Annotated in this window: 57 protein-coding genes, 2 tRNA genes and 2 other annotated features (1 of these 61 running past the window's edge); of the genes, 6 read left to right on the forward strand and 53 right to left on the reverse strand. The window is 39.2% G+C overall.

Translation table 11 applies throughout. The features are described 5' to 3' along the window. Positions 1-219: 219 nt before the first annotated feature. From yajC to FPQ10_RS03915, 28 genes are all read right to left on the reverse strand, one after another. A complete protein-coding gene (yajC, locus tag FPQ10_RS03780) occupies positions 220-486 on the reverse strand; it encodes a preprotein translocase subunit YajC (protein WP_144160527.1) in 267 nt (88 codons plus the stop codon). A 15-nt stretch (positions 487-501) separates the two neighbouring features. Beyond that, positions 502-1,638: a tRNA guanosine(34) transglycosylase Tgt gene (gene tgt, locus FPQ10_RS03785; protein WP_144160530.1), complete on the reverse strand. Its 1,137-nt coding sequence runs from the start codon at positions 1,636-1,638 to the stop codon at positions 502-504. Between the two features lie 33 nt (positions 1,639-1,671). Beyond that, positions 1,672-2,700, reverse strand: coding sequence for a tRNA preQ1(34) S-adenosylmethionine ribosyltransferase-isomerase QueA (gene queA / locus FPQ10_RS03790; protein WP_144160533.1), 1,029 nt, complete (start codon positions 2,698-2,700; stop codon positions 1,672-1,674). 28 nt (positions 2,701-2,728) lie between these two features. Then, entirely contained in the window at positions 2,729-2,929 is a 201-nt protein-coding gene (locus tag FPQ10_RS03795) for a DUF2905 domain-containing protein (protein WP_144160536.1), read from the reverse strand. Next, positions 2,930-3,928 carry a Holliday junction branch migration DNA helicase RuvB gene (gene ruvB / locus FPQ10_RS03800; RefSeq protein WP_144160539.1) on the reverse strand — a complete coding sequence of 333 codons (999 nt, stop codon included), beginning with the start codon at positions 3,926-3,928 and terminating at the stop codon, positions 2,930-2,932. Between the two features lie 12 nt (positions 3,929-3,940). After that, positions 3,941-4,552 carry a Holliday junction branch migration protein RuvA gene (ruvA, locus tag FPQ10_RS03805; protein ID WP_144160542.1) on the reverse strand — a complete coding sequence of 204 codons (612 nt, stop codon included), beginning with the start codon at positions 4,550-4,552 and terminating at the stop codon, positions 3,941-3,943. A gap of 128 nt (positions 4,553-4,680) precedes the next feature. Then, complete coding sequence (locus tag FPQ10_RS03810; RefSeq protein WP_144160545.1) at positions 4,681-5,400, reverse strand: YebC/PmpR family DNA-binding transcriptional regulator; 720 nt, start codon at positions 5,398-5,400, stop codon at positions 4,681-4,683. Between the two features lie 21 nt (positions 5,401-5,421). Continuing rightward, positions 5,422-6,180, reverse strand: coding sequence for an SDR family NAD(P)-dependent oxidoreductase (locus tag FPQ10_RS03815; RefSeq protein WP_144160548.1), 759 nt, complete (start codon positions 6,178-6,180; stop codon positions 5,422-5,424). Positions 6,181-6,254: 74 nt separating this feature from the next. Then, positions 6,255-6,734: a YhcN/YlaJ family sporulation lipoprotein gene (locus FPQ10_RS03820; protein ID WP_186278525.1), complete on the reverse strand. Its 480-nt coding sequence runs from the start codon at positions 6,732-6,734 to the stop codon at positions 6,255-6,257. Positions 6,735-6,848: 114 nt separating this feature from the next. Beyond that, entirely contained in the window at positions 6,849-7,361 is a 513-nt protein-coding gene (locus FPQ10_RS03825) for a LysM peptidoglycan-binding domain-containing protein (RefSeq protein ID WP_186278526.1), read from the reverse strand. 148 nt (positions 7,362-7,509) lie between these two features. Next, positions 7,510-8,799 (reverse strand): GTPase ObgE, encoded by a 1,290-nt coding sequence (gene obgE / locus FPQ10_RS03830; protein ID WP_144160557.1) that lies wholly within the window; start codon positions 8,797-8,799, stop codon positions 7,510-7,512. Between the two features lie 8 nt (positions 8,800-8,807). Further along, positions 8,808-9,293: a Spo0B domain-containing protein gene (locus FPQ10_RS03835; protein ID WP_144160560.1), complete on the reverse strand. Its 486-nt coding sequence runs from the start codon at positions 9,291-9,293 to the stop codon at positions 8,808-8,810. A 576-nt stretch (positions 9,294-9,869) separates the two neighbouring features. After that, positions 9,870-10,160, reverse strand: coding sequence for a 50S ribosomal protein L27 (rpmA, locus tag FPQ10_RS03840; RefSeq protein ID WP_144087585.1), 291 nt, complete (start codon positions 10,158-10,160; stop codon positions 9,870-9,872). Positions 10,161-10,174: 14 nt separating this feature from the next. Beyond that, entirely contained in the window at positions 10,175-10,507 is a 333-nt protein-coding gene (locus FPQ10_RS03845; protein ID WP_144160563.1) for a ribosomal-processing cysteine protease Prp, read from the reverse strand. Between the two features lie 11 nt (positions 10,508-10,518). After that, positions 10,519-10,827 carry a 50S ribosomal protein L21 gene (rplU, locus tag FPQ10_RS03850; RefSeq protein WP_144160567.1) on the reverse strand — a complete coding sequence of 103 codons (309 nt, stop codon included), beginning with the start codon at positions 10,825-10,827 and terminating at the stop codon, positions 10,519-10,521. 12 nt (positions 10,828-10,839) lie between these two features. Beyond that, positions 10,840-10,916: a sequence feature (ribosomal protein L21 leader region), on the reverse strand. Between the two features lie 39 nt (positions 10,917-10,955). Beyond that, complete coding sequence (locus FPQ10_RS03855; RefSeq protein ID WP_144160570.1) at positions 10,956-12,365, reverse strand: ribonuclease E/G; 1,410 nt, start codon at positions 12,363-12,365, stop codon at positions 10,956-10,958. Positions 12,366-12,380: 15 nt separating this feature from the next. Continuing rightward, entirely contained in the window at positions 12,381-13,211 is an 831-nt protein-coding gene (locus FPQ10_RS03860; protein WP_144160573.1) for a site-2 protease family protein, read from the reverse strand. 1 nt (position 13,212) lies between these two features. After that, positions 13,213-13,965, reverse strand: coding sequence for a M23 family metallopeptidase (locus tag FPQ10_RS03865; RefSeq protein WP_186278527.1), 753 nt, complete (start codon positions 13,963-13,965; stop codon positions 13,213-13,215). Positions 13,966-14,206: 241 nt separating this feature from the next. After that, the gene (gene minD / locus FPQ10_RS03870) at positions 14,207-15,007 is read right to left on the reverse strand and encodes a septum site-determining protein MinD (RefSeq protein WP_144160579.1); all 801 of its coding nucleotides are present in this window, start codon (positions 15,005-15,007) and stop codon (positions 14,207-14,209) included. Further along, the gene (gene minC, locus FPQ10_RS03875) at positions 15,000-15,680 is read right to left on the reverse strand and encodes a septum site-determining protein MinC (RefSeq protein WP_144160582.1); all 681 of its coding nucleotides are present in this window, start codon (positions 15,678-15,680) and stop codon (positions 15,000-15,002) included. The genes minD and minC overlap by 8 nt, the downstream gene beginning before the upstream one ends. Positions 15,681-15,730: 50 nt before the next feature. Further along, positions 15,731-16,252 (reverse strand): rod shape-determining protein MreD, encoded by a 522-nt coding sequence (gene mreD, locus FPQ10_RS03880; RefSeq protein WP_144160585.1) that lies wholly within the window; start codon positions 16,250-16,252, stop codon positions 15,731-15,733. A 1-nt stretch (position 16,253) separates the two neighbouring features. Continuing rightward, positions 16,254-17,117, reverse strand: coding sequence for a rod shape-determining protein MreC (gene mreC, locus FPQ10_RS03885; RefSeq protein WP_144160588.1), 864 nt, complete (start codon positions 17,115-17,117; stop codon positions 16,254-16,256). A gap of 15 nt (positions 17,118-17,132) precedes the next feature. After that, positions 17,133-18,173 carry a rod shape-determining protein gene (locus FPQ10_RS03890; protein ID WP_144161049.1) on the reverse strand — a complete coding sequence of 347 codons (1,041 nt, stop codon included), beginning with the start codon at positions 18,171-18,173 and terminating at the stop codon, positions 17,133-17,135. Between the two features lie 295 nt (positions 18,174-18,468). Continuing rightward, positions 18,469-19,158, reverse strand: a complete 690-nt coding sequence (gene radC / locus FPQ10_RS03895; RefSeq protein ID WP_144160591.1) for a RadC family protein — start codon at positions 19,156-19,158, stop codon at positions 18,469-18,471. A 149-nt stretch (positions 19,159-19,307) separates the two neighbouring features. Next, positions 19,308-20,108, reverse strand: coding sequence for a hypothetical protein (locus tag FPQ10_RS03900; protein ID WP_144160594.1), 801 nt, complete (start codon positions 20,106-20,108; stop codon positions 19,308-19,310). A 658-nt stretch (positions 20,109-20,766) separates the two neighbouring features. Beyond that, positions 20,767-22,479 carry a sensor domain-containing diguanylate cyclase gene (locus FPQ10_RS03905; RefSeq protein ID WP_144160597.1) on the reverse strand — a complete coding sequence of 571 codons (1,713 nt, stop codon included), beginning with the start codon at positions 22,477-22,479 and terminating at the stop codon, positions 20,767-20,769. Positions 22,480-22,496: 17 nt separating this feature from the next. Beyond that, complete coding sequence (locus FPQ10_RS03910) at positions 22,497-23,789, reverse strand: bifunctional folylpolyglutamate synthase/dihydrofolate synthase (RefSeq protein ID WP_186278528.1); 1,293 nt, start codon at positions 23,787-23,789, stop codon at positions 22,497-22,499. A gap of 82 nt (positions 23,790-23,871) precedes the next feature. Beyond that, entirely contained in the window at positions 23,872-26,523 is a 2,652-nt protein-coding gene (locus FPQ10_RS03915; RefSeq protein ID WP_144160603.1) for a valine--tRNA ligase, read from the reverse strand. Positions 26,524-26,574: 51 nt separating this feature from the next. Continuing rightward, positions 26,575-26,798: a binding site (T-box leader), on the reverse strand. A gap of 104 nt (positions 26,799-26,902) precedes the next feature. Here FPQ10_RS03915 and FPQ10_RS03920 point away from each other — a divergent pair. After that, a complete protein-coding gene (locus tag FPQ10_RS03920) occupies positions 26,903-27,091 on the forward strand; it encodes a hypothetical protein (RefSeq protein ID WP_144160606.1) in 189 nt (62 codons plus the stop codon). Here the strand turns inward: FPQ10_RS03920 and FPQ10_RS03925 are convergent. The 6 genes from FPQ10_RS03925 to hemA form a co-directional block, all read right to left on the reverse strand. Beyond that, on the reverse strand, positions 27,088-28,203 hold the full coding sequence (locus tag FPQ10_RS03925; protein ID WP_186278529.1) for a LysM peptidoglycan-binding domain-containing protein: 1,116 nt from the start codon (positions 28,201-28,203) through the stop codon (positions 27,088-27,090). The two genes, FPQ10_RS03920 and FPQ10_RS03925, sit on opposite strands and share 4 nt — an antisense overlap. A 779-nt stretch (positions 28,204-28,982) precedes the next feature. Then, positions 28,983-30,272, reverse strand: a complete 1,290-nt coding sequence (gene hemL, locus FPQ10_RS03930) for a glutamate-1-semialdehyde 2,1-aminomutase (RefSeq protein WP_144160612.1) — start codon at positions 30,270-30,272, stop codon at positions 28,983-28,985. A gap of 14 nt (positions 30,273-30,286) precedes the next feature. Next, entirely contained in the window at positions 30,287-31,264 is a 978-nt protein-coding gene (gene hemB / locus FPQ10_RS03935) for a porphobilinogen synthase (protein ID WP_144160615.1), read from the reverse strand. After that, a complete protein-coding gene (locus FPQ10_RS03940) occupies positions 31,261-32,037 on the reverse strand; it encodes a uroporphyrinogen-III synthase (protein ID WP_144160618.1) in 777 nt (258 codons plus the stop codon). Before FPQ10_RS03940 ends, hemB begins: the two co-directional genes overlap by 4 nt. After that, positions 32,037-32,969: a hydroxymethylbilane synthase gene (gene hemC, locus FPQ10_RS03945; RefSeq protein WP_144160621.1), complete on the reverse strand. Its 933-nt coding sequence runs from the start codon at positions 32,967-32,969 to the stop codon at positions 32,037-32,039. Before hemC ends, FPQ10_RS03940 begins: the two co-directional genes overlap by 1 nt. A gap of 189 nt (positions 32,970-33,158) precedes the next feature. Further along, entirely contained in the window at positions 33,159-34,523 is a 1,365-nt protein-coding gene (hemA, locus tag FPQ10_RS03950; protein WP_144160624.1) for a glutamyl-tRNA reductase, read from the reverse strand. A gap of 188 nt (positions 34,524-34,711) precedes the next feature. On the opposite strand from hemA, the gene FPQ10_RS03955 reads away from it, so the two are divergent. Beyond that, positions 34,712-35,191 carry a LiaI-LiaF-like domain-containing protein gene (locus FPQ10_RS03955; protein WP_144160627.1) on the forward strand — a complete coding sequence of 160 codons (480 nt, stop codon included), beginning with the start codon at positions 34,712-34,714 and terminating at the stop codon, positions 35,189-35,191. A 1,133-nt stretch (positions 35,192-36,324) separates the two neighbouring features. Here FPQ10_RS03955 and yihA read toward each other — a convergent pair. The 7 genes from yihA to FPQ10_RS03990 form a co-directional block, all read right to left on the reverse strand. Next, entirely contained in the window at positions 36,325-36,909 is a 585-nt protein-coding gene (gene yihA / locus FPQ10_RS03960; RefSeq protein WP_144160630.1) for a ribosome biogenesis GTP-binding protein YihA/YsxC, read from the reverse strand. 6 nt (positions 36,910-36,915) lie between these two features. Further along, positions 36,916-39,234, reverse strand: a complete 2,319-nt coding sequence (lon, locus tag FPQ10_RS03965; RefSeq protein WP_144160633.1) for an endopeptidase La — start codon at positions 39,232-39,234, stop codon at positions 36,916-36,918. Between the two features lie 201 nt (positions 39,235-39,435). Further along, on the reverse strand, positions 39,436-40,710 hold the full coding sequence (gene clpX / locus FPQ10_RS03970) for an ATP-dependent protease ATP-binding subunit ClpX (protein ID WP_144160636.1): 1,275 nt from the start codon (positions 40,708-40,710) through the stop codon (positions 39,436-39,438). 413 nt (positions 40,711-41,123) lie between these two features. Then, positions 41,124-42,458 carry a trigger factor gene (tig, locus tag FPQ10_RS03975; RefSeq protein WP_144160639.1) on the reverse strand — a complete coding sequence of 445 codons (1,335 nt, stop codon included), beginning with the start codon at positions 42,456-42,458 and terminating at the stop codon, positions 41,124-41,126. 136 nt (positions 42,459-42,594) lie between these two features. Next, a complete protein-coding gene (locus FPQ10_RS03980) occupies positions 42,595-43,581 on the reverse strand; it encodes a hypothetical protein (RefSeq protein WP_144160644.1) in 987 nt (328 codons plus the stop codon). Between the two features lie 117 nt (positions 43,582-43,698). Next, entirely contained in the window at positions 43,699-44,556 is an 858-nt protein-coding gene (locus FPQ10_RS03985; protein ID WP_144160647.1) for a fructosamine kinase family protein, read from the reverse strand. Between the two features lie 126 nt (positions 44,557-44,682). Then, entirely contained in the window at positions 44,683-45,948 is a 1,266-nt protein-coding gene (locus tag FPQ10_RS03990) for a C40 family peptidase (RefSeq protein ID WP_144160650.1), read from the reverse strand. Positions 45,949-46,221: 273 nt separating this feature from the next. On the opposite strand from FPQ10_RS03990, the gene FPQ10_RS03995 reads away from it, so the two are divergent. Next, the gene (locus FPQ10_RS03995) at positions 46,222-46,656 is read left to right on the forward strand and encodes an SLAP domain-containing protein (protein WP_222103050.1); all 435 of its coding nucleotides are present in this window, start codon (positions 46,222-46,224) and stop codon (positions 46,654-46,656) included. A gap of 62 nt (positions 46,657-46,718) precedes the next feature. Here the strand turns inward: FPQ10_RS03995 and FPQ10_RS04000 are convergent, their stop codons facing one another. Then, positions 46,719-46,835 (reverse strand): YjcZ family sporulation protein, encoded by a 117-nt coding sequence (locus tag FPQ10_RS04000; protein WP_144160656.1) that lies wholly within the window; start codon positions 46,833-46,835, stop codon positions 46,719-46,721. Positions 46,836-47,128: 293 nt separating this feature from the next. On the opposite strand from FPQ10_RS04000, the gene FPQ10_RS04005 reads away from it, so the two are divergent. Beyond that, positions 47,129-47,202, forward strand: a tRNA-Gly gene (locus FPQ10_RS04005). A 20-nt stretch (positions 47,203-47,222) separates the two neighbouring features. Continuing rightward, a tRNA-Arg gene (locus FPQ10_RS04010) sits at positions 47,223-47,296 on the forward strand. Positions 47,297-47,394: 98 nt separating this feature from the next. Here FPQ10_RS04010 and FPQ10_RS04015 read toward each other — a convergent pair. The 11 genes from FPQ10_RS04015 to trxA form a co-directional block, all read right to left on the reverse strand. Next, positions 47,395-47,979, reverse strand: coding sequence for an XTP/dITP diphosphatase (locus FPQ10_RS04015; protein ID WP_144160659.1), 585 nt, complete (start codon positions 47,977-47,979; stop codon positions 47,395-47,397). A gap of 13 nt (positions 47,980-47,992) precedes the next feature. After that, complete coding sequence (gene rph, locus FPQ10_RS04020; RefSeq protein WP_144160662.1) at positions 47,993-48,727, reverse strand: ribonuclease PH; 735 nt, start codon at positions 48,725-48,727, stop codon at positions 47,993-47,995. A gap of 84 nt (positions 48,728-48,811) precedes the next feature. Then, positions 48,812-49,630: a glutamate racemase gene (gene racE / locus FPQ10_RS04025; protein WP_144160665.1), complete on the reverse strand. Its 819-nt coding sequence runs from the start codon at positions 49,628-49,630 to the stop codon at positions 48,812-48,814. Between the two features lie 26 nt (positions 49,631-49,656). Further along, positions 49,657-50,076: a MarR family winged helix-turn-helix transcriptional regulator gene (locus FPQ10_RS04030; protein WP_144161052.1), complete on the reverse strand. Its 420-nt coding sequence runs from the start codon at positions 50,074-50,076 to the stop codon at positions 49,657-49,659. A 783-nt stretch (positions 50,077-50,859) separates the two neighbouring features. Beyond that, positions 50,860-51,084 carry a helix-turn-helix domain-containing protein gene (locus FPQ10_RS04035; protein ID WP_144088024.1) on the reverse strand — a complete coding sequence of 75 codons (225 nt, stop codon included), beginning with the start codon at positions 51,082-51,084 and terminating at the stop codon, positions 50,860-50,862. Positions 51,085-51,210: 126 nt separating this feature from the next. After that, positions 51,211-51,666 (reverse strand): acyl-CoA thioesterase, encoded by a 456-nt coding sequence (locus FPQ10_RS04040; protein WP_144160668.1) that lies wholly within the window; start codon positions 51,664-51,666, stop codon positions 51,211-51,213. Positions 51,667-51,781: 115 nt separating this feature from the next. Continuing rightward, positions 51,782-52,549, reverse strand: coding sequence for a succinate dehydrogenase iron-sulfur subunit (gene sdhB, locus FPQ10_RS04045; RefSeq protein WP_144160671.1), 768 nt, complete (start codon positions 52,547-52,549; stop codon positions 51,782-51,784). A gap of 40 nt (positions 52,550-52,589) precedes the next feature. Next, the gene (sdhA, locus tag FPQ10_RS04050; RefSeq protein ID WP_144160674.1) at positions 52,590-54,341 is read right to left on the reverse strand and encodes a succinate dehydrogenase flavoprotein subunit; all 1,752 of its coding nucleotides are present in this window, start codon (positions 54,339-54,341) and stop codon (positions 52,590-52,592) included. A gap of 41 nt (positions 54,342-54,382) precedes the next feature. Then, positions 54,383-55,003 carry a succinate dehydrogenase cytochrome b558 subunit gene (locus FPQ10_RS04055; RefSeq protein WP_144160677.1) on the reverse strand — a complete coding sequence of 207 codons (621 nt, stop codon included), beginning with the start codon at positions 55,001-55,003 and terminating at the stop codon, positions 54,383-54,385. A 145-nt stretch (positions 55,004-55,148) separates the two neighbouring features. Continuing rightward, positions 55,149-56,960 carry an excinuclease ABC subunit UvrC gene (gene uvrC, locus FPQ10_RS04060; RefSeq protein WP_144160681.1) on the reverse strand — a complete coding sequence of 604 codons (1,812 nt, stop codon included), beginning with the start codon at positions 56,958-56,960 and terminating at the stop codon, positions 55,149-55,151. Positions 56,961-57,065: 105 nt separating this feature from the next. Further along, on the reverse strand, positions 57,066-57,380 hold the full coding sequence (gene trxA / locus FPQ10_RS04065; protein WP_144160684.1) for a thioredoxin: 315 nt from the start codon (positions 57,378-57,380) through the stop codon (positions 57,066-57,068). A 176-nt stretch (positions 57,381-57,556) separates the two neighbouring features. Here trxA and FPQ10_RS04070 point away from each other — a divergent pair, with 176 nt between their 5' ends. Continuing rightward, positions 57,557-57,671, forward strand: partial view of a hypothetical protein gene (locus FPQ10_RS04070; protein ID WP_144160687.1) — the 5' portion only. The gene runs 92 nt beyond the window's last position; only the first 115 of its 207 coding nucleotides appear in the window; the start codon lies at positions 57,557-57,559; its stop codon lies off the right edge, out of view.

Below are 57,671 nucleotides of genomic sequence, written 5' to 3' on the forward strand. Positions count from 1 at the left end.
AGTTCTAAAACCAAGCACTAAAAACGATCCCCAAAACACTTTGTGATCGATCACAGATGTCACCTTATGCCATTTGGGTACAAGCACCCCCGTAAGCGGATCGCCTAACACCAACGTTCATCACCGAAAATCACGCTAAGTTGTGTATTACCCGAACAACTTCTTTAACCAAAAAAACTGACCAATCAGCAAAAATTGCCTGTTGGTCAGTTTTCTACGTTATTGATTATTGTTCTTCACTTCACGAACCGACGTGCGATCGTATGTAAGCTTGTTTCCATCATTCACTTCAAGTACGATCGTTCCTTCGTCTAATGCATGAATGCGTCCATGCATACCACCGATAGTGACGATTTCATCACCTTTTTGAAGATTGTTTTGCATTTCTCGCACTTGCTTCTGTCTCTTTTGTTGTGGACGAATCAAGATAAACCAAAACAACACAATAAACAATACAATCGGTAATAATCCTGTCAATGCTTCCATCTATATTCCTCCTCCCTAGAAATTCTTTGCGTTTGGTTTGTTAAAACCATATTGTTCGAAAAATTCTTCTCGAAAATCTCCTAAACGATCTTCTGCAATTGCTTCTCGCACTTGCTTCATCAATTTTACCAAAAAGTAGAGGTTATGATAAGTAGTTAACCTTATTCCGAATGTTTCATTTGCCTTAATTAAATGTCGAATGTACGCTTTTGTGTAATTTCGGCATGTGTAGCAATCACAGTTTTCATCAATCGGAGTAAAATCGCGGGCAAATTTTGCATTCCGGACGACCAATCTCCCATTGGATGTCATGCATGTCCCGTTTCTTGCTATTCGTGTCGGGAGAACGCAATCGAACATATCTACGCCGCGGATCGCTCCGTCAATTAATGAATCCGGTGAGCCGACCCCCATCAAGTATCTTGGTTTCTCATCCGGCAATAAAGGCGTCGTGAATTCCAACGCTCGATTCATAACATCTTTTGGTTCACCAACAGACAATCCACCGATCGCATACCCTGGAAAATCAAGTGACACTAAATCACGGGCACTTTGTTTACGAAGCTCTTCATATTCGCCACCTTGGACGATACCAAAAAGCCCTTGTTCTGTTGGTCGCTGATGGGCTGCTAAACATCTTTCCGCCCAACGGGATGTTCTTTCCACCGATTTTTTCATATATTCAAAGCTTGCCGGATATGGTGGGCATTCATCAAAAGCCATCATAATATCTGATCCGAGATCGTTTTGAATATGCATCGCTTTTTCTGGAGACAGAAACAGTTTTGCGCCACTGATATGGTTCCTGAAGTGGACACCTTCTTCTTTAATTTCACGCATGTCCGAAAGACTGAACACTTGGAATCCACCAGAGTCTGTTAGAATTGGCTTGTCCCAATTCATGAACTGATGAAGGCCACCCGCTTCTTTGACAATATCTTCTCCTGGTCGAAGCCATAAATGATACGTATTTGATAATATGATGTTCGCCCCGATTTCATTCAACTCTTCTGGACTCATCGTTTTAACCGTTGCCAATGTACCAACGGGCATAAAAACAGGCGTATCAAAAGAACCGTGGGGTGTATGCACGGTTCCTAAACGCGCGCCTGTTTGCTTACAAACTTTTTTTAACTCATAGGTGATAGCCATGAACTCTCTCCTTGATATTTAATTTCAAATTCGTTAATAAATGAACATTGCATCGCCGAAGCTAAAGAATCGATAAGATTTTTCTACCGCTTCTTTATACGCTCTCAATGTTCGTTCTTTACCAGCGAAAGCGCTGACTAACATGATTAGTGTCGACTTTGGTAAGTGAAAATTCGTAATCATTGCGTCAATCGCTTGGAATGTGTACGGAGGATATATAAATATATCCGTCCATCCGCTTCTGGCTTCAAAGGTGCCATTTGTATCGCGGGCAATTGTTTCTAATGTTCTGATGGAAGTAGTTCCGACAGCAATGATTCGATTCCCTTTCGCTTTGATCTCATTAAGGGATGATGCAGTTTGTTCGTCCAATCGGTAGAATTCTGCGTGCATTTCATGATTTTCAATATCATCCGTCTGGACAGGTCGGAAGGTACCTAAACCGACATGCAACGTAACATAAGCGATGTGAACTCCTTTTTGCTTAATTTGTTCCAATAAACCCTCAGTAAAATGAAGCCCTGCAGTTGGTGCCGCTGCTGATCCGACTTCTTTTGCATAAACCGTTTGATAACGGTCTTGGTCTTCTAATTGTTCTTTAATATACGGCGGTAATGGCATTTCACCTAGCTGGTCAAGAATTTCCATAAAGATGCCTTCATAATGAAAGCGAACGACTCGGCCGCCATGTTCTTTTTCATCAAGGCATTCGGCTTTCAATAAGCCATCACCAAAGTGAATCCATGTACCCACTTTTACTTTCTTGGCAGGCTTTACGAGTACTTCCCAATCATCTCCATTAACTTGGTGAAGTAACAATAATTCAACCTTACCATATGTGTCTGCCTTATAACCCATCAAACGTGCTGGGAGCACTTTTGTATTGTTTAACACAAGGCAATCACCAGGATTCAAATAATCAATGATATCCGTAAATTGCTGATGGTAAAATTGATCTTTCGCTCGATCGATTGTGAGCAATCGTGATGCTGACCGATCCTTAAGCGGTGTTTGTGCAATTAATTGTTCTGGTAAGTCAAAGTCAAACTCATTAATATCCATGCTGTTCCTACTTTCTATTGATTACCGATTACTTAAATTTCCCTAAAATATAAAATACAAGCGATAAAATAATACTAATGATAATAGAGGTCATGACCGGAAAATATACCGTTGTATTCCCTTTCTTGAAAACGAAGTCACCAGGAAGCTTTCCAATCAATGTCCAAATGATCCCAACGATCACCAACACAATTCCAATAAGGATTAGAATTTTTCCTAGTCCATCCATTCACCCGTTAACCTCCCTATTGAAATGACGATACGCTTCATACGTGGCAATCCTTCCACGTGGTGTGCGTTGAATATATCCCTTTTGCAATAAAAAAGGTTCATACACGTCTTCAATGGTTTGAGATTCTTCGCCAATGGTTGCTGCCAATGTTTCCAATCCAACTGGTCCGCCTTGAAACTTATCGATAACCCCTAATAAATATTTATGGTCGATATGATCTAATCCAGCCGCATCCACCTGTAACATGTTCAATGCTTCTTTTGTGATATCCACTGTAATGGTGTCCATTTCACTTACTTGGGCAATGTCTCGCACGCGTTTGAGCAACCGATTGGCAATACGAGGTGTACCGCGTGAACGGGAGGCGATTTCCTTTGCTGCATCCTCTTCAATTTCCATTTCAAATATGTCAGCTGTACGTTTAATGATATGACTTAGATCTTTCTCTTCATAAAACTCCAGTCGACTTAATACACCAAATCGATCACGAAGAGGAGCAGAAAGCAACCCAGCACGAGTTGTCGCACCTACAAGTGTAAATGGCGGCAAATCTAATCGTACGGATCGAGCGCTATCCCCTTGACCGATTACAATATCCAAAAAGAAATCTTCCATCGCTGGATAGAGTATTTCCTCAACCGCTCTAGGCAAGCGATGAATCTCATCAATAAACAAGACGTCTCCTGTTTCAAGGGAAGATAAAATCGCTGCGAGATCTCCAGCTCTTTCGATTGCTGGCCCGGATGTCGTTCGAAACTGTACACCCATTTCATTGGCAATAATCGATGCCAGTGTCGTTTTCCCTAGACCTGGAGGACCATATAACAAGACGTGATCCAATGGTTCTTCGCGCATTTTTGCCGCTTCAATAAATATGCTCAAGTTTCGCTTTGTTTTCTCTTGTCCTATATATTGCCTCAATATTTGAGGTCTTAAACTTTGTTCCACCTGAAGATCTTCTCCTTGAAGATCTCCAGAGATCATTCGATCATCCATCATTCCACCCACTTACCGTATTAATAGTTGCAACCCTTTTTTCACTACGTCATCCGTTGATTCAAGATTTTCAGCTTTTAGCTTGCCTTCAATCGATTTAATTTCCCGATTGGAATAACCGAGAGCTCTTAATGCTTCAATCGCTTCATCAACATAAGGACTGGTTGCGTGGATCATATGAATTGTTTCTGTTGTCTTGGAATCTTCGCCTTGGAAAGTCAGCCACTCTGTCACTTTCCCTTTTAAGTCCAAGATCATTTGACGTGCTGTCTTCTTTCCGACACCCGGAAACTTGGTCAAGAATTTTTCATCCTCTTGCTCAATTGCTTGGGCAAAATCTCTGACAGGTACCTGGCCGATAATTGCACTAGCGCTTTTAGGTCCGATTCCGGATACTTGTATTAATTTTTTAAATAATGATTTCTCTTCTTCTCTTTTAAATCCATATAACATGTGTAGGTCTTCACGAACATACTGATATGTATAAACTTTCACTTCTTGTCCTAAGGATTCTTGAAACTGATAAGGATTGGCACAATATATTTCATAGCCGATTCCTGCCGTTTCAACGACCAATATATCGTCTTCAATCTCCTCTAATTTTCCACGAACATAAGCAAACATGAACTTCTCTCCTATTCTTGAACAAATGTTCTCTCATTAGTTTAACATGGAAACCAATCCTTGTGGTCTTATTTGAACGATAGAAAAACCAGTCATGATTACCCAGAACCATAACTGGTGTTACTGTTTTATTTCATATTGTGATGAACATCTTGAACATCATCAAGATCTTCGAGCATATCAATCAGTTTGTTCATCTTCTCTTGATGATCCTCTGCCACTTCCGCATCAGTATCAGGAATCATCGTCAATTCAGCTGCTTCCAACGGATAATTCTCTTCCAGCATCTTCTTACAAGACTCGAAATCTTCCACTGTTGTGTAAAGCTCAAACACTTCTTCATTAGATTCAATCTCTTCACAACCAGCTTCGATGGCTTCAAGCATGAACTCATCTTCATCCATAGAAACATTTTCCTTCGCAATGACGATGTACCCTTTTCGTTGAAACATAAAAGAGACGCAGCCATTTTCCCCTAAGTTGCCGTCATTTTTTGAAAAGGCATGTCTGACTTCTGAAGCTGTTCGGTTTCTATTATCTGTCAACACATCAACCATGACTGCAACGCCACCTGGGCCATAACCCTCATATGTCGTCTCTTCATAATTTTCGCCTTCCACGTTTCCGGCTGCTTTCTGTACTGCGCGATCGATATTATCTTTTGGCATGTTATTGGAACGTGCCTTATCAATTGCCAAACGGAGAGCGGCATTTGTTTCAATATCTGTTCCGCCTTGTTTTGCAGCGACATAGATTTCCTTCGCCAATTTCATGAATATTTTTCCCCGTTTTGCATCTTTGGCATTCTTTTTGTGTCTAATATTATGCCATTTTGAATGTCCTGCCATAAACTCCTCTTCCCTTCTTGATTAATCGACTAAATCATATACTCGGTATACACGACCACTCTCGATGGTCTCTCGTTTATGAATTAATTGGAACAACAATTCAGCAACTTCACCTGGACTCCGTAGCTGTCCTTCTTGTTTGAATTGCTTGAACTTTTCAACGTCTTTAAAGCTTTCACTAGTTGATTTACGAATCTCAGATTGCATGTCAGTATCCATAATCCCCGGACTAAAGGCAACATGTACTTCATCTCGTCCGATTTCCTTAGCTTCCATAGCCGCCGTTTGTGTAAATAAGTTGATCGCCGCCTTTGTCGATCCGTAAGCACTCCATCCATAAGTACTTCGTTCTGCAGCTCCCGAAGTGATATTCACAACGGTAAGCGGTACATCGATTGAACTCTTCTTCAACTCATTGAGAAGAATCATCGGTGCTGTTGTATTCAAAGCGACATGCTTCGAAATGTCGTCACTATCTATACTACCGACGGGACCAATCGGCGAAACCATACCAGCATTATTGATCAGCAAGACCTCTTCTGGTGACTCTGTTTCAAGAATTTGGCTAATTTTTTTCCCAACAGAAATTGTGGATTCAGGATCACTCAAATCCGTTGGCAAATGCGTATGCGTTAGTTGGTGTGCTGAAGCTTCTTCATGTAATGTAGGTAACTCAGCCTTTCTCGCAAGGGTAATGAGCTGATATCCCTCTTTTAGCGCTAACATAGCACTTTCTTTTCCCAATCCCCTAGAAGCACCTGTAACAATGGCGTATTTCATTCGGTTTCTCCTCCCTTTTTGAATCTTTTTGTATTCATTTTAAAAGAATGATGTTGAATTGGTTGTTAAATCGGTTATTCTATCCGTGAATCAAAATCAGGATTTACATCCACAATTATATCAGAGCGATCGGTGATGTCTTCAACAATTTCCTTAACGCGTTGGACGGTTTCTTTCGGATCCGAGCGACTTTCTAAATTAATCGCAACAAAGATTTTGTCTTCTCTGATAGCCAGTCCAACTTGCCGTACTTCTTCCAATTGCATCAACTCATAATAAATATGCCGTTCGGTTTTGTTTCCAGGCCCTTCTTCATCGTTAGTGTTCTCACTTGAATTATTCATGGATCGCTCTAAATTTTTTTGCTCAAAATATTCGGTTGGGTTCGAATATAAATTATAACGGATTAACTCCTCATCTGTCACCTTTTGGTCCTTTTGCATCTCTGCCGTTTGCCCACCATCTGTTCTTTGTTTATCCTTTTCTGGGTTGACCCAAGTGCATCCGGTCATAATAATCGCTATAAGTGTAAGGAATATCGTTTTTTTAATCATAAAATCACCTCCTTTCATTAGTTTGAGAAAGGAGGTGCTAACCATACATTTAACGTGGTGAAAATTGATGGAAAACCACACATTTATTTGATTGAATTTATTTGTAATAATTGGTTAGTAAGAATAGACATAACCCATACACGGATTGTAGTAAATAAATGGCTGCTGCTGTTGTTCAAGTGAACCCCATCCCTGAACAAAAGTCATGTCTGTGTACAGTGGTTGTGTCATAGGTGCATATCCGTCTGGATAGGAATATAGGTAATTTTGGTTTTTCACTAACGGGGAAGGGATCTGCCACACACGTTCATCCTCTTGAATTTCAGGAAGATAGTCTGCCGTTCTTTCAGGTGGTTCCATACGAGTCAATCGGTCATTGGATAACTCTTTTTGCGTAATGGAAGTCTTCGTATGATCTACGTCATCACTCTGGTTTACCGAACTAGATCTCACTTGTTTTTCTACTTGTTTTTCGCGCTCAATGGGTACGCGCAATTTCATCCCTTGCATGAGTTCAAATGGGTCGGCGATTTGTTTATTCATACGAGCAACTTCTTGAAAGGAAAGACCATATTTCTCGGCAATGGACTTGATTGTTTCACCTCTTCGAACAATATGAATTCTCAAATTCAATGACTCCTTTCATTTCAATCTACACTTAGTTTATGCAAGAAGACGAAAAAATTGAGTCAGCAGCCTATAATTCATATGTCTGGATCAGCCATTAAAAAACACTGCACATCCTTCAAAGAGGAACATGCAGTGTTTTCAATTCTTATTCAACAAATTCAAATTCGAAATCTAATAAGCGAACGATATCTCCGTCCTCTGCTCCTCTTTTACGGAGCGCTTCATCGATTCCTAAATGACGCATTTGTCTGGCAAATCGGCGAACAGATTCATCCCGATTAAAATCAGTCATTTTAAATAATCGTTCAATTTGAGAACCTGTTAATACATAAGCACCGTCAGGATCCCGTGTAATTCGGAAGCTTTCATCATCTTTTTCATGTCGATAGATAACGCGTTCATCTTGAAGGTCTTCTTCTTGCGTTTCAAATGCATTTTTCGGTATTTTTTCCAATGTATCGGCAATTGAATAAAGCAGATTGCTTAAACCTGACTTCGTCAAAGCTGAGATCGGAAAAATTTTCTGTGATGCATCAAAATGCTCTTTAAATTGTTCAAGCTGTTCTTCAGCACCAGGCATGTCCATTTTGTTTGCAACAATTAATTGAGTACGTTCCATCAAGCGTTCATCATATTGCTCAAGCTCTTGATTAATCGTTTGATAATCTTCATAAGGATCTCTTCCTTCAGTTGCGGACATATCGACCACATGAACAATTAAGCGTGTGCGCTCAATATGACGTAAAAATTGATGTCCTAGTCCTACACCTTCATGAGCACCTTCAATCAATCCTGGTAAATCCGCTATCACAAAGCTTCGATCATCTTCCGTCCGGACCATACCTAAATTAGGGTTAAGCGTCGTAAAATGATAATCGGCAATCTTAGGTTTTGCAGCACTGACGACAGATAGTAGTGTCGATTTCCCGACACTTGGGAAGCCTACTAACCCAACATCCGCTAAGACTTTAAGTTCGAGTTGGACATACAACTCTTCACCTGGCTCGCCATTTTCAGCAATTTCGGGGGCACGGTTCCTCGCATTACTAAAGTGAATATTTCCACGTCCGCCACGTCCAGCTTTTGCAATGACTGCTCGCTGTTTATGTTCGATTAAATCCGCAATGACTTTGCCGGTATCTGCATTTTTTACGGTCGTTCCTGGTGGCACAGGAACAACGAGTGGAGCAGCGTTTTTACCGTGCATACTTTTGTTCATTCCATTTTCCCCGCGGGTTGCTTTAAAATGTTTTTGATAGCGAAAGTCCATTAACGTATTCAAACCTTCATCTACTTCAAAAATGACATCACCGCCGCGGCCGCCGTCACCACCAGCAGGACCACCCATTGGTTCATATTTTTCTCGTCGGAAAGCAACGATTCCATTACCACCATCGCCTGCTTTGACGAAAACTTGCACTTGATCTACAAACATTCTCTCACCTACTTATAACGATATTGAAAAACAATTTTTTGCAAATCATTTTCCGTTTCGTTTTCTGGATCATTCTGTTTATCTTTTTCCACATCAGTAATAATATAATCAATTTGGATTTCTGGTTGGTAAGACAAGTGAATCCATAATGAAGTATCTTCTTGGACGACTTCTTCAACTTGGTCTATAACCGATTGAACATCTTGTTCCATAGCTTTGTCATAAGTCCGCAGAGGCTGCGTCTCACCAGTCGTTTTAAAATGTAATCTGACCTCTGGGTGATCTATTTTCCACAATAGAATTCGACTGACATATTCAGGAGCATCTAAAGATTGTAAAGCTCTTTCAGTATTTAGCTCATCAATAAAATGATTTAGCTTGTCCATCGATTCCTCTTTCATATTCATACTTTGATATCCATGAATCACCTGGAGCTCATTTAGTAGCTTGTGCCGATACAACTTCATCGTATTTAAAAAAGTTTCCGTATCCATAGAGACCACCTAACGTGCCATTTTTCTCTATTTTACCATATTACCATAAACCAAGACATTCACCTTGTCGTTCGTCGAAGTATTTTCAGATAATCCACCGTTTGTCACAATTATTCACCTATGAATGAATCAATTCATACATCAAATCGCAAGAGCGCCAAAGCTTTTAAATAATGGCTTTGTTAGAACTTAGTGTTGATTTTCTTATGATACAGCATAAAGCATGGAGTTGTTGAATTGTGAGAAGCGAAGGTGGCGACTCCTGGTCGACTAAAAGCGGTCACGTCCTGTGACCAACGTCGACATTAGACCATCCGGGTCGTCACGGGATAAGCTCGAGCCGTGCCTGCGGTAAAGAAGACACTGCGATTTATCGCAAATGTCGCCCTTATGCCCTTTGGGTAAAAGCGTCCACCGATAGCGGATCACAATATCAACAACGGACTTTAACAAAGCCTAAATAATAAAAAGCGCAAAAATGAATTTGATTCAAGTGGCTGTAACAACAACAATTCTTTTAGACCAAAAAAACTGGTCCAAAAGGTTATCTTTTGAACCAGTTCTTTATGTGTATGATTAAGCTTCTTGAACTTCTGGATGAACGCTGACTTTCTTACGGTCACGTCCATAACGTTCGAATTTAACAACACCATCAATTTTAGCAAAAAGTGTGTCGTCACCACCGCGACCAACGTTATCGCCTGGGTAAATCTTTGTACCGCGTTGACGATAAAGAATGGAACCGCCAGTTACAAATTGGCCGTCTGCACGTTTCGCTCCAAGACGTTTGGATTCGGAATCACGACCGTTTTTAGTACTACCAGCACCTTTTTTCTGTGCGAAGAACTGAAGATCTAAACGTAGCATGTGAAAGCACCTCCTTACTGATTAGATAACTTTATATATTCGCCATAATCGTTTTCAATCGTTTGAATAGACACAACCATACCTTCAAGCAATGTTTGGGCTTTCGCAAATGATTCATCATCCATTTGTGATGATAACGTCATTTTTAAATAGCCACCTTCTGCACCTTGCTCGATTTCAGGTTCGACATTACATAATGAAATAATCGAATTGATTGCTCCGAATGAAACAGCAGAGACTGCTGCACAGACCAAATCGTAGCCATATGGACCACTATTTGCGTGTCCGGATAATTCAAAAGACATGATTTCATTTTGATCGTTTCGTTCAACGATTACTTTTACCATCGATTTCTTCCTTACAGACTGATTTTGTTGATGGTAACTTTTGTGTAAGGTTGACGATGACCTTGTTTACGCTTGTAGTTTTTCTTTGGCTTATATTTGAAAACAGTGATTTTACGTCCTTTACCCTGTTTCTCAACAGTTCCAGTAACGCTAGCGCCATCTACAAATGGAGCACCCACTTTTGTTTCATCTCCACCAACGAAAAGTACTTTGTCAAAAGTCACTTCGTCTCCAGCTTCACCGACTACTTTTTCCAAGTAGACTGCTTGGCCTTCTTCAACTTTAACCTGTTTACCACCAGTTTCGATAATTGCGTACATTCTTGCACCTCCTCGTTTACTTAGACTCGCCATAAAGGTACTCATCGGTGATGAGTTTAGTAACCTTTTCTGCGCGGTTGCAGCAAATTGGTGCGACAATTTGCATAACAATAAAACATTACCATAGATTAAAACAATTTGTCAATCGGTGTACCTTCTGTTTGAAGTTTTTCTAGCAACCAATCAACATTCCCTATTTTATATAATTTGAAGGGACTTTGTAAAGAAGAATCTGCATGAATGACTAAAGAAAATGTAAATTGATGATGACGATGCAATTTCTGAATAGCTTCTTTTACATATACTAGGTTATTCGGTTCAACAGCAACTTCTACACACTCTACTCTTTCACTCTGATAGGCCAACAACTCATCTTCCAACTGATGGACCAAAAATTCTTTTGAATGCTGAATTGTCGGATCCTCGATTTGGAAAAAATCATAAATGCTTTCACTTGTTCGTTTTGCCGTCAATTCCATCAGTCCTAGCTTCGTCATACCGACCACTTGAACCGGTAAGTTCCTTTGTTGGATCGTTTTTCTTAGCAGCTCCTCAATAGACTTACGGTTCTCTTTTTGTTCTAAGTTGATAAAGTCAATTAAAATAATCCCGGAAATTTTTCGGAATTGCACTTCTTTTAAAGCTCTTGTCGCTGCCTCTTTATTGACATGATGAAAAAGCCGTTCACGTACTTGATGGCTCCGTGAACGAGCTGAATTAACGTCGATGATCGTCATAGCTTCTGTTCGATCAATCACGAGTTCCGCCCCACTATCCAACTTAATTTTTCTAGCGGTAAACCTTTCGCCTAATTGAGTCAATGTGAATGGCCGATGACTGTAAAAGCGTTCATCAAACTGGATACGCTCGCTTACGTTTGGAAACTTTTCTCTCAAGAATCTGGCATAATTGACGTCATCGCAAATGATTTTATCGATCGATTCAATTTCTTTTCGTACATATTCATCCCATGAATCTTTTTGACGTAAGACGGTGCCCGTTTTTTGTTTCGCTTCTTTCTGAAACTGTCCCCATTTTTTTCGCAATCCACGAACCGATTCAATGAGCAGTTCATCAGTCATATGCTGGGCTACTGTTCGGACGAGCACGCCTTCACAGTCGTTTAATTGCTCATTGAGTAATGTGTTAATATAACCAGCTTTTTGCTTTGGAATTTTTGAAGAGATTTTTAATACCGATTCAGTCGGAAAAAATACAATATAGTCATTTGAAAGTTCGAGTTGATCGCTGACTGTCATTCGTTTAGAAGTGGTGGCAGTCTTCTCAACTTTCACCACAAGGCGTCTACCTTTATAAATAGACTGGGCTTGTTTTTTTAATGGCAAATAAGCGATCTCGTTTCCAAGGTCGATAAATGCAGCTTGAATACGAGGATCGATATCTTGAACAACACCACTGACCAAATCACCTACACGGTAGGCGGATGCTGTTTGGAAGAAAAACTGTGTCGCATTTCCATTCGTCAGCTCTAGACAATATTGTTTATCTGACTGAACTTGAAAATAAAACGTTCGCATCTACTTGTCCACCAATCATGATTTAGGAGGGACCGCCGAAAATAAAAGAGATAAATAATCATCTTCTGATAACAAAGCTCGATTTTCAATCTGAATAAAATGATAGTGATTTTTTTTGAATCGTTTCATCATTTCCTGAAGTGAAGTTTGGATTGGAAACTCCAGCTTATGGATTTTGTTGCGATTGACGGTTGGATACATGTATCTGGCAAGCATATGTTTCATTAAGTAAAGATGATGTCGCCGATACGTAAACCAGTTATCTAACCATAAAATCGATGATAAGACAATTAATGGCGGACTGACCCATCCATTTACTAGCAGTATACCATTAGCAACGATAATCATAAATATTGAGAAACTTGTGGCCAAAAGAATGGAACGATGAAAAGGGAGCCAATGACTGATTAAAAAGAAAAGGAACCTTCCTCCATCAAGAGGGAGGATTGGCAATAAATTAAAAACAAGAAGCATCGTATTCATCCACATGAATTGATCGATATAAAAAACTGGGATTGAAGAAAAGGATAGAAGATGGATCACACCAAAAATCCAAATATGTTGAATCGGTCCAGCAATGGTGACCCACAATTCTTCATAAGTCGGTCGATTATAAAAATCCTTTGTTTCCATGACACCACCAAATGGCCAAATAACTAACCGAGTCACTTCCCATTTAAAATATCGTGCAACAGCCAAATGCCCACATTCATGAATAAATATGAGCAAAAACAATGCAGCCATTTCTATGAATAATCCAAAAAAGTAACTAAGCAATAGTAAAATAATCAGCAATGGATGAATCTGAATGACGGATTTAAACGTTCGAACCGATTGAATAATCATTCTATTCTCCTAAGATTTCCTGGAGTGGATTCAGGTATTTACTCCCATCCTGAATCGCAAAATACAATGCCGATGTGCCTAATTCATCTGGACGAACAGAGCCGATCGTTTGATTTGCCGGAATTGTTTGGTAATGAAATACATCAATTTCATCCAATTGACCATAAATTGATTTTCGTCCATCGTCGTGCTGTAAAATGATGGTCCGTCCTGTATCCGGTTTATTACCGGCGAATAAAACTGTCCCTTTATCTAAAGAATAAACGGCTTCTTCTGCGGTCACTTCAATATGTATGCCTTCGCCCTCTGCGGTAATACGGTCCTCATCCAATCCAGATACAGGGATGGATAAAACATTACCAGGTAAATCATTTGGTTCAGCTTGGTCAAAGCCTAACGATACGAAAGAACCGCCAAAATGGGATTCATACCAAGAGTGCATTGTGGCAAACGGTAAATCCTCTGTCAGTGCGTAATGAACGGTCTCTTTTGATTGTTTAATCACTGGCAGTTCAGAATTGTAGATTAAAAAAGTGAGAAAGAAGATAAAAATAGACAATAAAAACTTCGGAAACCAAGTTGACTTCAATCGAATGGTTCCTCGATCGTTCGAGTTGGATAGCCCTGTTGGCTGGTTTCCATATCGTTCGTCATCACTGAGCAAGGGGGAATGATTGATACTGACTTTTGTACCTGCTTTCATGTTCTTTCGATTAACGATATTTTTTCTAATTTCATCTAATTTTTTACTCATAATCATCCGTCCTTTTTTCTTTTGTACTAGCATATTCGGACGGGCTTTCGATTATGAATAGGTTCAATTTTGATAGGGGGTTATAAAGCGAGAATTTTTTGACAGGAAGGAGACTCCAACGACTTAATAGTGGTTAAGGCATTATTTATATTATTGAGACTTGTCTCCAAAATAGTGGGACTCTCCGCTCCCGAACAAACAAAAACTCCTTCACGTAATTGACGTGAAGGAGCCTCATATACTATTTTGCTTTCATTCCAAATATTTTTTTCACTTTTGACATAAAACCTTTTTCTTCGTCAAAAGACATCAACGGAACCGATTCACCTAAGATTCTTCGAGCTATATTCCGATAGCTGATCGATGCTTTTGTATCTGGTTGGAAAGCTACAGGCTCACCGTGATGTGATGCTTTGATCACATCTTCATCGTCTAAAATAACACCGAGTAAATCGATGGAAAGCGTTGAAACAATGTCATCGACACTTAACATATCACCACTATCGATCATGTGCTTCCGTATGCGGTTTATAATTAAATGAGGATCTTGTAAACCTTCTTTTTCCAACAAACCAACAATACGATCCGCATCCCGAACACTCGATTTTTCTGGTGTTGTTACTACGATTGCTTTATCGGCTCCTGCCACAGCGTTAGAAAAACCTTGTTCAATTCCTGCCGGACAATCAATTAATATGTAATCGTAATCTGGCTTTAATTGTGCAATTAGGTCTTTCATCGCTTCAGCAGTAATGTCATTTTTATCATTGGTTTGCGCAGCTGGCAATAAGTGTAGACAATCGAACCGTTTATCTTTCACCAACGCTGTTTGCAATTTGCAATTTCCGTCAATCACATCAACGATATTGAAAATGATTCTATTTTCCAATCCCAATACGACATCCAAATTACGCAAACCAATATCAGTATCAACAAGACATACTTTTTGATCCTTCAACGCTAATGCAGTTCCAATATTTGCAGTGGTTGTCGATTTTCCGACACCACCTTTTCCGGAAGTAATGACGATTGCTTCACCCATTCTCGATACCCCTTTCCAATCGATCGATGAGATTTGGTCGTACCTTTGGCAAGTAGTTCACTTTCTCTACTTCTATCATATCATTTTCGAGATTAATATAAGCAAACTCTCGGTCAGAGCCTTCGACATCATAGTCTGGAGACCGACTGATTTTATTGGCAATCCTGAGTTGGCTCGGATTCATATAAGAAGCCACGATGACACATTCCTTGTTTCCATCGGTACCTGCATGAGCAATTCCTCTTAGTTTACCAAAAACATAAACATTTCCGGTGGCCATGACCATCCCACCAGGATTGATATCTCCAAGAATTAGAGCGTCACCCTCTACCTGATGAACTTGTCCAGAACGAACGTTTCGAATCGCAGGTCTGACAGACATATTATTGATTTGTTTCGTCACTTCATCACTTGTCAATACATAAGATTGAAATTGCTTAATTCGATAACTGCTATTCTTTTCAATAATCTCATGGATTTGCTTTTTCTGTTCTGTTCGCAAGTAACGATATTGACTATGTAAAATCAATTCGGTCCGGTCTTCTTTATTGCTTGTTTCTAGCTTTGTTTTCAGCTCATTCAACAGCTGTTCAAATGAACATTCGTCATTTAAATAGACCGTTATGCCTTCCTGCGTCCCTTTCATCAGAACACTTTGCATACTATCATTCAAAGAGGTCACCCTCCAATCTTTTATCTCTCTCAATCTATTTTACCAAAAAATCATCGTTTCGGCTCTTCTTTCCATTTTGTTAATTTCTTTGAGAAATACGGAAATATCAACAAGAAAAATAATAGGTTCATCAGAACAGTCGGTGTTAACCGTTCCATCAAATATTCTTTGATCGGTAAGTCAATGACACCGATTAAAAGATAGGTTCCATAAATTAAGAACTCACAAACAATCAAAGCATAAAACACGAGTAGTAAAGTAACTAAAAAATTAACATGTAATAACTTCTTAAACAAGTGAACGCCATATAAAGACAGTCCATAAGCAAGTAAATAAACACCTAACAAATCTGTATAAACCAACTCAGAAATAAAAGCAAATATGGCACCGTAATAAATCCCTGCATAACTATGTTCTTTATCATAATATAAAGTAATCATGACCGAAAAGACAAGAATCCAATGTGGGATAAAATATAATTCCAGTAGAATATTATTCGGTAAAAGCTCCGTTGCAATGCTTTCTGCGATCAATAAAGCAAAAAGAATCAGAGGAAGGAATAAACCTTTCATACTATTCTTCCTCCTCATCGATTACTGGTGAATGTAAATCCCGATCAACAACCATCAAGTGATTGATATCATATAAATTCGCAGCTGGTTTTACATACGCAATTTTAGTCAGCCCGTATTGATCCATTTCAACACGTTCGACCGTCCCAATCAACAGCCCTTTTGGGAAAACGCCTCCCATTCCAGAACTGACAATCGTTTGGCCTTTCTCAATATCATCCTCATTCTCTAAGTCTCGGAAAATTAAAGATTCAGATTCTTCGTCATAGCCTTCAATCAATCCAAATATCGGCTCTTCTTGATCGACTTCAACGCTGATCCGATTTTGTTCATCAAAACCACTCAATAATTGAACAGTGGACGTTAACTGAGACACTTCAATAACCTTTCCGACCATGCCTTCACCATTTGTGACGGCCATATTTCGTTTAATTCCGTGTTGCTCACCCTTATTGATGGTTACATGGTCAAACCATCTTTCGGGGCTCCGCGCAATCACTGTTGCTTTCACTTGACTGTAGTCGCTTAATGACTCTTCAATATCCGCCAAAGCTTGTAAATCTTTATTTTCTCTTTTTAGATCATTTAATTGAAAAGCTTGTGTTTTAAATTGTTGCAATTCATTTTTTAAAAGCTCATTCTGCTCATAGACGTCTTGTACATCATCAATATCTTCAATCACATCCATCACCAGATTAATCGGTGTGTAAATGATATTTTGAAAAAAACCGACTGTATCCAATACAAATTCACTGACGATGTTTGTATTGGATTCTGTTCGCATGGAATAACCAATCAATGCAACAATAATGATTAAACCAGTTAATAAAACGATTAATTTTCTTCTTCGAAAAAACGAAGGCATAACACTAGCACCTACTTAACTTAATGTGTTTCGTTTTGCGACATATGGTGATCGTTTAAAGAATTCAATGTGTTCCAAAGCTTTCCCAGTACCGATTACAACGGAATCCAATGGGTTTTCAGCAATGAATACAGGCATATTTGTTTCTTCACTGATCACTTCGTCAATCTTATTCAATAACGCTCCACCACCGGTCAAAACAATTCCGAAGTCCATAATATCAGCAGCTAATTCCGGAGGAGCAGTTTCTAACGTTTGCTTTATTAATTCGACAATTGCGTAGACAGTTTCTTGGATGGCATAAACGACCTCGTCATTGCCGATTGTCACTGTTTTCGGTAAACCGGAAACGAGATCTCTTCCTCGAACATCCATTTCTTCATTATTATCTAATTTCTTTGCAGATGCAAGTTCTGTCTTTAACATCTCAGCTGTGGACTCACCAATCAATAAGCTATAGTTTTTCCGGATATATTGAATAATTTGCTCATCCATCTCATCGCCAGCTATTCGGATCGATGTGCTCGTCACCGTTCCACCTAGAGAAATGATTGCTACTTCTGTCGTACCACCACCGATATCCACAATTAAACTGCCGGTGGGTTCCCAAACAAGCAAACCTGCCCCAATCGCAGCTGCAAACGGCTCTGAGATTGGAAGAGCATTTTTTGCACCTGCTTGCCTAGTCGCATCCAAAACTGCACGCTCTTCAACCATCGTAATTCCCGAAGGTACACAGACGATAACATTCGGCTTTCTGGAGAACAAGGAAGGTTTTCCTTGTGCTTTTTCGATATAATATTTCATCATTTCTGCTGTCGTATCGTAATCCGCAATCACACCATCTTTCATTGGGCGAATGACCGATAATCTTCCCGGCGTCCGGCCAATCATTTGTTTTGCTTCATTACCGACTGCAATGACCTCATTTGTATTGTTATCCTGAGCGATCATGGAGGATTCACGCAAGATAATTCCTTTTCCTTTTGAATAAACCAATGTATTGGCCGTCCCTAAGTCAATGCCAAAGTCTTTCGTAAAAATCGATGTTGCCATCATGATCGTCCTTTCTTCATCCCTTTTTAATAAAGGGTACGTTCCGTTCGTATCAAACATGAATAAGCGCCCCAACAAAATGACCATTTGCTGGTAGGCGCTTAGCTATCCATTTTGTATTTATATTATACGCAATTCCAGAGAAAATAGATAGGTTAATGAGACTCATATTCATTGTTTTTTGTATTCAATAAATGAAAGTTCTTGAACAGAAAGGAAATTGATAGAAAGGAAGGTAATTGTGTGGATTGATATGATTTTAGTATAATCATTTCAGCTTATAAAGTATGAACACTCAGACATATCCTTTTTCTTTCAAAGAAACATATTTACGGTCACCAATCACCAGGTGATCCAGGATTTCAATGCCTACTAATTTTCCGGCTTCACATAATCGTTTGGTTACTTGAATATCTTCTTGAGATGGCGAAGGGTTGCCGGAAGGGTGGTTATGGGCGCAGATAATTGAAGCGGCTGATCGACGAACCGCTTCCCGAAAAACTTCACGTGGATGAACAATCGAAGCATTCAAGCTTCCGATAAAGATCGTTTGTCTGTGTATGACGGTGTTCTTAGTATCCAAATATAAGCAAACGAAGTGTTCCTGTTTTAGGTGTCTCAGCTCGTCCATAATATAATTGGCTCCATCTTCTGGACTCCGAATGACATACCGATCAGTCACTCTGAAGTTATGAATTCTTCGCCCGAATTCTAAGGCAGCCAATAAATTAATCGCTTTCGCTTCTCCTATTCCCTTTATGGAGGTTAATTCATTAATCGTTGCATCCTTCAATAAATAAATCCCTTCAAAATGTTTTAATACACGAATAGCAAGTGACAGGGCTGAATTTCCCCGTGTCCCACTACCAATTAGTATTGCCATTAACTCCTGATTAGACAACGCTTCTGGCCCAGCCTTCATCAGACGCTCTCGAGGTCGGTCATCCTTTGGTACATCCTTAATTAATAACGATTCGGTTTCCAAAACATTCGCTCCTTTCAAGATTACGCTTCTTTATTGTATCTGGTGCCTTATTAAAAGACAAAAAGCGAAAAAGCAACGAACGCACTGGAAAACATCAATTTGTTATTGTCTTTTGACTCAATCTATACTAAATAAAGAAGATAACTTCATTAAGAGAGTTCTGCTAAAAAGAATGCTAAACTTAGCTGCATTGTTTTTTCATCCATAAAACGATCACCGGACTCATTGATTAACTGAGTTAATCGGGCTGCATATGGGTTACTCTCAAATCTACCAGGCATTTCTTGTACCCACTGTTGGAAATCTCCTTTTGAAAAATTATCGATCAATGCTTCTCCCGCTTCTAACCAGGATTGATCATTTTCAGAGACTTGCATCTTAACAGCCGGTAATTGCCAATTCTTCACTAAGAAATCTTCTAATCGAACAAGCCCCCTATTTTCAAGCCACTCGATTGACTGTGACTCTTGTTCACTTGATGTTATATAACCACCAACAACAAAATATTGACCTTCGTTTTCTACATAAATCGCCGGAACATCATAAGTTTGCTGAATGGAAGTCACATGCTCCTCAGCATTGTCCGTCGAAGAAAATATTCCATATTGAATGAGTTGGAATTGTTGTTCGCCAATAGCGAAATTCGATTTGCCTTCCGCGTCATTTGACTCGTCGTCGTTTGTTACGTTCGAAACAGGTTGTCCCTCTGATCCTGTTGGGTCATCAGCTGTATAATCCGAGAAGAAATACATTAAACCCGCCCCAAATACAAGTCCAAGTACAATAGCAAATAGGATCGGTTTTAACCACTTCGTAAGTTCTATCTTCTGAAAAGTGGGCCTTTTCTTTTGTTTTGGGGTGAGAAAATGTTCAAGATCATGCTTTTTTTGTTGGTCATCGTAGTCGTCAGATTTAGTAATGGCCACTCTTACTTTTCTTTCTTCTTCCATGCTCTCTACCACCTTTGTTTCTAGTGATTCTCATCCTAGCACAAGCCTATGAAAAAATAAGTGGAATTTTGTCTGTTGAAAAGCAAAGATTTTCGACATAATTATCATTGTCTTTTGGTTCATGATTGTTTCGCCTTCTGGTTCTCTTTTTAGACAACAAAAAAAGCAAAGCACCCGATTTCTCACGCTTCCGTTGTTGACAGCGTCTCTCGAGTACGGAAGGATTACAATTTCTCGCGCTTCCGTTGTTGAGAGTGTCTCTCGAGTACGGAAAACACCCGATTTCTCGCGCTTCCGTCGTTGAGAGTGCCTCTCGAGCACGGAAGGAACCCGATTTCTTGCGCTTCCGTTGTTGAGAGTGTCTCTCGAGTACGGAAGGCTCCCGATTTCTCGCGCTTCCGTCGTTGATAGCGTCTCTCGAGTACGGAAGGATTACAATTTCTCGCGCTTCCGTTGTTGATAGCGCCTCTCGAGCACGGAAGGTAATGCGTGTCCTTTTTGGACGATATCTCCGACTACGGCAGTCAGCGAATCTTACGTTAAGTTGCGTACTTATCCTAACAAATATTTTAGAGCTATTTTGACCTCATAAAAAAATCCGTATGATGACTGACTTCCTTACTCATCATACGGATTTTTCACTCCGTTCATTAGCTTTTTATACAATTGATGCAACTTTGTTTTTTCCGCTTCGTTTTGCACCTACATACATCGCCCGATCCGCCTGGCGAATTAACTCGTTCGGTGATTCACAATGGTCTGGATAAGTAGCAATGCCTAAACTTGCTGTAATCGGTATGGCTACCGGCTGCCCATCCTCAATGTTTTTCATCAATACAAAAGGCTCGGAAGAAATCAGGCTACGAACCTCTTCAGCCAATTCACGAATTTCCTCGTGATTCATCCCTTTGACCAAAATAGTGAATTCTTCTCCTCCATATCTGGAAACAATTCCTCTGTCACTGATGAAATCTTCCAATCTCCTGGCAAGCTCGACTAACACTTCATTTCCCGCTTCATGGCCATATGTATCATTCACAGATTTAAAAGAATCTAAATCGATAATGATAATGGAAAGATTTTCATCAATCTCTTTCGCTTGTAAATCAAGCGCATACTGTTCAATATGATCCGTCAAATAACGATAATTGTATAAATTCGTCAATTGGTCATGCAAACTTTTTCGTCTTTCCTGTTCATAGTGTCTAGCATTCTCCATTGCGATGGATAAGAAATTTGCTAGAATTCTCATAAGCATTAAGTGATAGTCCTGATAAGCACGCCTGCTTCGGTCACCAATGACCAAGACACCAACGACTTTTTCACTCCGAATAATAGGGATGCCTAAAACACTTTGCACATCGCTTGGCAAACTGTTTTCAGTATACTGATCTAATGGAGCACGAGTATTGAACAATACTGCTTTTCTTTGAGCATAAATTTTCCCAAGCAATCCACTGTTTGTCGACAATACCTCTTCCGGATGTTTAACCGTTTGCCGATCCTTTACAAAGCGAATTAAAGTCAATGTTTGACTAGCATTTGAAACATCGTAGATATAAATGAAACTTGCTGGAATTAATTTACAAACCTCTTCAACAAACGTATCTAACACATTTTTAACATTTAATCTTCTTGATAATTCTTGACCGATATCACTTGTTTTACGTAAATAGTGATTCACTCGACGCCCATTATAATAAAGGCTAATAGCGATTGATAGAAGGATAAATGGGATTCCTACGAAATAGATTGCTGCAATTTTCAGATCGATATAGAGTAAATAAAGTACTAAACCTAATGGAAAGACAATTAATGTGAGAAAAACATCGGCGAATAAAGACTTTCCTATTTTCATGTGACGTTCGTCGTAAAAAAATACATTTAAAATAACTAATACAATTTGGTTTAAAATCAACCCAGTTGCAATATAACCGACTAATGCAATACTTTCAGTGGACGTATTTAATTGAAGTACTCCATGTTCGCCACCGAGCCAATAATAGACAGCTGCTGAGCCAATGGATGTGATTAACATCATCAACGAATTGCTGGCAATCCGAAATATTTCATCTTTGCTGATCCGCAGTTTATAGATTAATGTTAATAAAGCCAGCTGTGTTAAAATAATCTCAGCGAATAACCCAAAATAAAGAAATGCAGCAAAACTGATACCATTAGCCACAAAAATTGAAATCTGTCCGATTTGTATAGGAAAATAGGAAACCGCACACATAATTAACGCGAACGAAACTAGGTCGGCCCATTCTCCGGTATAAGATGGCTCAAATGTGGTATAGACATAAAATATGGAAGTTGGAAAAACAACCAACCATATAAGCCATATTAAAAGCTGTTTTTTCTTTGTCATGGAGCCTTCCCTTCTCCCTATTTATGTTGTAAGACATAAGCTCTCACTTGAGATACAAAGTAAAGCGATCCTGTAACGATAAGAATGTTTTCGGTTGAATCCTTTTCAATAAACTGATCAATAACAGTTTCCCAGTCTTCCTGGACATATGTGTGAGTTTTCTGGAAATTTTTATATAGTTCATTGTACTCATAGCTTGTTGAAAAGTCAAACGGCGTTAAGTAAATTTTTTGAAAGTTTTGTTCAAGGATATCTAGCATTTGATCGATTGGTTTATTTTTTACGACAGACAGTAAAACGGTGACCCGATTCGATTCCCATTGGCTCTTAATCGCGGTAACTAATTGAGTCATTGCTTCTACATTATGTGCGCCATCTAATATGATTTTTGGCTGATCACGGATGACCTCTAGACGTCCTGGCCATTGGGATTGAAGAAGCCCTTTTCTTATTTCCTCATCGAGTAGCTTAAACTTTTCTTTTTTACTTATTAAAATCAGTCCATATAAAGCAAGTGTGGCATTTTCGATTTGATGCTTCCCTTTCATGCTAAGTTCGAGATTATGCAAACACATATCTTTAGACAAAAAGTCAAAAGACTCTCCCCAATCAATGTAATTATTTACTTGGTAATTATAATCAATATTTAATTGATAGAGTGAGGCATTGTGCAGCTTAGCTTTTGACTCGATTACACCAAGTGCTTTTTTTTGATGTACATTTGTAATAACCGGTATTCCTGTCTTGATGATGCCTGCTTTTTCATAAGAAATCTCTTCGATTGTATTGCCGAGAATGTTCGTGTGATCCTTACCTATGGAAGTAATCATTGAAAGAATCGGTGTAATAACATTCGTAGAGTCCAATCGACCACCAAGTCCTACTTCCATGATTCCAAAGTCCACACGTTCTTCTTGAAAATGCATCAATGAAATAACCGTAATGACTTCAAATTCCGTCGGTGCCCCCAACTCTGTTTGACTGATTTTTTCACAAATTGGCTTAACCTGTTCCACATAGCTTGCTAATCTTTGTGGATCAATTGGATGGCCGTTAATCGAAATGCGTTCCTCGAACCGCTCAATATAAGGAGAAGTAAATGTTCCTGTTTTAAACCCATGACACTGAAGTAGATTTCGTAAATAAGTCACGGTAGAACCTTTCCCGTTCGTTCCTCCTATGTGAATAAGCTTCAATCCCTTTTCAGGATGTCCTAAGTATTCTAATAACTGTTGAACTCGATCCAAACCTGGTTTAATACCAAATTTTAATTGTTGATGAATCCATTCAATTGCTTCATTTCCATTCACATTATTCATCCTTTTATTTTTATGTATTTAAAATAACATAAACTGCCTACATTGTGTCAGACAGTTTATGTTATAACAAAAATTATTTGAGTTCTTCGAGTTCTTGAATACGTTCTTCCACAAGCTTGCGTTTTTCCAAGTAATCTTTTTCTTTGTCTCTTTCTTGTTGCACAAGCTTTTCAGGGGCTTTTTGAACGAATTTTTCATTTGATAATTTTTTCTGAACCAATTCTACTTCAGATTGCCATTTGTTAAGTTCTTTTTGTAATCGACTTAATTCTTCTTCTAAATTCACTAAACCTTCAAGAGGGAAGAATAGCTCAGCACCGCTGACGACTGCTGTTTTGGACTGTTCTGGTGCTTGAATGGTTGTACTAATCTGTAAGTCTTCAGGATTACAGAATTTCTCTAAATAATGACGATTGTCTTCCAGCTCATTCACGATTGATTCGTCACTCGCTTTAACTAGGATACGAATCTCTTTCGACATCGGTGTATTGACCTCTGCTCGAATATTTCTGACAGCACGGATGATTGCAACAAGTCGTTCCATCCGTTTGGCGCTTTCTTGGTCAGTGTATGCTTCATTCACTTGTGGCCATGCTGCTACGGTAATGGATTTTCCTTTATGTGGGATGTGCTGCCAAATTTCTTCTGTGATGAATGGCATAAATGGATGAAGTAATTTCATGATTGAATCCAATGCATGAATGAGGACAGATTTAGTCGTACGTTTTTGTTTCTCATCCTCACCATACAACGGAAGCTTCGCCATCTCTATATACCAATCACAAAAATCGTCCCAAATAAAGTTATATAGATATCTTCCCGCTTCACCAAAGTCATATTTATCGATATTTCTTGTTACCTGTTCGATTGTCTCATTCAATCGAGTCAAGATCCATTTGTCGGCAACTGATTTTTCGCCCGAAAGATCAAGATCCTCATAAGCGAAATCTTCTAAATTCATAATAACGAATCTTGAAGCATTCCAAATTTTATTGGCAAAGTTCCAAGTCGACTCAACTTTTTCCCAGTGGAAACGCAAGTCCTGTCCTGGTGAAGAACCTGTCGATAAAAAGTAGCGTAATGAATCAGCACCATACTTTTCAATGACATCCATCGGATCGACACCATTTCCTAGTGATTTACTCATTTTTCTACCTTCTGCATCACGAACTAATCCATGAATCAACACATCTTTAAACGGTCGACGGTCCGTAAAATGCTTAGATTGGAAAATCATTCGGGATACCCAGAAAAAGATGATGTCATAACCTGTCACAAGTGCACTCGTTGGGAAATACCGGTTGTAATCTTCACTGGATTCATCTGGCCAGCCCATCGTTGAGAAAGGCCATAAAGCAGAGGAGAACCATGTATCCAAGACATCGTCATCTTGTTCCCAATTCTCTAGATCTTTTGGAGCTTCTCGACCGACATATAACTCACCTGTTTCTTTATGGTACCAAGCTGGAATTCGATGTCCCCACCATAATTGACGCGAGATACACCAATCGCGGATGTTTTCCATCCAATGGAGATACGTTTGTTCAAAACGTTCTGGGACAAAATTGACTTTATCCTCAGTCTGTTGTAATTTGATTGCTTCCTCAGCAAGTGGACCCATTTTGACGAACCATTGAGTTGATAAATAAGGTTCAACGACAGCTCCGCTACGTTCGGAATGTCCTACAGAGTGCATATGTTCTTCAATATGAAAAAGAACACCTTCCTCTTGTAGATCTTTTACGAGCTGTTTTCGGCATTCGAAACGATCCATGCCTTCATACTTGCCCGCGTTTTTATTCATCTGGCCACCCTCATCCATAACCAAGACTCTTTCAAGGTTATGACGGTTTCCAATTTCAAAGTCATTCGGATCGTGTGCGGGTGTAATTTTTACCGCCCCAGAACCGAATTCCATATCGACATAATCATCACCAATAATCTCAATTTCTCGGCCAACAATTGGTAGAATTACTTTTTTACCAATTAGATGGTTATACCGGTCGTCCTCTGGATGAACAGCGACCGCTGTATCGCCAAGCATCGTCTCTGGCCGAGTTGTCGCGATTTCAATAAATCCATCTTCATCCTTTAGTGGATATCTCATGTGATAGAATGCACCTTTGACCTCTTGGTGAATCACTTCGATATCAGACAAAGCTGTTTTTGTACTTGGATCCCAATTAATAATATATTGTCCCCGATAAATCAGTCCTTGTTCATAAAGGGATACGAAAACTTCTTTGACAGCATTGGATAGACCTTCATCAAGTGTGAATCGTTCTTTTGAGTAATCCAGACCTAATCCAAGTTTTTCCCATTGGCTTCGGATAAAGCTCGCATACTCTTCTTTCCAATCCCAGGCTTGCTCAAGAAATTTTTCTCGTCCAAGATCATATCTGCTTTTGCCTTCTTCTTTTAACTTGGCTTCGACTTTTGCTTGAGTTGCTATTCCTGCGTGATCCATGCCAGGCAACCATAAAACGTCATATCCTTGCATGCGCTTATAGCGTGTCAAAATGTCTTGCAATGTCGTATCCCACGCATGACCTAAGTGCAGTCTTCCCGTAACGTTTGGCGGTGGAATGACAATTGTATACGGTTCTTTTTGATCATTTTCTTCCGCTTCAAAAAACTTTCCTTCCATCCAAAATTGGTAGCGGCCTTTCTCTACCTCTTCCGGATGGTATTTTGGCGCCATTGAGGTTTCTCTTTGTTCACCCATTTCATTTCCTCCTTTTTTATTATGAAAATAAAAAAATCTTTCCATCCTTATAAAAAGGACGAAAAGATTTAAATTTCGCGGTACCACCTTTGTTCACAGCATAATTACACTGTGCATCTCACCTGTTAACGGTTTTCCCGTCTTCTTCTACTATCATTTCAAAGAAGCTGCCAATTCAGAGCGACCTTCCAAGTTTTCAATCCGAGGAAACTTTCAGCAATTGTTTCCCTCTCTGTCGGTGTTCAACCTGTACTCTTCTCCTACGGCATTTACGTTTATTCGATTATCATTATTATAAACAACGAATGCATCAAAATCAATGAATTAATACACAGTGTTACCGCATTTTTCATATTCTATACAAAAGGAGGTCATCCGAGTGGGTAAATATCATCGCTACCGGTTCCCTCATGGGTTTCGCCGAGTCATTATCGTTGTGGAATACTCTATTCTCCCAGTCGTCTGCTATCAGGTTTTACGTACACTGTTTTTACCTACGACATTGGATATGTTTTTGTGCATTATTTTTATAGGAATCTTCATTATGTTTCGGTCCAAATGGATTTAACTCTTTTTTGCTGTTTTCGGAACATAAATAACATCGCCTTCCTCAAGCGCAGTAGAATCATCTAAATTGTTCACTCGTTCCAGTTTCGAAGAAGGTAAGTTATAAAATTCAGCTATTGATTCCAATGTTTCATTTTTTTGAACAAAACGAACTGTCAATTGTGAAGATGTAGGCTCGTCGTTTCGAAAGAATTTGGACAAATAACTTAACCCACTGGCTTCTTTTTTCTGACCTACTTCAGTTTCTTCTGTTTCTGGGTCAGCAGCGCTCACTTCATAATCATCAAAGTCAGTGTCCTCGTGATCTACTTCAGTCGATTCCGCATGTTCTTTTTTGTACAAGTCTGTGTCAGTTTTCTTAGCCTCTGTTTTTTCTTCATGTTTTTCTTCTAATTCATCTTCATTGGATTTCTTTTTATTGAAGAACTCAGCTAATGTTTGTGACTTATCTTTTTTGAAAAATTCTCTTCCTTTTTGTTCTTCTTCAGAATCCGTTGTATTGGCGACTTCTTCAAATGGCTCTTCTGCCGGTTGGGCTGTTTCTTGTTCTGCCGTTTGTTCTGCTTCCGCATTTACTTCCTGCTCATCAGATTGGTTGGAATCTTCTTGTTGATCTTGAAAGGTTGGGAACTCTTTTAATTCAAAATCAGATGGTGCTGATTGTTCAGGATAGGTATCTTCTGCTTCCCGTTCGGAGATCCCATCGATTCGAATGCTTGATTGAATATTTAGTGTATGAGGTTCCGGAAGTTCATAATCAAAAAAATCTACCTTTACTTCAACACGATGATCCGTTTGCACACGATCTGTCGGAACCGTAATATCCACTGGAATTGGATACTGAAAAGTCATAAATCCATTGTCCAACGTTCGTACTTGCTGTACAACATTCTCCTCTTCATCATCAACAATGTACAGGGGTTCTTTTTTTGGCATAGTTTGATAATCCCCCGAAACAATCAGTACTCCTCTTAACTGAATATAATTCGATTCTTGGATGACATCTACCTCGGGATCGATTGAGATACTGTAAAGGTCATCCACCTCTTCTCCTTGTCGAAAATTAATTTTTTCATAAATTTTAAATGCATATGGTTCCTTATTGTTGGTCATAAGCATCCTCCCTATATCCTTTTTTCAAATCCTGAGTGATTTGATATTCGCATCAAAGAAAACAGAACCTTTCTCTAATCTATATGATTCATATTCGATAAAATGAAAACTTCATGAAAGAAAGCGACTTCGAGAGTAATTTTCAGTTATGTTCTGGATTAGAAAAAGGGATTAATTGATCTTTTTGATGCTAAGAGGAATGTTTTATTAACATTGTCGAAGATGGAATCAAAACATGCAGACGTTTGCAGTCAAGTGAATGCAAATGCAACGGACGACTATTGATGGTTGAGTCTGACTGCTGAAGTTTTGTTCTTATCTGCTGAAGTCCGGCTGATAACTGCTGAAGTTTTGCTCTTCACTGCTGAAGTGCGGCTGATAACTGCTTAAGTTTCGCTCTTCACTGCTGAAGTCCGGCTGATAACTGCTGATGTTTCGCTCTTCACTGCTGAAGTCCGGCTGATAACTGCTGATGTTTCGCTCTTCACTGCTGAAGTCTGGCTGATGACTGCTGATGTTTCGATCCTCACTGCTGAAGTGCGGCTGATGACTGTTGATGTTGGATCTGCCAAATTGGAGCTAGCCTATTAATTGTCAGACACCAATGTCATATAATTTCATAATGGATCAACAAACACACATCTCGAGCCATAGAAAACTTTATTATGGTCGCAGTTGTCTTCTTATGTTCTGTGGGTCGAGGCAAAGTGTTACGAAGTGTCAGTAAAATAAAGAAAACCGAACGATTGATTTATCCAAATCGTTCGGTCTTTCATTACTTACTTATTGTATTTTTTAAATGCATTACGTGCAGCTTCAATGGTCTGCTCAATTTCATCCATTGTATGTTCAGTCGATAGGAACATTCCCTCGAACTGTGAAGGTGGAAGGAAAATTCCTTGCTCTGCCATTAAACGATAATACGTAGCAAACCATTTGAGATCAGACGTTTGTGCTTTTTCGAAATTGATCACTTCTTCATCAGTAAAGAAGAAGCCAAGCATAGAGCCTGCACGGTTTACTTGTAATGGAACACCATATTCTTTAGCCGCTTCCTGAAGTCCTTCAACAAGGCGGTCGGCTTTTTCATTAATCGCATCATATGACTCTTCTGTCAATTGATTTAAGGTTGCAATACCTGCTGCCATAGCAAGTGGGTTACCGGATAATGTGCCTGCTTGATAAATATCGCCTTCTGGAGCGATTCGTTGCATAATTTCTTTTTTACCGCCGTAGGCACCTACAGGAAGTCCGCCACCAATAACTTTTCCGAGACATGTTAAATCTGGTGTGACACCGAAATGACCTTGCGCACAGTTATAACCAACACGGAAACCTGTCATGACCTCATCAAAAATGAGTAATGTTCCGTGATCTTCGGTAATTTTGCGTAAGTTTTGTAAGAAATCATTAACTGGTGGTACAACACCCATATTTCCAGAGACCGGTTCAACAATGACTGCTGCTAATTCATCGCCGTATTGTTCAAAAACATAGCGCACACTTTCCATATCGTTATATGGAACAGTAATGGTATTTTGAGCAATTGACTTAGGTACTCCGGGACTATCCGGCAATCCTAACGTCGCGACGCCGGAACCAGCCTTGATTAAAAGCGAGTCACCGTGACCGTGGTAGTTCCCTTCGAATTTTAAAATTTTATCTCTTCCTGTATATCCCCGAGCTAAACGAAGTGCACTCATTGTAGCTTCTGTACCCGAGTTAACCATCCGGACTTTTTCGATAGAAGGTACACGATCGATCACAATCTTCGCCAGTTCATTTTCATACTCGACGTTTGTACCGAAACTCGTTCCTTTTTCCATCACTTCTTTTAACTTGGAGACAACCGCATCGTGAGCGTGTCCAACAATTAAAGGTCCCCAACTGAGCACATAATCAATATACTCATTACCATCCACATCAAATATGCGCGAACCCTTACCTTTTTCCGTATAAATAGGTGTCATATCGACTGATTTGAACGAACGAACCGGAGAGTTGACTCCCCCTGGTAATAAATCTTTTGCTTCTTCAAATAATTTCTGGGATTTTTCATAACGATTCATATTGAAAGACCTCCTTAGGATTCACTTAACCATTTTGCGACATCTTTTGCAAAATAAGTGATAATCAAATCAGCACCTGCCCGCTTCATGGAAGTTATCTTTTCCATAACAATGGCTTTTTCGTCGACCCAGCCATTTTGTGCCGCTGCTTTGATCAATGAATATTCACCACTCACATTATAAGCTACAACAGGCAATGTATACCGATCTCTTACCTCTCTGACAATGTCAAGGTAACTAAGTGCCGGTTTGACGATGAGAAAATCTGCCCCTTCCTCAACATCCGAATCTGCTTCACGCAATGCTTCAATGCGGTTAGCCGGGTCCATTTGATACGTTTTCCGATCGCCGAATTGTGGTGTACTATCGGCCGCATCGCGAAACGGACCGTAAAAAGCAGAAGCATATTTTACTGCATAAGACATAATCGGAATGTTTTCAAATCCTGCTTCGTCTAATCCTTTCCGAATTTCTTTAACGAAACCATCCATCATGTTTGACGGGGCAATAATGTCAGCACCTGCTTCAGCTTGAGATACAGCAGTCTGTACATGTAATGGTAGAGAGGCATCATTGTCGACATATTCATCGTGAATGACACCGCAATGTCCATGTGAAGTATATTCACACAAGCAAGTATCCGCAACGACGAGCATTTCAGGGTATTCTTTTTTGATTAAACGGGTTGCTTGCTGGATGATCCCTTCACTGTCATATGCCTGTGAACCAACTTCATCCTTCTCTTTGGGTATGCCAAACAAAAGCACAGCTTGGATTCCTAGCGCGTTAATCTCTTTCAATTCTTCTGCTAACCGATCCAGTGAAACTTGATACACTCCTGGCATGGATGATACTTCATTTCGTTGTCCGTTCTCTTCCAAAACAAACAACGGATAAATAAGATCTTCTTTATGCAATTGTGTCTCTCTTACTAAATCACGCATAGCGGGTGTTCTTCTTAGCCGTCTATGCCGGTCAAATGTATTACTCATTTTAATTCCTCCTCAAGCACTTGCTTCACACGGTCGGCCAACCCGTGAAGTGTATACTCTTCTGGTACATACGTTTTTGTAAAACCTGTCTGAAGTGCCTCTTCTTGGGTAGTTGCACCGATGCAAAAACATGGCTTTTCGTATATTTCTCCTGGCGTCTGATCTAATAATGTAAAAAAGGCATGAATAGATGATGGTGAAGTGAAAACATAGTAATCAAACGGCCGCTCTTTATATAGCTGGTTTAATTGCTCCTGTGCTGAGAAATTGATCACCGTTCGATAAACATACATATTCTCAAAAGAAAGTTGTTGCCGTTCAAACTTTTCATCAATCGTTGTTTTCGACAATTCCCCTTTTATTAATAATACATTTTTAGGTCTGTCAATTTCGAGAAATTCTTCTCCCATATGTTCAGCATCGAATGTACTCGGTATGAAGTGAACAGTTAGGCCTTTTTTTTCAATTTCAGCTGCAGTACCTGTACCGACTGCAGCTATTTTTTTATTAGACAAATCGATCATGTCATAACCTAACCAGGCGATTGTTTCATAAAAAAACCGGACACCTTTTGCGCTCGTAAAGAAAAGCCAATCAAATTCATTGAAACGCTTTAAAAACTGTACATTTTCTTCTCTCTTCCAGATCTCCGTTTCAATCACAGGTACACAGGAAACATCACACGGTGCATCTTTCAACGGTTCGGTGAATTTTTCTGCCTGTGAGGAGTGTCTGGATAGAAAAACCCGTACTTCTCTGGGTGTTGCACTCATTAGGATTCATCCATTTCCGCTTTTGCTTCCGCAACTAATTTCTCAGCACCTTGCTCGATTAAGTCTTCAGCAACTAGTCGACCTGCTTCAATTGGATCTTTCGCTCTTCTTGTTGATTGAATGACCGTTTTGCCATCAGAGGAAGCGACTAACCCACGGATCTCAATTTCATCGTCTTCAAGCGTTGCATATCCTGCAATTGGAACCTGGCAACTACCTTCCAGCATATTGAGTAGCTTACGTTCTGCCTTCACTGTTTTTTCAGTATATTCGTCATTAATTTGCTGGATCAGTTCAAGTAGTTCAGTGTCATCTTCACGACATTCTAACGCTAGGGCACCTTGACCAATAGCCGGTAAGCAGACATCTGATTCTAAAAATTCAGTGACAATGCTAGGGTCCCAGCCGACGCGTTTCAGTCCAGCCGCAGCCAACAGAATGGCATCGTAATCTTCTTCTTCCAACTTACGGAGGCGTGTTTCAATGTTCCCTCTAATCCACTTAATTTCTAAGTCAGGTCGATAGGCAAGTAATTGTGCACCTCGTCGTAAACTACTCGTTCCGATAATTGCCCCTTCTGGTAGGTCATCTAGCTTCACATGGTCTTTTGCAATATACGCATCCCGGTGGTCTTCACGCTCAGGAATACATCCAATCGTCAAACCTTCTGGCATCTCAGATGGAATATCTTTCATACTATGTACAGCCAAATCAATCTCATGGTCGTACATTGCTTTTTCGATTTCTTTTACGAAAAGACCTTTTCCACCGACTTTAGAAAGCGTTACGCTTTGAATACGGTCTCCTGTAGTCACAATCTTCTTTACTTCGAATGTATAGTCATTTGTCTTTTTCTTCAATTCATTAATAACCCATTCCGTTTGAGTGAGGGCTAGATTACTTCTTCTTGTACCAACGACAATATTTCGCATGTCAAACTCCTCCTAGAATTACTATCTATCATTAATAGTAATAAAGTTATATCTATTTGTAAAAGATAATCCCATGTTTGTTCTCTTGGCATTCTTTACGCTTGCATAGATAAAACAACCAGAAGACTAAGACTGCCTCCTGGTTGTTTTGTCATCGTTAGTCTATATTCGCTAAACATATCATTAGATTTATTGAATTGCTTTGATCAAGCCAGCAATCGGTAGGGATTGACTAACTGTTTTATGACTATGATGTTTATTATTTTGGAATTCCAATTCTTCTTGGACCTCTTCTTCGATCCCGAAGATCTTAACAAATAATTTCAGCATCTCTTCGGCTTCTTCGTCGCCAGCCATTTCTTTCGCTTGAAGAATAGGCTCTTTCAACATTTGATTGATGATACTTTTCGTATGCTTATTCAATACTTTTCTTTCTCGATCGGTTAAGTCAGGCATCTTCCGTTCAATAGATGCCATGGTCGTCTCCTGAATGGAAAGAGCTTTATTGCGCAATGCTGAAATCACCGGAACGACGCCTAGTGTTTGAATCCATTCGTTGAATTCATCCAACTCTGTATCAATCATTTGTTCAATTGCATTCGCAGCTCTCTGTCTCTCTTCCAGGTTTTTATTAATGACTCCTCGAAGATCGTCGATGTCATAAACAATCACACCGTCCAAATCACTTACAGATGGATCGATGTTTCGTGGTACGGAAATGTCTATTAAGAATAATGGCTTTCCATTTCGACGACTAACTAATGGTGCTAACTGTTCTCGCGTAATAATAAAGGAATCCGTCGATGCGGATGTAATAAGAATATCCGCTTCTTGCAGGACATCATCAAGTTCGTCCATAGACTTAGAAAAGCCTTCAAACTTATCAGCGACTTCTTTCGCCTTTTCATAAGTTCTATTAATAACGGTAATTTGTTGAATCCCAGAACCATGTAGATTCTTTACTGCGAGCTCGCCCATTTTTCCTGCACCTAATATGGCAACATGCTGTTCTTTTAGGTCACTAAAAATTTGTTTTCCTAATTCTACTGCGGCGTAACTAATGGAAACAGCATTTTCACCGATCGCTGTTTCGCGATGAGCTCGCTTCGCTACCGTAACTGCTTGTTTGAATAGTTGATTGAAGATCAAACCTGAAGACTCAACTTCTTGAGCAACCTGAAAAGCTTTTCGAACTTGCCCGAGAATTTGTGTTTCTCCTAAGACCATCGAATCGAGTCCTGCTGTCACCTTCATCAAATGACGTACTGCATCGGTCTCTTCTTTAATTTCAATATATTTTTTAACATAATCGAGTTCTAATGAGAATTGGTTAGCTAAGAACCGTTTTACATAATAACGCCCTGTGTGTAATTGATCCGCTACGACGTATAACTCTGTTCGATTACAGGTGGAAACAATTACGTTCTCAAGAATACTCTTTTCTTGGTTTAACTCGAGCATTGTTTCACTTAAATGTTCATCTGAAAAAGCCAGTTTTTCACGGATTTCAACCGGGGCTGTTCGGTAGTTGACGCTCAATACAATAAAATGCATCTTTCTTTCACCCCTCATTTATCGTACAATCATCTATGAATTCAGTATAACAAACAAAGTATCGCTCACTTGCTAACTACTTTGAACGAATTATGAAACTTATATTATATTAGAATGATTTTAATTCCATATAGTAGCCTATCATAACCGATAAGTTACAGCAAGAAAACCGTTTAGGGAGTGGTTTTTTGAAACAATCCAAAACATTTATCGGAGTCTTATTAATCGGATTTGGACTATTTTTTGTTTTACAACAGTATTCTATACCAATTCTTTCCCGTTTTGATACATGGCCTACCATTTTAATCATTTTGGGAATGGCTTTTTTAGCACAAGGATATTTAAATAAACAACCGGAATCCATTTTGCCGGGAGGTATTCTTACTGGTCTCGGCATCCATTTTCATGCCTTACACCATTGGCATAATTGGATTGATCACTGGGGTATGTATACGTTGATTGTTGGTTTTTCATTCTTACTCCGCGCACACAAAACAAATCAAGGGGTTATGATTGGCCTTATATTGGTAATCATTTCACTAATCGGCATTTCTTCCATCACGCTACCGAAATGGTTTGGTTGGGTTGACTACCTCTTTATGCAAATTGAACAATTTTGGCCCTTCTTGTTGATCGGTCTTGGCGCCTTCTTTTTATTCAAAAAATAGTGTCGAGATGAATCTGGTTTAGAGGATTATATGTACAGAATGCTAATGTCATTCGCAGCAAGATTGCTTTGATAAAATTTAATCCGGAACAGAGACATTAGAACAGTTAAATACCCGATTATGTTTGATTTTTTGCCAGCAATAATCATGAACCTTTTGAGTTAATTTTTACAAGTTAGACATGGATGTGATAATAGCCATTCTCTTCTCGTGTTTCAGTCACGCGAAAGATTTTCAATCCTGGTAAGGTCATCTTATGATGCATATGCACGCAGTTCCTTTCTTTTTTTGTTTTTGTGGTATAAAACAAGGATAACAAATAAGGAGCTTGCGTGTTTTTTGTCTCATCTAACACTTAGTTGGTGTCAGGCGAGGAGCGTCGGCGGTGACGCCTGGGTCGCATATATGTAGAAAACGAGGGCATAACACGCCAGGATAGGCCCATATTTCCTGAGGTTGGGCGCATATACCTACATCATCCAGATTGGTTCCACTGGGATCTGATTGGGCACATAAATATAAAAAGTGGGAGCATATATCCTGCTCGCGGGCTCAAATCTCGACTGATCGGGCGCATATATGTAGAAAACGGGGGCATAACACGCCAGGATAGGCCCATATTTCCTGGGATTGGGCGCATATACCTACATCATCCAGAACGGTTCCACCGGGATCTGATTGGGCACATATAAATAAAAAGTGGGCGCATATAATCTGTCCGCGGTCTCAAATCTCGACTGATCGGGCGCATATGTGTAGAAACCGGGTACATATTGCGACATATAGGGGGCATATTTTCAAAAGATGGTCGCATATACGGCCGCGGGAAAAGCGCGAGTCTCGAGACCCCGCAGGCCACGCTTCTCGGCCGAGGAGGCTCGAGCCGTGCCCGGCGGTATAGAAGACACTGCGATTTGTCGCAGATGTCGCCTTATGCCCTTTGGGTGCAAGCACCCGACGTAAGCGGATCGCCTGACACCAACGGCCATCATCGAAACCTACACTAAGTTGTATATTTACTCCAACAAATATTTTAGAGCCGGTTTGAAAATCTCATCTAAATCAAACATCATGAATAAACCCGAACTAAGATTTCCTAATTAAATCTTAGTTCGGGTTACCATTTCATTATATTATTGAATATAAGATGTTACATATCTCCAGGCTTCTTCTTTGCCTTCAGCAGTTTCAGCGGAGAATCCGACCAAATGATCTTCCGACTCCATTTCGAGCACGTCTTTAACTGCTTTTAAATGTTTAGCTTTTTTCGACTTCGATAGTTTATCAATTTTTGTAGCTACAACGATAACTGGAATTTCATAGTGCTTGAGAAAATCATACATAACTTGATCGTCTTTTGTTGGTTCGTGTCTGGAGTCAATCAGAAGGACGGTAGCTTTGAGTGATTCACGTGTCACAAAGTATTCCTCCATCATTTTTCCCCAAGCTTCTCTTTCTTTTTTTGAAACCTTTGCATAGCCATAACCGGGTACATCGACAAAGAAAAATGCTTCATTCAACTGATAAAAATTCAATGTTTGTGTTTTTCCTGGCTTCGAAGATGTGCGGGCTAACGCTTTGCGGTTAATCATTTTATTGATAAAAGACGATTTGCCCACATTGGATCGGCCAGCCAGAGCAATTTCTGGCAAGCCTCCTTCTGGGTATTGTTTTGCGCTAACCGCGCTAATGATTAATTCTGCTTGATTTATTTTCATGCGACTTTACTCCTTTAAAAGGGCGTGCTCCAACACTTCATCCAAGTGTGAAACAGTGATAAATGTTAAGTCATCCCGAATACTTTCTGGAATATCTTCAAGATCTTTTTCATTTTCTTGAGGAATCAAGATTGTCGTCAATCCTGCTCGATGGGCACTGAGTGATTTTTCCTTCAATCCACCAATCGGCAGTACTCGACCACGCAATGTAATTTCACCCGTCATTCCGACCTCTTTCCGAACTGGACGGTTTGTAAACGCTGAAACGAGTGCGGTAGCGATTGTAATGCCCGCAGACGGACCATCTTTAGGTGTAGCGCCTTCTGGAACATGGATATGAATATCATATTTTTCATAAAAATCATTTTCCAACTCAAATTCTTCTGCTTTGGCACGAACGTAGCTGAGAGCTGCTTGAGCCGATTCTTTCATGACATCACCAAGTTTACCGGTTAACGTTAACTTCCCTGTACCTTTAGCAAGAGACACTTCAATCGATAATGTGTCTCCACCAAACTGTGTGTAAGCTAACCCAGTTGCCGCGCCAATCTGGTGTTCTTCTTCACGCTGACCATACCGGAAACGTGGTTTACCTAAAAATTCTTCCAGTTGATTCTCCGTCACAACGACACGTTTCTTTTCACCGGAAACAATTTGTTTGGCAGCTTTTCGGCAAAGCGAAGCAAATTGTCTTTCTAAGCCACGTACCCCTGCTTCGCGTGTGTACTGGCGAATTAATTTTAAAATCGCTTCATCTCGAAATTGGACTTGGCTTTTTGTCAGACCATTTTCATCAATTTGTTTTGGGATCAGATGCTGCTTGGAAATATGCAATTTTTCTACTTCCGTATAACCTGCAATTGTAATAATCTCCATCCGATCCCGGAGAGGTTCAGGAATCGTTGCTAGCTGATTGGCTGTAGCAAGAAACATCGTTTTAGATAAATCATATGGCTCTTCAATATAGTGATCACTGAAAGAATGATTCTGCTCAGGATCTAGAACCTCTAGCATGGCTGAAGAAGGATCTCCTCTGAAGTCATTGGACATCTTATCGATTTCATCCAATAAAAACACCGGATTGATTGTTTCGGCTTTCTTCATTCCACGAATAATTCTTCCTGGCATCGCACCAACATAAGTTCTACGATGACCACGAATTTCCGCTTCATCTCGGACTCCTCCCAGTGATGCACGGACATAATTTCGGTTAATGGATCTGGCAATGGACTTCGCCAAAGATGTTTTACCAACACCTGGTGGTCCGACTAGACATAAAATCGGTCCACTGAGTTTATCTGTTAATTTTTGGACGGACAGATATTCAAGGACACGCTCTTTCACTTTTTCCAACCCATAGTGATCAGCATCCAAAATCTTCTGTGCTTTAGGAATATCAATGTTATCTTCCGTTTCCTCTGTCCATGGTAAACTGACTAACCATTCCACATAATTTCGGATAACAGAACTTTCTGCAGAGCTTTGTGGAACTTTTTCGTAGCGATCCAGTTCTTTGTTGGCTACTTCTGTAATTCGTTCAGGCATATTTGCTTCCTCGATTTTTTGACGAAGTTGCTCAACTTCTCCACCTTTGCCGTCTTGTTCTCCTAATTCTTTTTGAATTGCTTTCAATTGTTCACGAAGATAATATTCTTTTTGTGTTTGTTCCATTGATTTGCGAACACGCTGACCGATCTTTTTTTCCATGGTTAGAACTTCTTTTTCATTATGAATCAGTTGAAGTAGGTAATCTAACCGGTCCGGTATATACACATACTCTAAAATATTTTGTTTATGGTGCAAACGAAGTGGGAGATGTGATGTGATTAAATCCGCCAAGTTACCCGGCTCTTCAATATCCTTCACCGTATCAAATGTTTCTTGATTCAACTTCTTGGATATCTTCGTATATTCTTCAAACTGATTAATCAACATCCGAACCATTGCTTGTTCTTCAACACGATCTCCATGTTCTTCTTCAAGTAATGTATAGTCAACATGAAAATACGGTTCGACCTGGTTAAAGGAGAGGATTTTTGCACGTTCAACTCCCTCAACTAAAATTCGTCGAGTACCATTTGGTAGCTTGACCATCTGTTTAATCGTTGCAATCGTCCCTGTCTGATAAATATCTTCAGGTGACGGATCATCTGCATCTGTATTTTTTTGTGTCGCCAAAAGAAATTGACTGTCTTCAACCATCGCATCTTCCAGCGCAGCAACTGATTTATCTCTGCCTACATCTAAATGCATAACCATGGATGGATATACGATTATTCCTCTTAAAGGGAGTAGTGGTATCTTTTGATCGTTATTTTCTTTCATTATTGTACCTCCAAGTTGTGGCCCGATGTTCCTTCAATAAAAACCACTTAAATCTTTTTATGATACATACCTAATAGATATTATGTACGACAAACGAAATCATATCGTAAAGGATTTAACATCTCACGATTGAAAACAGTTAAAAAAGGTACCCTCCTCATGTCGATGAGAGTACCTTTTTCAACTAAAGATCCTATCAAATTAAGCACTTTCTCTAGGTGTCATATCTTGCTCAACGACAGATCCGTCTTTCAGTACGAGTTTTGGTTTACCATTGCTCTCTTCAACGGTCTTCCTTGTAATAATACATTTTTCAATGTCATCACGAGAAGGAAGATCAAACATCACATCAAGCATCAGTGCTTCTAAAATCGATCTCAGACCACGTGCACCTGTTTTTCTTTCAATTGCTTCATTGGCAATCGCGCGAAGTGCACCTTCTTCAATTTCCAACTCGACGTTATCAATATCAAATAGCTTCTCATACTGCTTCGTCAAAGCATTCTTTGGTGCAGTCAAAATTTCGACTAATGCATCTTGATCAAGCGGCTCCAAGCTTCCAATGACTGGCAAACGTCCGATGAATTCCGGTATTAAACCAAAACGGAGCAAGTCTTCAGGAAGGACTTTGGAAAGTAACTCTGATTCGGTCATTTCTGGCTTCTTCGCTTCAGTGCCAAAGCCGATAACACGCTCACCAAGACGACGTTTCACAATTTGATCGACACCGTCAAAAGCACCACCAACGATAAACAAGATGTTCGTCGTATCAATTTGAATAAATTCTTGATGTGGATGCTTACGGCCTCCTTGAGGAGGAACACTTGCTGTCGTGCCTTCTAAAATTTTCAGTAAGGCTTGCTGTACACCTTCACCGGAAACATCACGGGTAATCGATGGGTTTTCTGACTTCCGTGCAACCTTATCGATTTCATCAATGTAAATGATTCCTTTTTCTGCTTTTTCAACATCGTAATCAGCTGCTTGAATCAATTTTAATAAAATATTCTCAACATCTTCACCGACATAACCAGCTTCAGTCAATGATGTAGCATCTGCAATGGTGAAAGGTACATTTAAGATTCTCGCCAACGTTTGAGCAAGTAATGTTTTCCCGCTACCCGTCGGTCCGAGTAACAAAATATTACTCTTTGCAAGCTCTACATCATCGTTTTTAACGTTGGAGTTGATCCGTTTATAGTGGTTATAAACAGCCACTGATAATGATTTTTTTGCTTTATCCTGACCGATTACGTAATCATCCAGGATTTCACAAATTTCTTTTGGTTTTGGAATTTCTTTCAAATCTTCTTCTTCAACAGTACCTAATTCTTCTTCTACGATTTCAGTACATAAATCGATACACTCATCACATATATAAACGCCTGGTCCAGCTACAAGCTTTCTTACTTGATCTTGTGTTTTCCCACAAAACGAACACTTTAATTGCCCTTTTTCTTCACTGAATTTAAACATTATTTCACCCCAAAATCAGTATTAATTATCTATCTGAAAACTTCTTACGTTGAATGTTGCCAATACCGTATTTCCCATTATGTACTGCCAAAGAAAAATAGTCAAAAGATAAACTTTACTTCTATTCGTATGCAACAAAACGCGAATGTTTCCTTAACTCATCTTATTTTCACAAGCTGTAACAGAAAGAAGCTAATTTCTTCTTTTCGCTTCATAAGTGTCAGTTTCTTCTTTTGTGCTAAAGCCAATTCGTCATTTAAATAACTTAATTATTTTTCTCCGGCCATCACAGAGGTTATAGTATAGCTTACCTTAAAACTGCCATAATTAAACTTCCGTGTGAAATGTTTTTTCACTATGTAAAAAACAAGGCACGTAAAGAAACTTACGTGCCCCTTTCGTTTGGGTGTTAATTATTCATTTGATTCTTCGTCTTCCTGTTCTTCTGTCTCTTCTTTAGGCTCGACCAGCTTTGCATTCTCAAGAAGGAAATCAATTGCTTTTTGCAATTTCAGATCGCCTTTCAATGCATCTGTATTTCCTCCGAGCATTTGTCTCAATTGATCAACTTCCATTTGATATTGAGATGCCATTTCTTCGAGTTGTTTGTCAACATCTTCTTCAGTTGCTTCAAGCTCTTCTGTTTCAGCAATTGCTTCTAACGTCAAGCTCGTTTGTACACGTTTTTGTGCATCTTCTTTCATTTGTTCTTTTAGATCATCCTGTGTTTGACCAGAGAACTGCGTGTACATTTCCATCGTCATACCTTGCATTTGAAGACGTTGTTCGAACTCTTGTACCATGCGGTCGAGTTCATTATCAACCATTGCTTCAGGGATGTCGATTTCTGAATTCTCGGAAGCTTGATTAATCAATGTTTCACGTTTTTGATTTTCAATTTCGTTTTCTTCTTCATCAATTAAACGCTGTTTTGTTTTTTCTTTTAATTCATCAAGTGTCTCAACGTCATCATCAACATCTTTAGCGAATTCATCATCTAATTCAGGTACTTCTTTGGACTTGATGTCATGAATTTTCACTTTGAAAGTAGCTTCTTTTCCGGCTAGGTCTTCAGCTTGATAATCTTCTGGGAAGGTTACTTGTACTTCAGTATCTTCTCCAGCAGTTTTACCAACAAGCTGCTCTTCGAAACCTGGAATGAAAGTTTGGGATCCGACTTCAAGTGAATGGTTTTCAGCAGATCCACCTTCAAATTTTTCGCCATCTAGATAACCTTCAAAATCGATAACGACGGTGTCGCCTTCTTCAACTTGTCCTTCTTCTTTCACGACAAGTTCAGCTTGTTTCTCTTGAAGAGTCTTCAATTCATCGTTGACATCTTCATCTGTTACAGAAGCTTCTTTGTCTTCTACTTCAAGGCCTTTGTATTCGCCAAGCTTTACTTCAGGCTTCACTGTAACTGTAGCTGTAAAGATGAATGGCTTCCCTTTTTCAATTTGCTCGATATCCACTTCAGGCTGATCAACTGGTGTAATTTCGACCTCATCGATTGCTTCACTGTAAGCTTCAGGTAGGATGATATCGACTGCATCTTGATATAAAGATTCAACACCGAAACGTTGTTCAAAAATTGGACGAGGTACCTTTCCTTTACGGAAGCCTGGAACCTGTACATCTTTAGATACTTTTTTGAAAGCTTGATCCAACGCTGAGTCGAATTTTTTCTCGTCGACTTCAACCGTCAAAACGCCTTCATTTCCTTCTTTCTTTTCCCATTTTGCTGACATTATAATTCCCTCCAACATCTATTCATTCATTTTAAAAACAATAGATTTTTTTCATGCATTTCACGATTCTGTCATATGCAACCATTATATTATAACATAGAAATTAATCGGTTCAACATCAAGGCATTCAACGGTTTCAATCATCAATTTGTGAAAAATAAACCTTTTCATAGCGCTCGATTGTTTCCATCCATTCTTCTTGGTCCTTGGTAGTTTCATGTTGCTTGGATGATGGCTCATCTAACGTCAAATATTGCTTTGCCAATCCGAGAACTGCATCGGCTACATCTGTTGCCTGTTCTAATTTTGGTGTGAAAGGAAACAAAATGTATAGATAGCGATACAAAATCTGTTTCGTAAAAGAAAACATAGTTGGATCTTCTTGTTCAATTTCTTCTAATTCACTCAAGACTTTCGTTGCAAAATTCGTATCTAATATGTCTTCGATAAGCGTAGGGTTCGCGATCATATATTTTTCAAACTTCTCTATTTCAAGGTTTTCATTAACTTCTTCATCCATACACCATTGAAGCAAACCTGTTTTAATCACGGGGTTTAGTTTTGTATCAACAAAGTAAGGTTTAATAAGCTCTAAGTAAGGTCGCACGGCAAATGTTCGATGATAAGATAACAATTTCCATTGCTCTTTAAAGTGGCCATTCTCCAACGAATCAATGAAATGATCCATATCTTTTTCTCTCTCTTCAGCTCCCGTTGTAGTTAGAAATTCCTCACATTGATCATACAACAGTTGGAAATGCGCCTTATATTCCGGAGGTAATTTTGGATCATTTTCGAGCTGATGAAGTGTATCCATTACTTCAGAGTATTGATTCGAATGAAACAAAATATTTAAATAGATATGTATGTATTGATAATAATTCGATTCATCTTCCTTCATCAATTTGCGGCATAAACCTATAGCTTGTTCGTTTTGCCCCAACTCACTAAGCGAGATAATTTTTGCAATCAATATTTCATTGGAAGCTGCGTTAAAGCTTTCTAACTTATGTATAAACAGTAATGCTTCTTCATAATTTTTATTTTCGATTGCTCGTTTACTTTGTTCCTCCAAGTCTCTTTTCCAACCTGGGAACATTACAACCTCTTGTCTATCATTCATAATCACCCATCCAATCTTCTCTTGGTTCGTATTCCATTACCCCTTTCATGGAGAGGGGAAACGTTAAAGTAAAAAGTTATGTAAAAAAATGAGCACATGGTCAAACGAATTTTCCTCCTAACTATATCGGTTGAGGATTCGATCGACTGAAGCTCCGTACATCTCACCGAATAAATTCAAGTGAACGAGTAGGTAGTAAAGCTGATATATTTCTTTTATATCTTTGTAATAGGAATCAATTGGATAAACTTCGTTATATTCATTGTAGAATGTCTGACTGAATCCCCCAAATAACTCCGTGAAGGCTAATTCAAACAGGCGATGTCCATAAAGAAATGACGGATCGATTAAATATGGGACACCTTTCGGACCCACTAACCAGTTCCCTCCCCAAAGATCACCGTGTAAATATGAAGCACTCACATCATTAGGAAGTAGCTCATCCAAACGTTCCATTAATCGTTCTAGTTTTTCTCGACGAACACCATGTATCCTTTTTGTTTGTATACCTAATTCCAATTGATTTTTCAACCGGAAATCTCGATAATAATCAACCCAGGAAGCACACATTGCATTTGTTTGAGGAAGTGTACCAATATATGTATCGGAATAGAATCCATGTTTTGAATTCGTTTGTTGATGCATCAATGCAAGGTTTCTTCCTAACATGACATCTGTTTTGGAAGTTTGCTTACCTTCGACCCACTCCATCAACAAGTATGCTTCTCCTTGTTCATCTGAATAATTGATCACTTCAGGAACATGGATTGTCTTTGTACTTCTAATCTGATCTAAACCTGTTTTTTCAATATGAAAGAAATCTTGCGGCGAATCTGTATGTACTTTCATAAAATATTGTTGACTAGCTGTTTGGATCCAATAACTGTCGTTAATAGAACCACCTGAAACGGATTGAATCTGTTGAATCGCCTCCTCTATACCAGTCTGTTCAAAAAGTTTGTTCACTAAACACATTTTATGAACATCCTTTCAATGAATTGCTGTTTCAATTATATACGAATTTCAAAAATGTTCAAAAACAAAAAGAAAAACGGTATCAAGGAAAGCCCTTGATACCCATTAAGTCAGTAAGCTTTATTATTATCTTACACGGCGTACATGTCCAGCGAATTTGCTTTTCCAATAACCATGCGTCATATCTGCAACTGCAAGCCCTGTTGAATTTTGAGAGCCGATAAACTTACCGTTTCCTAAATAAATCCCTATATGTCCGTTTGTTTTATACGTGTTAAAGAAAACGAGATCACCTGGTTGCGCTTGACTATACGGAATTTTTGTACCGACTGAACTCAACCCGGCTGTACTGCCCGGAACTGAGATTCCAGCTTGTTTGAAAGCCCAATGAATGAACCCGGAGCAATCAAAACCTGCTGTTGTTTTTCCGCCCCATTGATAAGGTGTTCCAAGATGTGCATATCCTGCATTAATGGCTGTTGAAACATTCCCATTGGCTTTTGGAGCACTTTTCGTCTGCTGTTTTTTCGAGCTTTTACTTTTAGACGCTTGTACAACAGAAGAACCCTCATTATTGTCAGATGATTGGTGAGAAGCTAATACAACAGTCTCTGATCTTTGCTCTGATTCCTTTTGAGCTATTTTATTCTTCACCTGCTGTTGCATGCTTGCTAACTCACTATCTTGTAATTGCAGTTCATCCTGAAGTGCCAATAATTCAGACTGCTTGTCTTTTAAAGACTTTCGTTTTTCTTTTGCTGCAACTTTTTGGTCTTCAATTAAGGTAATCATTCCCCGCAGTTCAGTCTGCATATCTTGTAATTCCTGTAACTTACTGAGAACTTTATTTTGTTTCTTTTTCACAGTGGCTTTATCTTCTTGTTGCTCTAGTATGAGTTGTTTATCAGAGTCCATGATTTTTTTTACTGCATTTGACCGACTAATAAACTGTCCCATATTTTTCGAGCCTAAAATGACCTCGATATATGCAATATCTCCCCCATTTCGATGATAGGAAACAAGACGTTCTTGAATGATTTCTCGACGGATTTCAATGTCTTTTTCAATTTGCTGAATCTCTTCTTCTAATTGTTCGACTTCATCTTCTGTTCGGTCTACTTTTTCCTCCGTCTCATCCATTGTTCGTTGGTTCGCTTCTAAGGTTTCATTCAGCTGTTCAAGTTCTTGATTTAACTCTTCTAACTCAGTTAATACTTGATTCACTTCTGTTTTGGCTTCTTCAATATTTTGCTGTACATCAGCTCGTTCGTTTTGCAACTCCGATTCCCGGTTTTCTAAGTCTTCGATTGTCTCAGCATATGTATGTATTCCTAGTATCCCGGTAATGCCAATTGCTAAACAAACTGAACGGATTAACGACCTTTGTTTCATTGTGAACCTCCCAATTCGAAATGCTAGATTGTTAGATTTTGTGTTTTACCCAGTATAACATTCATAGATTTCAACACTATTAAACAAATATTACAGTTTCATTTCAATCCGTCTAAAGATAAGTCGTATTTTGTATATAAATGTTAATTGTTGGAAAAACAGAAGGAGATTTGCACATATCCACCAAACAATCAAGTAGTTCTTTTATCACAAAGCGATCGTTACCTAATATTTTTGGCATATGCCTTTATTCTTTTATCGAAGGTTTCCATCTTGTACAATGATAGTATTCTTAAGCAATACGGAAGGGTGTTTTTCGAATTGCAACAATTACTCTACCATCCAGCTTGGAAAAAACAAGTGGATTCTGGGTTGGACCAACAGATTCAAGAAACATTTTTACAAACGAGGGATGATCAAGAGAAGGTAATCATACCAATAAGACAGGCAATCAATCATAACGGAGACTACTTGCTAACCGTTCTTTTTCACAATCGAACTCAACAAGCGATTCATTTATCCAATATTCATTTATCCGTCTCTTCTCCATACTTCCAAGCGGTACAACATCAATTTCCGACAACTGAGTGGTATGTTGAGCCGCAAACAAGTTCTCCATGGACGTTTATATTCCGTGAAATGAATTATTCTGGTGAACTGGCAGATGATGTTCGAGATTTACAGATTGAATTTATTTCTACTATTTAATTTGAATAAGCCCCCTCAGTATTGAGGGGACTTAATCAAAATGATTTACTTAGCGGTTAATCTTAGTAGCCATAACCGCCGTAACCGCCGCCACTCCAAGACGCTCCAACAATAATCAATAAAATAAACAAGACGACAATTAAGGCGAAACCGCCACCGTATCCATATCCTTGACTCATAAACAATACCTCCCTTTCTCCTTTATTCATACACTATGTAGAACAACAGCTATGTGTTTGAGCGAATGGCCTAATTCGGTCCAAAGAGAAGTTATTTTTTATAGCCATTGTGTCAATTACCTAACGATCTATCGCTTATTTATAGCCTAGCTTTGTTTTAATTTAAATAAAATCATTTATTTTTTTAATTAGTTGGTTGACATTGCTGGCTATCCTTTTATATAATAGGTCTTGTCCGAAAAAGATAAATCGTCTTTCTTGGTTCAAATAAAAGCTTTTAAAATACGACTCGTGCGGGTGTAGTTTAGTGGTAAAACCTCAGCCTTCCAAGCTGATGTCGTGGGTTCGATTCCCATCACCCGCTCCATTCTATGTCAATAGTCAAATGTCCCAGTAGCTCAGTAGGATAGAGCAACAGCCTTCTAAGCTGTGGGTCGGGCGTTCGAATCGCTCCTGGGACATACCAGAATCCAGTAACCGGTTGGTTGCTGGATTTATTTATGTTTCCAATTAATAAAAAATCGAACGAGAGGTAAATTGTCTCGTCCGATTCAATAAGCTATCTCAATTCGTTAAGCATTTTCTCCAATGCTTTCTTTCGATGGCTGATTCTGTTTTTGACATCCGGTCCTAATTCACCATAGGATTGATCATATCCGTCTGGTTGAAATATAGGGTCATAACCAAAACCTTGTTCACCACGTCTTTCTGTTAAAATCCTTCCTTCACTTCTTCCTTCTGTCGTCAATGTTGTCTCACCTGGACGAGCAAATGCTAATACGCAAACAAATGCTGCTTCACGATCTTCGCTTTTTTTATCCTGCAATTTTTTCAGTAATTTATCGTTATTTGCTTGGTCATCCTTCGCTTCACCGGCGTATCTGGCTGAATAAACACCTGGCTCACGGTTCAGTGCATACACTTCTAAACCAGAATCATCTGCTAAAACGGGTACTTGATACTTCTTTGCATAGGTTTCTGCTTTTAGTATGGCATTCTCTTCAAAAGTTGTGCCTGTTTCTTCTACATCTTCTGCCTCTGGAAATTGCTCCATTAGACTTTTGATTTCAATACCCTGTCCACTTAAGAGTTCTTTCATTTCTTCTAATTTACCTTGATTGGTGGTCGCTACATAAATAATCATTGGTTATTCTCCTTTAGATCAACGCTGCATCTTCGCCAAGTGCATCTTTTTGTATATCAAATAGTTCTTTTACGCCTTTTTGTGCAAGCTCAATCATTTCATTCAGTTGATCGGGAGTGAACGTTGCTTCTTCTCCTGTGCCTTGCAATTCAACAAACTCATTTGCTTCTGTCATGACCACGTTCATATCAACAGCAGCGGCAGCATCTTCTACATATTGGAGATCAAGCAATGGTTCTTGACGATCACTTAATCCGACCGAAATGGCTGCTAAATATTGCTGGATTGGCATCTCTTTTATTACCTTTTCTTTCAGTAACTTGCTGCACGCAAGTGAAACGGCTACGAAAGCACCTGTAATGGAAGCTGTGCGCGTCCCACCATCAGCTTGGATAACATCACAATCTACCCAAATTGTTCGTTCTCCAAGCTTATTTAAGTCAATGACTGCACGTAACGCTCTTCCAATCAGCCGCTGAATTTCCATTGTCCGTCCTGTTACCTTCCCTTTGGATGATTCACGGATGTTTCTTCTCTCTGTCGCACGAGGTAACATGGCGTATTCTGCAGTTACCCAACCTTTTCCCTCACCACGCATAAACGGTGGCACTTTATTTTCGACACTTGCACTGCAAATGACCTTCGTATCACCCATCGTGATCAACACAGAACCTTCCGGATGTTTAATATACTCGGTTTCAATATGAACATTTCGTAATTCATCTGCTTGTCTTCCATCAACTCTCATTTAGTAGCCTCCTCATGATAAATCGATCCATCTGCACTTTACTATGTGTCAATATCTATCCGAACATAAAGAAAACTTGGCGACTTACCAAGTTCTTTGTTCATTTAATTGAACTTTTGCTAGGTGTATATGAGCAAATTGACCGAGGATTACCTTTAACTTCTCAAATGATTGGATCTCTTTTGTCGTGTAAATAATCGGTTCGACTGGTTCATTCATCGGTTCATGTAAGGTATTGGAATAAGTTAATATGGATCGAACTTCAGTCGCTGTTTCTAATGCTGACGACAAAACAGTCACATGGTCTCCTACAACTTCTTCGATGATATCTTGAATAATCGGATAATGTGTACATCCAAGAATCAACGTGTCCATGTTTGTCATTTCTTGAAACGGTTGCAAGCTCTCTTGCACAATTTTCTTTACCGGATCTCCAGTTACATTCCCATGTTCAATCATTGGCACAAATTTTGGACAAGCAATGCTCATAGTCTCAATAGCTGGATTCAATACCTCAAGTGAATTCGCATAAGCTCCACTTTCTACGGTATTCGTTGTACCTATGACTCCAACCGAATTCGTTTTTGTCGATTGCACGGCCGCTCGAGCGCCAGGATTCACTACACCTATAACAGGTATAGATAATTTTTCTTTCAAATCATCCAGCAAGATGGCTGTTGCTGTATTACAAGCAATGACCAATAACTTAATATCATGCTGGATTAAATAATTGACCAATTCCCACGTGTATTGAATCACTTGTTCTTTCGTTTTTGTCCCATACGGACATCTTAATGTATCTCCTAAGTATATGAATTGCTCGTCTGGCAGTTGACGATGTAGTTCTGTTAAAACGGTCAATCCACCAATTCCTGAGTCAATAACCCCTATTGGTTTATTCATTCTAGTTGCCTCTTTCTAGTGTAGGTTTAATTTTGCTGTTCATGTTCGACCATGACTTTGTGTAATTGAGCCATGGATTCATGTAAACAATCGAATTCGTCTGTTGTATGGGATAGTAAAATATCTGACAAATAATCTTGGCGTTTTTGAATCACTTCATTAATAATGTCTCTTCCCTTATCTAATAAATGTATTCGTACAACACGACGATCTTTTGGATCCCTAATTCGAACAATTAATTCATTTTTCTCCATTCGATCGACTAAGTCCGTTGTTGTGCTGAAAGCCAAATACATTTTTTTGGAGAGTTCACCAATCGTTAAATCACCCAATTCCCTTAACCATTGAAGTGCAATAAACTGTGGTGGTGTAATAGGATAGTTATTAAGTATCTCTCTTCCACGTTGTTTAACGATGTGTGATATGTATCGTAAACTTTTTTCCATCTCCAAAATTTTTTGAGCGTGCTCTGTCGAATTCACACAATCTCCTCCTGTCCGACTGCTCCATATACTTATTTTCAGTGTTTTTTCTCCAAAATTCAAGTCCTAATATATAGAAACAGTTATTTACATGACTAAATTAGTTATTCGTTAGCAAGTTAAATAAACATTTTTTATTATTATATGTATATTTTATCGAGATGGTTATCGGTTGACTCGTGGTTTACTGAGAGAAACTGAGTCATGAAGGGTATACGATTCAACTGCAAAGCTAGATTCTAACTGATTGTTGAAACGTAGTCTATTCGACCGGACGATTGAACGCGTATGTGCTCCGGGTGATTAGAGTCCTGCTATTTGACCGAATAATCGAACGCGTGCCTGCCTCGGGCGATTAGAGACCTCCTATTTGACCGAATAATCGAACGCGTGCCTGCTTCGGGCGATTAGAGACCTCCTATTCGACCGAATAATCGAACGCGTGCCTGCTTCGAGCGATTAGAGTCCTGCTATTTGACCGAATAATCGAACGCGTATGTGCTTCGGGTGATTAGAGACCTCCTATTCGACCGAATAATTGAACGCGTGCCTGCTTCGGGCGATTAGAGACCTCCTATTCGACCGAATAATCGAACGCGTGCCTGCTTCGGGCGATTAGAGACCTCCTATTCGACCGAATAACAGAACGTGCCTGCGCTTCAGTCGATTTGAGGTTTCATTTCGATGAATTGCATTACGTGAGCGAACTTAAGAAAAGAAAAAACAATAAACCGGCAATCTGCCGGTTTATAATTTGATCTCTCCGATGCGAATTAATTCGACAACGGCTTGAGATCGCCCCTTAACTTGAAGTTTTTGAATCGTATTCGAAATATGATTTCTGACTGTTTTTTCAGAAATAAAAAGCTGTTCTGCTATCTCTTTTGTTGTTCGATCTTGGACCAAAAGCTCAAAAACTTCTCTTTCTCTTTTGGTTAATATATTACTGGCTCGATATTTGTCATTATTCAAGCGGCAACCCCTCCTCTGTGCAAGAAGTGAGCTACTTCTTCATCTGAGGAAATTAACTAGTCACCATACTTTATGAAAAAGGTTGAGTTTCTGTTCGTAATTCTTCTAATCTATGCTTTTGTACACCTAATTAATTTTCGTTTCTTCAATAACCTTTAATTGCTCTTCAGAAAACGGTGTTGACTTACCGGTTTTTGCATTTATTTGAACGACTCGTCCTCTTCCAGTCAGACAAACATCACCATTTTCGTCGGTAGCCATATAATGGATATCCATGGAGCTTCGGCCTAGTTGATGAACCTTGCAATATAACTTAATCGTCTGACCGAAGTACATTTGCTTTAAATAATCACATTGCAAATCACTGACCACTGGAACATTTTCTATAGGACCAGTTAATTCACCAAATATCTTATTTTCTTCGATGAAAGAGGTTCTTGCTTCTTCAAAATAAATAAACGTCGATACATTGTTAACGTGTCCAAACATATCCGTTTCAGAAAAACGAACTTTAATAGGAATATAATAAGAAAACTCTTTCTTCCATTCTTCAAAGTTTGGAATATAGGAAATTTGTTTCATTTTTATTGCACCTCTTTTTAAGATTTACCTAAAATGAATACTCATTCAGTTTTATTAAAAAAATATAATGGTTGAAAAAGGGCCAACAATTATATTGTCAGCCCTTCATTCACCATTAGTTGTGGTAGTCACTTCCGAAGAAGCTCTTGAAAGAATGAATCGTAGCTTCACGGTTTACAGCTGCAATTGAAGTTGTCAAAGGAATTCCTTTTGGACAAACTTTTACGCAGTTTTGTGAGTTTCCACAATCTTGAAGTCCACCTTCTGTTAACAACGCATCCATACGCTCTGCTTTATGCATTTCGCCTGTTGGATGAGCGTTGAATAAACGAACTTGGGACAATGGAGCAGGTCCAATGAAATCATTGCGATCATTCACATTTGGACAAGCCTCTAAGCAAACACCACAAGTCATACATTTTGATAATTCATATGCCCACTGACGCTTACTTTCAGCCATTCGTGGCCCAGGTCCTAAATCATATGTGCCATCGATCGGTACCCATGCTTTCACCTTTTTCAAAGAGTCAAACATACGGCTACGGTCGACTGCTAAGTCACGAACAACAGGGAATGTCGTCATCGGTTCCAATTTGATCGGTTGCTCCAATTGATCGACAAGAGCTGTACAAGATTGCTGCGGTGTTCCGTTAATGACCATTGAACAAGCACCACAAACCTCTTCTAAACAACCCATTTCCCAAAATACAGGTGTTGTTTTTTCACCTTTTGCGTTCACAGGGTTTCTTCTGATTTCCATTAATGCAGAAATCACGTTCATATTTTCACGATATGGAATTTCGAATTCCTCATCATACGGCTTACCATCTGGATCATCTTGACGTGTAATGATAAATTTTATCATTTTGTTATCTTCCGCCATTTTGAATTACCCCCTCTTCCATTTTGTAGTCCGTTCAACCTTACGTTGCAGAGTAGTCACGCTTACGTGGCTTAATATATGAAACATCTACTTCTTCATAAGAAAATTCTGGGGCATTTGTTTCTGGATTATAAGTAGCTTTAGTCGTTTTCAACCATTCTTCGTCATTACGATCAGGGAATTCTGGTTTATAATGAGCTCCACGACTTTCGTTACGGTTATACGCTCCAATAGTGATTACACGTGCTAATTGTAACATATGATCCAACTGACGAATAAACATTGCTGTTTGGTTGCTCCAACGGCTCGTATCATTAATGTTAATGTTTTTGGCACGCTCCATCAACTCTTGAATCTTCTCATCCGTTTTAAGTAGTTTGTCATTCTCACGAACAACGGTAACATTTGCCGTCATCCACTCACCAAGTTCACGGTGAATATCATACGCATTTTCTGTACCCGTTGTCATATTCATGATCTCTTCAAAGTAATCTTGCTCTTCTTTCAACTTCTCATCAAACAACTGAGTGCTCTGCTCTGCTGCCAAGGAATCCAAACCATTGATGTAATCAACAGCATTCGGTCCAGCAACCATACCTCCATAGATACAAGAAAGTAAGGAGTTTGCACCTAGACGGTTTGCACCGTGAATTGTAAAGTCACATTCACCAGCTGCAAAAACACCAGGGATATTCGTCATTTGATCATCGTTGACCCATAGTCCGCCCATTGAATAGTGAACAGCAGGGAAAATTTTCATTGGTACCTTACGAGGATCTTCACCAACGAATTTTTCATAAATTTCAATGATTCCACCTAATTTAACATCTAGCTCTTTCGGATCTTTATGTGATAAATCAAGGTAAACCATGTTTTCGCCATTGATACCAAGCTTTTGGTTCACGCACACGTCAAAAATTTCACGTGTCGCAATATCACGTGGAACCAAGTTACCATAGGCTGGGTATTTCTCTTCTAGGAAATACCATGGTTTTCCGTCTTTATATGTCCATACACGACCACCTTCACCACGAGCTGATTCACTCATTAAGCGAAGCTTGTCATCTCCTGGAATAGCTGTAGGGTGAATTTGGATAAACTCACCGTTCGCATAGTGTGCACCATGTAAGTATAAGCTAGTTGCGGCTGAACCTGTGTTAATGACAGAGTTTGTGGATTTACCAAAGATAATTCCAGGTCCACCTGTTGCCATAATGGTTGCATCCGCTTTGAAAACTTTTATTTCGTGGGACTGTATATTTTGAGCGACAATTCCTCTTGAAACACCATTCTCATCAATAACAGGTGATAAGAAGTCCCATCCTTCATATTTTGTCACGAGTCCGTTGACTTCGTGACGACGAACTTGTTCGTCTAATGCGTACATTAATTGTTGACCTGTCGTTGCTCCGGCATAAGCTGTACGGTGGTGTTGTGTTCCTCCGAAACGACGGAAATCCAACAAACCTTCTGGCGTACGGTTAAACATAACACCCATGCGGTCCATCATATGTATGATGCTTGGTGCTGCGTCACACATATCTTTAACCGGTTTTTGGTTTGCCAAGAAGTCCCCACCATAAACTGTATCATCAAAGTGAATAGCAGGAGAATCCCCTTCACCTTTCGTATCTACTGCACCGTTGATACCGCCTTGCGCACAAACAGAGTGGGAGCGTTTTACTGGAACAAGCGAGATCAAATCGACATGAACGCCTGCTTCAGCAGCTTTAATTGTAGCCATCAAGCCAGCTAAACCACCGCCAACAATAACGATATTTTTATTACTCATTGTATTTGTTTCACTCCCTTATTATTGAACAGTTTCACGTGTTATGAAGCAAATGCGATTAATGACGCAATTCCCATATAACCAAAAACGACAAATACGACAAGAACGACGTATGTCATAATCTTTTGGGATCTTGGTGTAATGATCAGTCCCCAAGTAACGAAGAAAGACCATAGTCCATTCGCAAAGTGGAATACTGCGGAAAGAACACCAATCACATAGAACCAGAACATGAACGGTGATGAAAGAATGCTTGCCATCATATCAAAGTTCACTTCTGTTCCATAAATTGCGTTTGCCAAACGTGTTTCCCAAACGTGCCATCCGATAAAAATAAGTGTAATGATTCCTGTAAGACGTTGTAGCATGAACATCCAATTTCGGAACCATCCATACCTTCCTAGATTCATCTCAGATACCAAAGCGATATACACCCCATAAATTCCGTGGAAAAGAATCGGGATATAAATCAACCCAAATTCCAAGACGATCCGAAGTGGCAAATTTTCCATAAAACCAGCAGCTGTATTAAAGGCTTCTTCACTATACGTGGAAAAGTGGTTGACTACCAAGTGCTGCATCAAAAATAAGCCAATTGGAATGACACCTAGCAATGAATGCAATCTACGCAAATTATATTCGCGTTTTTCCTGATCCGCCATGTGTTACCCCCCTCATCTGATGAAAAATTGTTTTGAAAGAGTTTTCATACGACTCCCTATTAAAGTTACATGACAAGTTCAATTGTACTTCTAGGATGAAAAAGCGTCAAGAAAACTTGTCATAATTTTGATATGCTCCGACAAGTTAATTGTTCTCTTCTTCCAATTCCAATTCCATATTCTCTTGCTGAATATAATAATGACGGATATTTTCAGCAATATGGTCGGGGATTCCAAGTTTTGTGAATGCTTCTTTTTCAGCTTGTTTAATTTTTTCAATGGAACCAAAGTGTTGTAACAACATCCGTTTTCTTTTTGGTCCAACTCCTTCAATTTCGTCTAAGCTAGACTGAGTCGCTGATTTTCCTCGCAAATTACGGTGAAACGTAATCGCAAAACGGTGAACTTCATCTTGAATCCGTTGAATCAAATAAAACGGTTGCTCATTTCGTTTGAGGGGTACCGGTTCAGGCGGATTGCCATAAAGCAATTCACTCGTTTTATGTTTCTCATTTTTAGCGATCCCACATAAAGGAATGCTCAAGCCCAACTCATCTTCGAGGACGTCTAATGCTGCTGACATCTGACCTTTACCGCCGTCCACTAAAATTAGATCCGGAAGCGGCAATTTATCTTTAAGTACTCGTGTATACCTTCTCCGAATGACTTCACGCATTGTCTCATAGTCGTCTGGTTTTTCGACCGTTTTCACTTTGTATTTACGATAATCACTTTTTTTCGGTCGTCCATCTATGAACGTAACCATCGCAGATACAGGGTCTGTCCCTTGAATATTGGAGTTGTCGAATGCCTCAATCCTATGAGGAGTTTCAATATTCAAGTATTCACCTAGTTCTTCGACAGCTTTAATCGTTCGGTTTTCATCTTGTTCGATTAAAGAAAATTTCTCTTGTAATGCAATTTGTGCGTTTTCCATCGCCAAGTCAGCTAGCTTTTTCTTTTGCCCTCTAAATGGCGTCTTTGCTCGAACATCTAAATATTCACCAATCAAGTCGGCATCTGTACCGATTGGAAGATAAATTTCTTTCGGTTTAATATGATTTGAATGTGAGTAAAAACGTGCGATATAGCTTGTAAATGCTTCATCTGGATCCGTATAAAACGGAAACAATGAAACATCACGTTCGATTAACTTTCCTTGACGAATGAAGAATACTTGAATGCACATCCAACCTTTATCATATGCATAACCAAAAACATCTCTTTCCGTTAAATCCCCCAATTGCATCGTCTGTTTTTCCATGACAGATTCAATATGGTCAATTAAATCACGATATTCTTTCGCTTTTTCAAAATCTAGGTTTTCGGAAAAGGTATGCATTTTATCTTTCAGTTCTTGCTTAATTTCTTTATGGCCACCATTTAAGAAGGTCGTTATTTTTTGTACAATTTCTTGGTTTGTTTCCTGGCTGACCGGAAATTCACAAGGTCCTAAACATTGGTTGATGTGATAATACAAGCAAACCTTCTTCGGCATTACATTACACTTACGGAGTGGATAAAGCCGATCTAGAAGTTTTTTGGTCTCTCTTGCTGCATAAACGTTCGTGTAGGGACCAAAATACTTACCTTTATCCTTCTTCACTTTTCTCGTAACGATTAATCGAGGATGCTGTTCATGTGTAATTTTCAAAAAAGGATACGACTTATCATCTTTGAGCATGACGTTATACTTCGGGTCATACTTCTTCACTAAGTTCATCTCTAGAATCAATGCTTCCATTTCAGAAGATGTAACGATATATTCAAAGTCGACGATTTCATTTACAAGACGCTGCGTCTTCAAGTCATGTGCACCGGTAAAATAAGAACGCACACGATTTTTAAGCAACTTAGATTTCCCAACGTAAATGACTTCATCTTTGTTATTTTTCATCAAGTAGCATCCCGGCTTATCGGGAAGGACGGCTAACTTTTCTTGAATTTTTTTATGCATATATGTACACCTCGACAAGTTTCTTTGTTCCTAGAGGAAGCATGTTTAAAATCATAAGTTAAAAAGGGAAGAGCTAACTCAATGAGTCAGCCCTTACCCGATGATTTATGCATTTTTTGTAACGAATTCTTTTAAAGCATCTTTTGGTTGGTAACCATGTGCTTGGTCTACTTGCTCACCATTTTTAAATAGGATCAATGTTGGAATACTCATGACTCCAAATTTTTGAGCTGTTTCTTGGTTTTCATCCACATCAAGTTTGACGATTTTGACGTCGTCTCCCATTTCAGAATCCAATTCTTCCAATACAGGAGCGATCATTTTACATGGACCACACCAAGTAGCCCAAAAGTCAACAAGCACAGTACCTTCAGATACTTCTTCGTTAAATGTTTGATCAGTTGCATTTACGATAGCCATTTTCTATTCCTCCTCACATTTCAAATTCAAACTAAGTATATCATGGTGTTATTCATTACTTCCAATACTTTGTTTATAAGTCGTCAATGCGCATGGATACACGGTTCATGTGATTGTTAATATTGAGAATGAGTAAATGAAATCAAGTTATTAGAGTAGCCTGAGCAATCGAGCGGTTGGAACACTTTGTCGGGCGGTTGGACCCTTTTGTCGGGTGGCTGGAACTCTTTGTCGGGCGGTTGGACCCTTTTGTCGAGCGGCTCGAACACTTTGTCGGGTGGTTGGAACTCT

The sequence above is a fragment of the Allobacillus sp. SKP2-8 genome (assembly GCF_007559355.1).
GTDB classification, from domain to species: Bacteria; Bacillota; Bacilli; order Bacillales; family Alkalibacillaceae; genus Allobacillus; species Allobacillus halotolerans.

Coding starts and splice junctions, on each gene's coding strand:
- yajC (WP_144160527.1), bottom strand. CDS start 486: ATGGAAGCATTGACAGGATTATTACCGATTGTATTGTTTATTGTGTTG.
- tgt (WP_144160530.1), bottom strand. CDS start 1,638: ATGGCTATCACCTATGAGTTAAAAAAAGTTTGTAAGCAAACAGGCGCG.
- queA (WP_144160533.1), bottom strand. CDS start 2,700: ATGGATATTAATGAGTTTGACTTTGACTTACCAGAACAATTAATTGCA.
- FPQ10_RS03795 (WP_144160536.1), bottom strand. CDS start 2,929: ATGGATGGACTAGGAAAAATTCTAATCCTTATTGGAATTGTGTTGGTG.
- ruvB (WP_144160539.1), bottom strand. CDS start 3,928: ATGGATGATCGAATGATCTCTGGAGATCTTCAAGGAGAAGATCTTCAG.
- ruvA (WP_144160542.1), bottom strand. CDS start 4,552: ATGTTTGCTTATGTTCGTGGAAAATTAGAGGAGATTGAAGACGATATA.
- FPQ10_RS03810 (WP_144160545.1), bottom strand. CDS start 5,400: ATGGCAGGACATTCAAAATGGCATAATATTAGACACAAAAAGAATGCC.
- FPQ10_RS03815 (WP_144160548.1), bottom strand. CDS start 6,180: ATGAAATACGCCATTGTTACAGGTGCTTCTAGGGGATTGGGAAAAGAA.
- FPQ10_RS03820 (WP_186278525.1), bottom strand. CDS start 6,734: ATGATTAAAAAAACGATATTCCTTACACTTATAGCGATTATTATGACC.
- obgE (WP_144160557.1), bottom strand. CDS start 8,799: ATGTTTGTAGATCAAGTGCAAGTTTTCGTCAAAGCAGGCGATGGTGGT.
- FPQ10_RS03835 (WP_144160560.1), bottom strand. CDS start 9,293: ATGGATACGGAAACTTTTTTAAATACGATGAAGTTGTATCGGCACAAG.
- rpmA (WP_144087585.1), bottom strand. CDS start 10,160: ATGCTACGTTTAGATCTTCAGTTCTTCGCACAGAAAAAAGGTGCTGGT.
- FPQ10_RS03845 (WP_144160563.1), bottom strand. CDS start 10,507: ATGGTAAAAGTAATCGTTGAACGAAACGATCAAAATGAAATCATGTCT.
- rplU (WP_144160567.1), bottom strand. CDS start 10,827: ATGTACGCAATTATCGAAACTGGTGGTAAACAGGTTAAAGTTGAAGAA.
- FPQ10_RS03855 (WP_144160570.1), bottom strand. CDS start 12,365: ATGCGAACGTTTTATTTTCAAGTTCAGTCAGATAAACAATATTGTCTA.
- FPQ10_RS03860 (WP_144160573.1), bottom strand. CDS start 13,211: ATGATTATTCAATCGGTTCGAACGTTTAAATCCGTCATTCAGATTCAT.
- FPQ10_RS03865 (WP_186278527.1), bottom strand. CDS start 13,965: ATGAGTAAAAAATTAGATGAAATTAGAAAAAATATCGTTAATCGAAAG.
- minD (WP_144160579.1), bottom strand. CDS start 15,007: ATGGGTGAAGCAATCGTCATTACTTCCGGAAAAGGTGGTGTCGGAAAA.
- mreD (WP_144160585.1), bottom strand. CDS start 16,252: ATGAAAGGTTTATTCCTTCCTCTGATTCTTTTTGCTTTATTGATCGCA.
- mreC (WP_144160588.1), bottom strand. CDS start 17,117: ATGCCTTCGTTTTTTCGAAGAAGAAAATTAATCGTTTTATTAACTGGT.
- FPQ10_RS03890 (WP_144161049.1), bottom strand. CDS start 18,173: ATGGCAACATCGATTTTTACGAAAGACTTTGGCATTGACTTAGGGACG.
- FPQ10_RS03900 (WP_144160594.1), bottom strand. CDS start 20,108: ATGGAAGAAGAAAGAAAAGTAAGAGTGGCCATTACTAAATCTGACGAC.
- FPQ10_RS03905 (WP_144160597.1), bottom strand. CDS start 22,479: ATGACAAAGAAAAAACAGCTTTTAATATGGCTTATATGGTTGGTTGTT.
- FPQ10_RS03915 (WP_144160603.1), bottom strand. CDS start 26,523: ATGGGTGAACAAAGAGAAACCTCAATGGCGCCAAAATACCATCCGGAA.
- FPQ10_RS03925 (WP_186278529.1), bottom strand. CDS start 28,203: ATGACCAACAATAAGGAACCATATGCATTTAAAATTTATGAAAAAATT.
- hemL (WP_144160612.1), bottom strand. CDS start 30,272: ATGAATCGTTATGAAAAATCCCAGAAATTATTTGAAGAAGCAAAAGAT.
- hemB (WP_144160615.1), bottom strand. CDS start 31,264: ATGAGTAATACATTTGACCGGCATAGACGGCTAAGAAGAACACCCGCT.
- FPQ10_RS03940 (WP_144160618.1), bottom strand. CDS start 32,037: ATGAGTGCAACACCCAGAGAAGTACGGGTTTTTCTATCCAGACACTCC.
- hemC (WP_144160621.1), bottom strand. CDS start 32,969: ATGCGAAATATTGTCGTTGGTACAAGAAGAAGTAATCTAGCCCTCACT.
- hemA (WP_144160624.1), bottom strand. CDS start 34,523: ATGCATTTTATTGTATTGAGCGTCAACTACCGAACAGCCCCGGTTGAA.
- yihA (WP_144160630.1), bottom strand. CDS start 36,909: ATGAAAATAAATCAAGCAGAATTAATCATTAGCGCGGTTAGCGCAAAA.
- lon (WP_144160633.1), bottom strand. CDS start 39,234: ATGAAAGAAAATAACGATCAAAAGATACCACTACTCCCTTTAAGAGGA.
- clpX (WP_144160636.1), bottom strand. CDS start 40,710: ATGTTTAAATTCAGTGAAGAAAAAGGGCAATTAAAGTGTTCGTTTTGT.
- tig (WP_144160639.1), bottom strand. CDS start 42,458: ATGTCAGCAAAATGGGAAAAGAAAGAAGGAAATGAAGGCGTTTTGACG.
- FPQ10_RS03980 (WP_144160644.1), bottom strand. CDS start 43,581: ATGAATGATAGACAAGAGGTTGTAATGTTCCCAGGTTGGAAAAGAGAC.
- FPQ10_RS03985 (WP_144160647.1), bottom strand. CDS start 44,556: ATGTGTTTAGTGAACAAACTTTTTGAACAGACTGGTATAGAGGAGGCG.
- FPQ10_RS03990 (WP_144160650.1), bottom strand. CDS start 45,948: ATGAAACAAAGGTCGTTAATCCGTTCAGTTTGTTTAGCAATTGGCATT.
- FPQ10_RS04000 (WP_144160656.1), bottom strand. CDS start 46,835: ATGAGTCAAGGATATGGATACGGTGGCGGTTTCGCCTTAATTGTCGTC.
- FPQ10_RS04015 (WP_144160659.1), bottom strand. CDS start 47,979: ATGATTATTTATGTAGCGACCACCAATCAAGGTAAATTAGAAGAAATG.
- rph (WP_144160662.1), bottom strand. CDS start 48,727: ATGAGAGTTGATGGAAGACAAGCAGATGAATTACGAAATGTTCATATT.
- racE (WP_144160665.1), bottom strand. CDS start 49,630: ATGAATAAACCAATAGGGGTTATTGACTCAGGAATTGGTGGATTGACC.
- FPQ10_RS04030 (WP_144161052.1), bottom strand. CDS start 50,076: ATGGAAAAAAGTTTACGATACATATCACACATCGTTAAACAACGTGGA.
- FPQ10_RS04040 (WP_144160668.1), bottom strand. CDS start 51,666: ATGAAACAAATTTCCTATATTCCAAACTTTGAAGAATGGAAGAAAGAG.
- sdhB (WP_144160671.1), bottom strand. CDS start 52,549: ATGGCGGAAGATAACAAAATGATAAAATTTATCATTACACGTCAAGAT.
- sdhA (WP_144160674.1), bottom strand. CDS start 54,341: ATGAGTAATAAAAATATCGTTATTGTTGGCGGTGGTTTAGCTGGCTTG.
- FPQ10_RS04055 (WP_144160677.1), bottom strand. CDS start 55,003: ATGGCGGATCAGGAAAAACGCGAATATAATTTGCGTAGATTGCATTCA.
- uvrC (WP_144160681.1), bottom strand. CDS start 56,960: ATGCATAAAAAAATTCAAGAAAAGTTAGCCGTCCTTCCCGATAAGCCG.
- trxA (WP_144160684.1), bottom strand. CDS start 57,380: ATGGCTATCGTAAATGCAACTGATCAAACATTTAACGAAGAAGTATCT.